The following is a 57,181-nucleotide window of genomic DNA, read 5'->3' on the forward strand; positions in this document are numbered from 1 at the left end:
GATCGCCCGCTACGGCGCGGACACCCGCGGCGGGGTGGGGGTCTCGGTCCCGACCGGCTGAGCGGCCTCGTCCGCGCGCAGCGTGCGCGTCAGCGTGTCGAGGGTGTGCCGCAGCCGGTCGAGCTCCTCGGGCGGCATGCCGGTGGCGTCGCGGACGCGGCGGACGATGTCGGGGACCCGGTCGCGCAGGTCGCTCCCGGCCGGGGTGAGCGAGACGAGCACCGAGCGCTCGTCGCTCTCCTGGCGGCGGCGGGAGACGAAGCCCGCCGCCTCCAGCCGCTTGAGCAGCGGCGACAGCGTGCCCGTCTCCAGCTGCAGCGCCGAGCCGATCGAGGTGACCGTGGCCTCCCCGCGCTCCCAGAGCACCAGCATCACCAGGTACTGCGGGTAGGTGAGGCCGATCGCGTCGAGCTGCGGGCGGTAGCAGCCGACGATCGCCCGGGACGCGGCGTAGAGCGAGAAGCAGAGCTGCTCCTCCAGGGTGATCGACCACGCGGTCTCCGGCTGCGCCATCGAACCACTGTAAGCCCGTCTGCGCCCGGCTCCACCCGCGGCCCCGGGGGCACCGTGCACAGCCCACGGTCGCCGTGCACACGCCGGGAGGTGTGCACGGCGACGCCGCGGTGTGCTCGGTCAGGCCTTGGCGGCCTCGCGAGCGCGCAGGTCCTTGCGCAGGATCTTGCCGCTGGCCGACTTCGGGATGACGTCGATGAACTCGACCACGCGCACCTTCTTGTGCGGGGCGATCCGCTCGGCGACGAACGCCATGACGTCGTCGGCGCTGAGCTCGACGCCGTCCTGGAGCACCACGAACGCCTTGGGCACCTCCTCGCCCTCGTCGTCGCGCACCCCGATGACCGCGGCGTCGGCGATCTTCGGGTTGGTCAGCAGCAGGGCCTCCAGCTCGGCGGGCGGCACCTGGTAGCCCTTGTACTTGATGAGCTCCTTGACCCGGTCGACGATCGAGAACACGCCGTCCTCGGTGACCTCGGCGACGTCACCGGTGTGCAGGTAGCCCTCGTCGTCCAGGGTGATCGCGGTGGCCTCGGGGTTGTTGAGGTAGCCGACCATCACGTTGGGGCCCTTGACCCACAGCTCGCCGCGCCCGCCCGGGCCGACCTCCTCGCCCGTCTCCGGGTCGACCAGCTTGCACACGATGTTGGGCAGCGCGAAGCCCGAGGAGTTGAGGTCGAGGTCGGGGCGGTCGTCGGGCATGCAGTGGCTGACCGGGGACAGCTCGGTCATGCCGTAGCCCTGCAGCACCGTGCAGCCCAGCCGCTTGCCCATCGCGTGCCCGAGCTCGGCGTCGAGCGGGGCCGCGCCGGAGAAGATGATGTCGATGCAGGACAGGTCGTACTGGTCGACGATCGGGTGCTTGGCCAGCGCTACGGCCACGGGCGGTGCGATGTAGACCCGCTGGATGCGGTGGTCGGCGATGATCCGCAGGAACTCCGGCAGGTCGAACTTCGGCATCGTGATGACGGTGGCGTTCGCGTGCAGGCCCTGGTTCATCATCACGGTCATGCCGTAGATGTGGAAGAACGGCAGCACGGCGAGGATGCGGGTGTCCCCGGTGACGGTGCCCATCTGCTGGATCTGGAGCAGGTTCGCCACCAGGTTGCGGTGGGTGAGGATGACGCCCTTGGCCAGCCCGGTGGTGCCCGAGGAGTACGGGAGCACCGCGGTGTCGGTGGGCAGCGTGTCCTGGGCCGGGGTGGCGGCGGTGGTGCCCCACAGGTCGTGCAGGGAGGTGTAGCCCTCGGCCGCGTCCAGCACGATGATCGAGTCGGCCGGGAGCCCGGCCTGCTCGGCGGCCGCGGCGGCGCGGTCGAGGAACGGCGAGACGGTGAACAGCAGCTTCGCGCCGGAGTCCGTGAGCTGGTGGGCCAGCTCACCGGGGCTGTAGAGGGAGTTGGCGCTGGTGACGATCGCGTTGGCGCGCAGGATGCCGTGGAAGACCGCCGCGTAGTACGGGGTGTTCGGGGCGAAGATGCCGACGACGTCGCCCTTCGCGATCCCGCGCTCGGCCAGCGCGGCGGCGATCTTCTCGACCATCCCGCGCAGCTCGGCGAACGAGATCGACGCACCCGAGCCGCCGTCGATCAGGGCGGGCTCGGCGTCGCGGCCACCGAAGTCGGTGAACAGGAAGTCGAACAGGGAGATCTCGGGGATCTCGACGTCCGGGTACGGACTGCGAACGGGCATTGCTGCACTCCCTCGGGCACACCCGGGCGGACCGGCTCCGGCGGGCGACCCACTCTAGAACCCGCCCGAAACACCCGAACGGGTCCGTCCGGGCGGACGGTCAGGTGGACGCGGCCCGGCGGCGGCGCACCCCGCGCGCGGCCGCCCAGGCGATCCCGCCCACCACGGCGAGCACCGGGACGAACGGCAGCACGAACCCCAGCAGCGCGCCGACGCCCGTGCCGAGCGCGAGCAGGCCCGCCCAGCCCGCCGCGAGCCCGTCGAGGAAGCCCGGCGCGTCGGCGGCGGCCCCGACCGGCGGGGACTCCGGGCCGCGCAGCTCGACGGTGAGCGTGGACAGCGCCACCTGGTCGCGCAGGGCCGCGAGCCGTCCGGTGAGCGAGTCGAGGTCGGCCTCGCGGCGGGCCAGCTCGGACTCGATCGCCACCACGTCCCCGATCGAGGTGGCCTCGGCCAGCAGCGCGCGGACCCGCGCCACGCTCGCCTGCTGGCCGGCGACGCGCGCGTCGAGGTCCACGACCTCCTCCGTCGCGTCGACGACGGCGGTGCTGCGCTCGGTCACCGTGCCCAGCGCCGACACCTGCTCGGTCAGGCGGTCCAGCGCGTCGGCCGGCACCCGCAGCACCATCCACCCGGTGTCGCGCCCGGACTGCTCCTGCGCGACGAACCCGCCCGCGGCCACCGCCGCGGCGCGCACGTCCCGCGCGCCCGCCGCCGGGTCGGCCACCTCGACGGTGAGCGCGGCCGATCGCACGAGCGAGCGCTGCACGACACCGACGGGCACACCGGGCGCGGGGTCCTCGGGCACCGCCGCCCGGTCCGCCGCGACCCCGCCCGCCGCCGCGTCCGCCCCCGGGGCCCCGACCATCCTCTCCGACGGCGCGTACTCGGCCGTCGCGGGCGAGCCGACGGAGGACGCGGAGCCCCCGCCGCCCGACCCGATCGCCACCGCCGCACCGACGAGCACCACCAGGGCCGCGAGCACCGCGACCGCCGTCCTGCGGGACACCCTGCGCACCACCGTCATCGCCTCCTCGTGGCCCGGGGCGACCCCGGGCGTCACGGGGAGGACGGCACCGCCACCGGGAACGGTTGGCCCAGCGGGGTCACGGTCCGGTGTCGGAGGGCCCGGTGGGCCCGGGCCAGCGACCGGGCCGCGGCGGAGAGCCCCGCCTGGACCCCGATCCCGGTCACCACGCAGGCGACGACGACGGGCAGCGGCGAGGCGTGGGGCAGCAGCTCGGGATAGACCGCGTAATGGGTCAGGTAGACGGCCAGCGAGGCCCCCGCGACGGCCCCGACCGGCCGCACGAGCGGGCGGGGGACGGCGATGCGGGGCGCCAGCGCCAGCAGCAGCAGGCCCCCGGTCACGACGGCGGCGCGCAGCGGGCTGTCGAAGAAGCCCGGCACCAGCACCACCACCAGCCCGGCGACGGCGACGCGCTGCACCGGGCCGGTGCTCCGGGCGACGACCCAGCCCAGCACGAACAGCCACAGCACGAGGTGGGTGCTCATCAGCCGGTCGGAGAACTCGTTGCCGGGCAGCGGGAACAGCCGGCCGACCAGCGCGACGCCGAGCAACCCGAGCGCGAAGCCGAGCGGGCGGGCCCGTTCGCAGCGCCGCACCGCGGGCACGGCCAGCAGCAGGCCCAGCACCAGCAGGATCTGGCACAGCGACTCCACGTACCAGTAGCCCCACGCCGACGGGTCGAGGAACTGGTTGACCAGCAGCGCCTGGCTGAGGACGACGTCGTCCTCGGTACGGGCCCGCCAGGCGATCCACAGCGCGGTGGGGACCGCGATCCGGGCGGTGGCGCGCAGGATCGTCCACCGGCGCGGGCCGCCGGCCAGTACGAACCGGGCGAACGCCCACCCGGTGACGCCCATCAGCAGGTGGGCGCCGCCCTTGACGTCGAACAGGCCGACGTGCGAGCCGACGACGAGCACGATCGCCACCGCCCGCAGCACCACCCCGGTCTCCGCCGTCACCCAGACCCGGGTGCGGCGGGGCAGCTCGCTCAGCGCGCCGATCGTCGTGGTCTCCCAGTCGGCCGGCAGGTGGCCCAGTGCCCGCTGCAGCTCCAGGGTCATCTGCACGTAGGACAGCGAGTCGCCGCCCAGGCTCGTGAACGTCGCGTCGGGGGGCAGCGCGGCCAGCGGGAACACCGCCCGGAAGGCGCCGGGCACGGTCCGCGGGCGCGCGGTGGGCCATCGCATCCGCCTGCGGGGCCGGTGGCGGGCCACGGCCGCGTAGTCGATCTTCCCGTTCGGTCGCCGGGGCAGTTCGGGGAGGCCGACCACGCGCACCGCGACGTCCGGCAGCCCGGTCCGCTCGGCCACGAACCGCCTCACCCGCGCCGTGTCCGCCCCGCCGGTGACGGCGACGACGAGCCGGGCGTCGTCGCCGGTGCAGGCCGCGGTGCACCCCTGCGCAGCGAGGAGCTGCTCGACCCGGTCGAGGTCGATCCGCAGCCCGAACGGCTTGACCACCCGGCTGCGCCGCCCCACGATCTCGATCATCCCGTCGGGTCGCCTGCGGGCCAGGTCGCCGGTGCGCAGCGCGTGCACGTCCCGCCCGCGGGTCAGGTCGGCGGGCTGCTCGGCGTACCCGAGCATGACGTTGGCGCCGCGGTAGACGAGCTCGCCGGTGCCGGTCGGGTCCGGGTCCTCGATGTCCAGGGACCCGCCGGGGATGGGGACGCCCACCGCGCCGGGGCACTCCGCGGCCCGCTCCGGGGGCAGGTAGGCCATCCGGGCCGTGGCCTCGGTCTGGCCGTACATCACGAAGAACCGCCAGCCCCGGCGCTCGCCCAGCCGGGCGTAGCGGCGCACGACGTCGGGGGCGAGGCGGCCGCCCGCCTGGGTGAGGTAGCGCAGGTGGGGCAGCTCCATCTCGGGGAACCCGACGCGGTCGAGCAGCTCGACGGTGTGCGGCACCGCGTGCAGGCTCGTCCCGGCCCCGTCGCGGAACGCCGTCCAGAACCCCGGGTCGGTCACCGACCGGTCCGAGAGCAGCAGCGCCGCGCCGCGGGCCAGGTTCGAGTGGACGACCGACAGCCCGTAGCAGTAGTGCAGCGGCAGCGTGGTGGCCGCGCGGTCGGTGGGCCGGATGTCGAGGTACTCGCCGATGGCGTCGGCGTTGGCGACCACCCCGGACGCCGGGATCCGAACCAGCTTCGGCGACCCCGTCGATCCCGACGTCGAGAGCAGCACCGCCAGGTCGGGGTGCAGGTCGTGGGCCGATCCGCGGCGGCGCTCGACGAGCGTCCACGCACCGTCGACCCGGCCGGCCACGACGTCGGGGTCGTAGCGGGCGGTGAGCGCGGCGAGCGTCCGCGGGTCCTGTCCCGCGGCCAGCAGCACGGGGTGCCCGCCGCGCAGGGCGGCCAGGTGGGTCACCAGCGTGTCGACGTCGTTGCCCGCACCGAGCAGCACGAGCCGGCGCCGCGCGCCCAGCCGGTCGCCGACGTCGTCGACCCGGTCGGCGAGGTCGCGGTAGGTGAGGGATCCGCCGTCCGGACCCACGACGGCGAGCGCCGATCCCCGGGAACGCAACCGCCCAGCGAAGGGCACGCACCCCGACTCTGAGTTCACCCTGTCATTACATAAGGCCAGCCTCAGTTTTCCAAGAGCCGTCCCGGCAGGTGGTCAGCCGAACAGGTGCTCGAACGCCTTGAGGTTGGCCGTGGACTCCCCGCGCTCGGAACGCCAGGCGTGCTCGCGCCGGATGGAGGTGGCGAAGCCCAGCTCGAGCAGGGTGTTGAAGTCGCCGTCGGCCGCCTCCAGCACCTGGCCGAGCACGCGGTCGACCTCCCCGGCGGTGACGGCGTGCAGCGCCATCCGGCCGGTGAGGTGGATGTCGCCGATCCGGTCGATCGTGTAGTGCACGCCGTAGAGCCGGGCGTTGCGCTGCAGCAGGAAGCGGTAGACGCCCTCGTGGTTCTCGTCGGGGCGCCGGCAGACGAAGGCCTGCACGAACACGGCGTGGTCGCGGACGACGAGCCAGCAGTGCGTCTGCAGGCGGGCGGTGCCGGGCAGGGTGACGAGGAACTGGCCGGGCTCGCGCCGGTGGTGGTCGACCTCGAGCTCGGCGAGCGCGGCGGCGATGACGGCCTCGGTGTCGGCGGTCTCCTGCGCGGGGTGATCGGGGCTGTCGTTCACAGGGCGATCATCCCCGCGGGCACCCCCTGGCGCTCGGCGAACTCCGCGGCGGCGCCGGCGTAGGTGTCGAGCAGCGACTCCGTGGTGCGGTCCCAGGAGAAGCGTCGGGCGTGCCCGACGGCGGCGGCGGCCAGCACGTCGCGCCGCCGCAGCGCGGCGCGCAGCGCGTCGGCCCACTGGCCCGCGCCGTGGCCGGGCACCAGCAGGCCGGACCGCCCGTCGTCGACGGCCACCGGGAGCCCGCCGACCCGCGCGGCGACGACGGGCGTGCCGCACGCCTGCGCCTCCAGCGCGACGAGGCCGAAGGACTCGTTGTGGCTGGGCACGGCCACGAGGTCGGCCGCGCGGTAGACGTCGACCAGGCCGTGGCCGCGCTGCGGCGGGAGGAAGCGCACGACGTCGGTGAGGTCGAGCGCGGCGGCGAGGGCCTGCAGCGAGGTCGGTGCGGCGAGCCCGCTGCCCGACGGCCCGCCCGCCACGAGGACGACCAGCCGCGCGCGCAGCGCCGGGTCGCGCCGCAGCATCTCCGCGGCCGCGCGGAGCAGCACGTCGGGGGCCTTGAGCGGCTGGATGCGGCCGACGAAGGCGAGCACGACGGCGTCCGGGGCGAGGCCGAGCGCCCGCCGGGACGCGGTGCGGTCGCCGGGGACGAACCGGTCGAGGTCGACGCCCGGCGGGATCGTGACGACCCGGCGCGGGTCTGCCCCGTAGAGCTCGATCAGCTCCCGCGCCTCGGAGTCGGTGTTGCCGATCAGCCGGTCGGCCTCGGCGACGACCTGGTCCTCCCCGATGACCCGCACCATCGGCTCGGGCTGGTCGCCGTCGGCCAGCGCCGCGTTCTTGACGCGCGCCAGCGTGTGGGCGCTGTGCACCAGCGGTACGCCCCAGCGGTCGCGGGCCAGCCAGCCGACCTGGCCGGAGAGCCAGTAGTGCGAGTGCACGACGTCGTAGTGGCCGGGGTCGTGGCGGGCCTCGGTGCGCAGGACGCCCGCGGTGAACGCGCACAGCTGGCTGGGCAGGTCGTTCTTCCCCAGCCCCTCGAACGGCCCGGCCGCGATGTGCCGGACCAGCACGCCGGGGGCCAGCTCCGCGACCGGCGGGTGCTCCGAGGACGTGGCCCGGGTGAAGACCTCCACCTCGACGCCGCGCTCGGCCATCCGGCGGGCGGTCTCGACGATGTAGACGTTCATGCCGCCCGCGTCACCGGTGCCCGGCTGCTCCAGCGGCGAGGTGTGCACGGAGAGCACGCTGACGCGACGGGGCCGGCGCTGGAAGGTCACGGCTCTGTGTAGCACGTTCGTTCACCCGGCAATCGTTCACTCCGCAAGTAGTGCGAGCAGGGCCCGGAGGGGGTCCTCGGCGTGCCAGCCGCCGGTGCCGTCGGGCCAGGCCGGCACCCGGAGGCGACCGGCGACCGGCCGGGTGATCCCCACCCACAGTTCCCCGTGGCGGGTCAGCGTGCCTCCCGGCACCGCGACGCCCAGCGTGTGGCAGGCCACGACGACCTCCGCGACGTCGGCCCAGGCGACCGCCTCCCCCGCCCCCTCGGGCGCACCGGCGACGACCTCCGTGGCGAGCGGGAGGTCGAGGAGCTCGGCGAGCAGGGCGGGATCGCCCCCGGCCACCAGCTCGCCCGCGGGGAGCACCGACGCGGGCCACGGGGCGTCGAGCACCACGGCGACCTCGGCGGGGACGACCGTGCCGTCGAGCGCCCGGACGTGGCCCGGCACGTCGAGGTCGGCCGGGTCGACCCGCCCGGCGGCGACGGCGTCGGCCAGCGCGATGTGGGCGTCGGCCACCAGCGCGACGTCGGGCTGCCGGGCCGGGTCGGCGAGTCGGTGCAGCAGGTCGGCGGCGTCGCGGGCGTCGGCGACGGCGAGCCCGCCCCGCACCCCGGCCGCCGCCCACACCCCCTCCCGCGAGTCCCCCGCATCCCGCTCCCGAGTCCCCGGGACCGGGTCGTAGAGGGCACCGATCGCCGTCGCGGACGGCAGCCGCCAGTGCCCGGGCGGTCGGCCGCCGATCCGGGCGTGCCGGGCCAGCCACCAGGCGGTGTACCCGCCACCCGTCAGCGCCTCACGGGTCTCCCGGCCCGCGCCGAGCAGCTCGAGCGCGGCCGGCCAGCGGTCGTCGGCGACGAGGTCCAGATCGCGCACCGCCACCAGCCGCCGGGGCGGCTCGGACAGCGTGTCCCACCAGCGCCGTTCGTCGTCGAGGTCGTGGTCGGGGCCGGTCGGGTCCTCGTCGACGACAACGGCGAACCCGTCCAGCACCCCGACGGCGACGAGCGCGGCCCGGTCGGCCCAGGGCGCGTCGACGACGCCGAGCGGCGGGTCGTCACCGAGCAGCGGGGCCAGCGCGGCGTCGGGCAGCATCAGCTCGTCCGCGCGGGCCGGGAGGCCGTCGGCGGCGGGCAGGGCCAGTGCGCCGAGGCCGCCGACCGGGCCCGTCCGCGCCACCAGTGCGAGTACCGCCTCGGCCAGCGGGCGCACGTCGAGCCCGGCGTCGGCGTCGTCCAGGGAGCCCTCGACGGCGGCGAGCAGCGCGGGATGCCCCAGCAGCGCGCGGGCGTCGGCCTCGGTCGCGCCCAGGCGCGCGAGCAGCGGGTGCACCGCGTCGGGATGGACGAGGTGCAGCCCCGGCAGCGACGGCCCGAACTCCACGCCGGCGGGCAGCAGCACGGTGGGCGGGCCGTGCGCGATCCGCCCGTCGGCGAGCGGGACCGGCAGCGCCCGCAGGTCGTCGGAGAGCCCGGGCACGAGCCCGACCAGCGGCGCGAGGGCGGCGTAGAGCTCCCGCCACCACGACGGCGGCCGGTCGGACCCGGCGAGCCGTTCGACCAGCCCGGCCGCCGACAGCCGCTCCACCCCCAGCGCGACCGGTGGTGGCGCGGCGGCCAGGTCGGCGGACCCGAGCAGCGCGAGCACGGCGTCCGCGTCGGGGAGGTCGAGCCGGCGGGCGCGGGCGGGCGCGATCTCGGAGCCGTCGGCCGCGGGCAGCCATGCGGTGTGGCGCAGTGCGTCGAGGACCAGCTCGCGCAGCCGCCCGTCGAGTGCCGAGTGCGGGAAGCCGGGGGCCGGGACGAGCGCCGCCCGCTCGGCGGGCGGGGTGGCGCGGACCAGGTCGAGGTAGGCCTCGACGGCGCCGGCGAGCACGGCGTCGGTGCCCGGGCCGGGGCGGACGCGGCGGCGGTCGGGCTCCAGCGGGACGGTGGCGATCAGCCGCGCGGGCAGCCCGAGGCGCTCACCGGTGGCGGTGGGGGCGTGCAGCACCTCGTCGGCGGGCAGCGGCGCGTCGAGCGGGAACGCCCAGGTCGCCGCCCAGTCGCGGCGCCCCCGCTGCTCGACGGCCGCGTCGACGGCCCCGGCCAGGCGCCCGCGGCGGCGGGCCAGGCGCCAGCGGCGGCCGTCCACGACCACCCCGTCGCCGTCGGGCTCGCGCCGGACCGCGTCGCCGTCGACGACGATCTCGTGCAGGTCGGGCAGGGCCAGCAGGAGGTCGGGGGCGTCGGCGCGGGCGCGGGCCAGCAGCGCGGCGCCGTCGAGGCCGGGCCGCAGCGGCAGCCGGACCTCGGTGTCGAGGGCGGGCGCCCCGTCCACCGGCCAGACCAGGCGCAGCACCGGCGGCTCGTCGCGGCGGCCCAGCTCGGCGACGACGCCCGGCAGCCCGGCGACGGCCGCGGCGGTGCGGGCGGCGGAGAACGCGACGGAGCCGGTCGTCGAGTGCACCCGCGGGGCGTCGGTGACGGCCAGGACGGCGGCGAACCCGACGCCGAAGCGGCCGACGGAGTCGGTGTCGCGCTTGGCCGAGGCCCGCAGCGAGGCCAGCGCCGCGACCCCGGCGGCGTCCAGCGGGGCGCCGGTGTTGGCGACCCGGATCTCCCCGTCGGCGAGCGCGACCTCGATCCGGCCGGGCACCCCGGCGGCGCGGGCGGCGTCGGCGGCGTTCTGGGCGAGCTCGACGAACCACGCGTCGGCGTAGCCGCCCAGGCGCAGGTCCTCCTCGGCGTTGGCGTCCTCGCGGAACCGGGTGGGCGAGGACGCCCACGCGTCGAGGACCGCGGACCGCAGGGCCGCGGTGCCGAACGGGTCGGTCACGACGAGGCGACCGGCTCCAGGTCGACGCCGTCGTCGTACACCAGCTCCGCGACCGCGACCGGCGAGCTGGCCTCGACCACCACGTCGGAGTGCGCGCCGCACCCGAACCCGACGGCCACGACCGCGCCGTCGGCGGGGGCGTACTCGTTGCCGCACACGCCGAACGCGCCGCGCATCGAGCCCGCGAGCGACAGGAAGAAGCCGCAGGTGCCGCACGACCCGGGCGCGGCCCGGGCCATGTCGGCGCCGGGGCCGTGCGGGCCCTCGGTCCAGCGGTCGGCGGCCGCGTCGCGGCCCGCGCGCGAGAGCACCTTGGTGCGGCCCAGCCCGACCTCGATCGCGATCGGCACGTCGAGGTCGGCGTCGTCGACGGCGAGGTAGCCCGGCACGAGGCGCTCGTCGTCGGCGGGGGCGGGGAGCAGGTCGCCCACCCCGAGGTCGCCGGGGCGGATCCGCTCCTGCCACGGCACCCACGCGGGCGCGACGACGGCGTCGGCCCCGGGCAGCAGCACGACCTCGCAGACGGTGATCGGGCCCTGCTCGTCGGCCGCGAGCGTGACCGACCAGCGCCACCCCCGGTACCCGCCCTGGGTGGCGGCGAAGAAGTGGGTGAGCGTGCCCGGGTCCTCGACCACGGCACCCAGGTGCTCGCCCACGGCGGACTCGGCGCTCGCGCGGCCCAGGTCGGTGGTGGCGTCCTCGACGGCGGCGGCCCTGGCCTGCTCCACAGCGTGAACCAGCCGGGCGGGAGGGGTGGGTTCGGCGCTCACCGCGACGATTGTGCCACCCTGCCGGGCATGACCTTCGGGCGCGCGCTGCTCATCGCCGCGGCCGTCGGCCTGGCCGGCTGCGCGGCGGCCGCCCCCGCACCGGCGGTCCCGGTGCTGCGGCCCGAGGTGCTCGCCGAGATCCCGCACGACCCGTCGGCGTTCACCCAGGGGTTCGAGATCGCCGACGGCGTGCTCTACGAGGGCACCGGGCGCGTCGGGGCGTCGCAGCTGCGCGAGCTGGACCCGGCCACCGGCGCGCTCCGCCGGGCCGTCCCGCTGCCGGCCGCGGTGTTCGGCGAGGGCATCACCGTCGTCGACGACCGCATCTGGCAGCTCACCTGGCGCGACGGCGTCGCCTACGAGTGGGACCGGGCGTCGCTGACGATGCTGCGCACGGTCCCGATCGCGGGCGAGGGCTGGGGGCTGTGCCACGACGGCGCCCGCGTCGTCCGCTCCGACGGCACCGCGCTGCTGCGCTTCCACGATCCGGTGACCTTCGCCGAGACCGGGTCGGTGCAGGTCACCGAGGCGGGGATGCCGGTGCCGATGCTCAACGAGCTGGAGTGTGTCGACGGGCAGGTCTACGCGAACGTCTGGCAGACCGACCGGATCGTCCGGATCGACCCGTCCGACGGGCGGGTCACCGCGGTCGTCGACGCCTCCGGGCTGCTCGACCCCGCCCGCCGCGCCGGTGCCGACGTCCTCAACGGCATCGCCGACGCCGGGGGCGGCGAGCTGCTGCTCACCGGCAAGCTGTGGCCCTCGACGTTCCGCGTCCGGCTGGTGCCCGACCCCTGACCGCTCGGGCGTCGCTCCCGGCCCCGGATGGGTCAGAATGGGACCGTGGCCCGCTCTGCGTTCTCCTTCCTCCGCGGCCGCAGCACGCCCCGCACGCCCCCGCGCCGGCCCACCGCGCGGTTCCCCGTGCCGCCGCCCGGGCCCCCGCAGGCCGCCACCCGTCCGCCGACGGCCCAGCACCCTCCGACGGCCCAGCACCCTCCGACGGCCGCCACCGCGCCCGCCCCGTCGCCGCCCGACGACCGCTGCGCCCCGCGCCGCCGCTACCCCTGGCACGACGATCCCGGCTACGACCCGGCCGCCCACCGCCGCACCCCGCCCCCCGCGCCGCCGTGGACCCCGCCGGACCCCCCGGACGCCCGCGACACGGTGCTCTGGACGGAGGCCGGGCCGCCACCGGTCGCCACCCCGTCCCACCGCGAGGCCGCCGCCGAACCGCCCGTCGCCACCCCGCCCGTCGCCGACCCGCCCGGCCCCGCCGCGCCGACGACGGCACGGATGCCGCGCAAGCTCACCGTCACGCGGGTGGCGGCGCTGCGCAGCCGCCAGATCACCGGCAACGGCATCCGGGCCTTCCACCGCGCCGCCTCCGCCGACGGGGCCGACCGTTCCGGGCTCACGGCGCTCACCTACGCCACGATGATGACCTACGCCGTCGACGCCGCGGTGGCCGTCGCGCTGGCCAACACGCTGTTCTTCGCCGCCGCCACGGCCGAGAGCGTCACCAACGTCGCCCTGTACCTGGCCATCACGGTGGCCCCGTTCGCGGTGATCGCGCCCGTCATCGGGCCGCTGCTGGACCGGTTGCAGCGCGGCCGCCGGGCCGCGCTCGCCGTCTCCTTCGGCGGGCGCGCGGTCCTGGCCGTGGTGATGGCGCTCAACTACGACAACTGGGGGCTCTACCCGGCCGCGCTCGGCGTCATGGTGCTGAGCAAGACCTACCACGTGCTCAAGTCCGCGGTCACGCCCCGCGTGCTGCCCTCCCGCATCACCCTGGCGACGACGAACTCACGGCTCACGACGTTCGGGCTGATCGCGGGCGGGGTCTCCGGCGGGGTGGCGGCGGGGATCGCGGCGCTGTCCGGCTCGCCGGGGGCGCTGTTCTTCACCGCGGCGCTCGCCGTCGCCGGCACGGTGCTGTGCCTGCGGATCCCGCGCTGGGTCGAGTCGACGGCCGGTGAGGTGCCCGCGGCCCTGCGCAGCACCGTCCGCGGGCGCCGCCAGCCGGTCAGCCGCGGGGTCGTCGTCGCGCTGTGGGGCAACGGCTCGATGCGCTTCCTCACCGGGTTCCTCACGCTGTTCGTCGCGTTCACGGTGCGGGCGCAGGCCGGTGACGACCCGGCGCGGCAGCTGTTCCTGATCGGCATCGTCGGCGCCGCGGCCGGGCTCGGGTCGTTCAGCGGCAACGCGGCGGGCTCGCGCCGGCGGTTCGACCGGATCGACACGGTGATCGTGTCCTGCATCGCGGCGGCCGTGACGGCGGCGGTGGTCGCGGCCGTCCTGCCCGGCATCGCGACGGCGGCGATCGTGGCGCTGGTGGCCTCCACCTGCAGCGCGCTGGCCAAGGTCTGTCTCGACGCGGTGATCCAGCGCGACCTGCCGGAGCAGTCGCGGGCGTCGGCGTTCGGGCGGTCGGAGACGGTGCTGCAGCTGGCCTGGGTGTTCGGCGGCGCGCTGGGGGTGCTGCTGCCGCACGACACCTACGGGCTCGGGTTCGTCGTCGCCTCGGCGATGGTGGCGCTCGGCGGCGTGCAGACGGCCCTGATCGCGCGCGGGCACAGCCTGCTGCCGTTCCTGGCGCCGCGGTCGGAGCCCGCCCGCACCCGTACGTAGGGTGACGAGGTGCGCCGCGTCCTCGCCCTGGCCCTCGCCGTCCCGCTGCTGGCCGCCTGCGGGGCGGACGCGCCGCCGGAGGTCACGTTCGCGGCCGGGTCGCAGACGGCCGTCGCCGGGCCCACGCAGTACTGCCAGGACGACTTCGTGACCTGCACCAACGACGCGTCCGCGCCGGTCACCCTGCCGGTGCCGCCCGGCACGCCCGTCCTGGTGACGGTGCCGGCGGCGGTGTCGGACACCCCGTGGCAGATCGTGTTCACCTACCGCGACGGCGCGGGCGAGCAGGTCGACGAGCGCACCACGGTGTTCGCCCCGCAGGCGCAGCAGAGCTACTCCCTGGAGCTCCCCGCGGACGCCCGCCTGCTCGTCGCGCAGGTGCAGCAGTACGGGCCGCCCCCGGAGATCGACGAGACCACCGGCGAGGTCGTGTTCCCGATCCGGTCGAGCTGGGTGCTCACGGTCACCCGGTAGAGGTCAGCCGTCGAGGTCGCGGGCCACCGCGCGGACGACCTCCGCGGCCAGCTTCGCGGTCTTCCGCTCCGGGTAGCGACCACGCCGCAGATCGGGCTGCACCTTCGTGTCGAGCAGCCGGATCATGTCCTCGATGAGGCTGTGCAGGTCCTCGGCGGGACGGCGGGTGGCCTCCACGACCGACGGCGGGGCGTCCACCAGCCGCACCTGGAGCGCCTGCGGACCGCGCCGGCCCTCGGCCATCCCGAACTCGACGCGCTGCCCCGGCTTGAGCGACTCCACCCCGGCCGGCAGCGCGGCCTTGCGGACGTAGACGTCCTCACCGCCGTCCTGGGCGAGGAAGCCGAAGCCCTTGTCGGCGTCGTACCACTTGACCCTGCCGCTCGGCACCTGGTCTCACCCGTTCCTCGATCGTCGTGTCCTCGTGCACCGCACCGTCGCCGGTGCACGACGAACGCGCCCTGATGCCTGGGCCGCCTTCTGGGCCCACCTGCCGACACCGGGACGCGTCAGCCCACCTTAGCCCCGTACCACCCGTCCGTGCAGCCGCCGGGCGGGCTCCGTAGGACCACCGTTCCGGCCACCGGCCCGCACCGCGACGATGGTCCGATGCCCCTCACCGCCACCCGTCACGAGCTCGGGCTCCTGCTCGCCGCCCGGCCGGCGCTCGCCGTGCTGCTGCTGGCCGGGCGGGCGGCCGTCCCGATCCGGCGGGTGCCGCGGCTGGGCTGGGTGAGCGCCGACCCGCGGATCGCCAGGGAGGTCCTCACCGACCACCGCTCGTTCACCCTGGTCGCCGAGGGCGGGGTCGGGCACCTGTGGGCGCAGGTGCTCGGGGACTGGGTGTACGACCTGTTCGACGGCCCCGGCCACCACGACCTGCGCACCCGCGCCCGGGACCTGTTCACCGAGGCCACGGCTACGCGCCTGGTGACCGGCGCGTGGGCCGACCGGCTGTGCACGGCCCGCGACGACCTCGCGTCCGGTGCCGAGGTCGACGTCGCCGACCTCGCCCGGGTGCTCGTCGGGCGGATGCTCGCCTCATTGCTGGGCCTCGGCGACCTCGACGACGCCCGCGCCCGCACGCTGTTCGCCACCGGCGAGCGGCTCGCGGCCACGGCGCTGGGCAGCGCCGCCGACACCACGCTGACCCCCGACGCGGTGGCCGGGGCGCGGGTGATCGTCGACGACCTGACCCGCGCCGTCCCCGACGCCTGGCGCACCGCTCCCCCGTCGACGCTGCTGGGCCGCTGCCGCGAGCTGGGCCTCGGGCTGCGCGAGACCACCGGGCTCGCGGCGCTGCTGATGGTGGCCGGCACGGAGACCGCGGCGTCGGCGATGGCGCGGTCGGTCGCGCTGCTGCACGACACCGGCGAGCAGCACCGCCTGCTCGCCGACCCCACCCGCCTCCCCGACGCCGTCCGCGAGGGCCTGCGCGTCACCACGCCCGCCCCGGTGATCGGCCGGTCGGTGAAGCGCGACGTCACCGTGGCCGGGCGGCGGCTGCGCGCCGGCGAGCGGGTGCTGCTGCTGACCTGGACCGCGAACACCGCCCGGGGGGCGTTCGACCTCGACCGCCCCTACCTGCCGGAGAACCGGCAGCTCTGGTTCGGCGCGGGCCGCCACCTGTGCCTCGGCGCCGCGCTGGCCCGGGCCGAGGTGGGCGCGATGCTGGGGACGGTGACGGCGGCCGGGCGGCCGTGGGTGGTGCAGCGCCGCCGGGCGGCGAGGCGGGCGCTGGTCCCGACCTACGCGGAGCTGACGGTCCGCCTGCCGCACTGACCCCCCACACCCACCCCGCCCGCTCCGCCCGCTCCGCCCGCCGGCAGTAAAGCCACTGTGCTGCCACCTCACGGCGGCACAGTGGCTTTACTGCCAGTTCGGGGGTGGAGGGGCTGGAGGGGGTGGGACGGGCGGGGATCAGGCGTTCTTCACCGACGCCGCGTCCTCCAGGCCCAGCAGCCCCACGCTCTTCTCCCGCATCTCGATCTTGCGGACCTTGCCCGTGACCGTCATCGGGAACTCCTGCACCACCATCACGTAGCGCGGGATCTTGTAGTGCGCCAGCTTGCCGGTGGCGAACTCGCGCACCTTCTCCGCCGTCAGCTCCTCGGAGCCCTCGCGCAGGGTGATCCAAGCGCACAGCTCCTCGCCGTACTTCGCGTCCGGCACGCCGATGACCTGGGCGTCGAGGATGTCGGGGTGGGTGTAGAGGAACTCCTCGATCTCGCGCGGGTACACGTTCTCCCCGCCCCGGATGACCATGTCCTTGATCCGGCCGGTGATGTTGAGGTAGCCCTCGTCGTCCATGATCCCGATGTCGCCGGTGTGCATCCAGCGGGCGGCGTCGATGGCCTCGGCGGTCTTCTCCGGCTCGTTCCAGTACCCGAGCATCACCGAGTAGCCGCGGGTGCACAGCTCGCCCGGTTCGCCGCGGGGCAGCGTCAGGCCGGTCTCCGGGTCGACGACCTTGACCTCCAGGTGCGGCCCCACCCGGCCGACGGTGGACACGCGGCGCTCCAGCGAGTCGTCGGCGCGCGTCTGCGTCGACACCGGCGAGGTCTCGGTCATGCCGTAGGCGATGGCCACCTCCGTCATCCCCATCCGGTCGACGACCTGCTTCATCACCTCCACCGGGCACGGCGAGCCGGCCATGATCCCGGTGCGCAGGCTGGACAGGTCGTAGTCGCCGAAGTCGGGGTCGTTGAGCTCGGCGATGAACATCGTCGGCACGCCGTAGAGCGACGTGCACCTCTCGGCGGCGACGGCGTGCAGCGTGGCCTTCGGGTCGAAGCCCTGCCCGGGGATGACCATCGTCGAGCCGTTGGAGGTGCACGCGAGGTTGCCCATCACCATGCCGAAGCAGTGGTAGAAGGGCACCGGGATGCAGACGCGGTCGGCGGGCCCGTAGCCGCACAGGCGGCCGACGTTGTAGCCGTTGTTGAGGATGTTGTGGTGGGAGAGCGTGGCGCCCTTGGGGAAGCCCGTGGTGCCCGAGGTGTACTGGATGTTGATCGGGTCGTCCGGGCTGAGGTCGGCCTGGCGGCGCGCCAGCTCCGCGGCGTCGCCGGTGCGACCGGGCCCGACGAGCTCCTCCCAGTCGTCGGTGCCGATGAGCACGACCCGGCGCAGGTCGGGGCAGTTCGGCCGCACGTCGGAGATCATCGCGGCGTAGTCGGACGTCTTGAACGCCGTGGCCGCCACCAGCACCGAGATCCCGGCCTGCTTGAGGACGTACTCCAGCTCGTGCGTGCGGTACGCCGGGTTGATGTTGACCAGCACCACGCCCAGCTTCGCGGTGGCGTACTGGATCAGCACCCACTCGGCGACGTTCGGCGCCCAGATCCCGAGCCGGTCGCCCTTCTGCACGCCCGCGGCGACGAGGCCGAGCGCGACGGCGTCGACCTCCGTGCGCAGCTCGCCGTAACTCCATCTCCGCCCGGTGGGTACCTCGACCAGCGCGTCGACGTCGGGCTGGGCGGCCGCGGTGCGGTCGAAGTTGTCGCCGATCGTGTCGCCGAGCAGGGGCACCTCGGAGGTGCCGGAGGCGTAGGAGGGGACGGCGGGGGTGGCGCTGGTCACGAGAGACCTCTCTTCACGGCGGTGTGGTTCACCGCACATCCTGCGACGGGCACCCTCCGGTCGCCACCTCCGGATGGGGAGGCGCGCCCGTCACCCGCTTCCGCACCGCCGATACGCTGGACCGATGCACGACCCCCGCGTCCTGCTCGACCCCGCCACCGACGCCGTCCGCAAGCTGGCCCGGCGTGGCTTCGCCCTGGACGTCGCGTCCCTGGAGAAGCTGCTCGCCGCCCGCAACTCCGCGATCGGCCGGGGTGACGACGCCCGCGGCGAGGCCAAGCGCGTCGCCACGTCGGTGAAGGGTGCGACGCCCGACGAGCGGCCCGCGCTGGTGGAGCGGGCCCGCGAGCTGAAGGCCGTCGTCGCCGCGGCGGAGGAGGAGCACCGCGGGCTGGAGGCGGAGCTGCAGGAGCTGCTGCTCGGCATCCCCAACCTCCCCGCCGACGAGCTGCCCGACGGCACCTCCGACGCCGACGCCGAGCTGGTCCGGTCGTGGGGCGAGATCCCCGACGTCGCGCAGCCGCTCGACCACGTCGACCTCGGCGAGCGGCTCGGCATCCTCGACCTGCCCCGCGCCACCAAGCTCTCCGGCCCGCGCTTCGCGGTGCTGAAGGGCCGGGGCGCCAAACTGGAACGCGCGCTCGCCCGCTACTTCCTCGACCTCGCCGAGCAGCACGGCTACACCGAGTTCTCGGTGCCGACGCTGGTCAACGCCACGACGATGACGGGCACCGGGCAGCTGCCGAAGTTCGAGCAGGACCTGTTCCGGACCGGTGTCGACGAGCGGGCGCTGTACCTCATCCCCACCGCCGAGGTGCCGCTGACGAACCTGCACGCCAAGGAGACCCTGAACGCCGAAGACCTCCCGCTCGCCTACACCGCGCACACCCCCTGCTTCCGCTCCGAGGCCGGCTCCTACGGCCGCGACACCCGCGGGCTGGTGCGGCTGCACGAGTTCTCGAAGGTCGAGCTGGTGCGGTTCGTCGACCCGGCGCGCTCGCGCGAGGAGCTGGAGCTGCTGCTCGGCCACGCCGAGGCGGTGCTGCAGGGCCTCGGGCTCGCCTACCGCGTGGTGCGGCTCGCGGCGGGCGACATCGGCTTCTCCGCGGAGTACACCTACGACATCGAGGTGTGGCTGCCGGGGCAGCAGGCGTACCGCGAGATCGCCTCGGCGTCGGACTTCGGGGTGTTCCAGGCCCGCCGGGCCGGCATCCGCACGAAGGCCAAGGACGGCACCCGCGGCTTCGCGGCCACGCTCAACAGCTCGGCGCTGCCGATCGGCCGCACCCTGGTCGCGGTCCTGGAGCAGGGCCAGCAGCCCGACGGCTCGGTGCGCATCCCGCAGGCGCTGGTGCCCTACACCGGTTTCGACGTCCTCGAACCTTAGAGCCCGCCGGTGTTGAGCAGCAGGTTGTCGGTGCCGCCCGCGCCGCCGCCGCGGACGACGTCGGGCGTGGCGTTGTCGACGATCCACCGCTCGACGACGCCGCTCGGGGCGTCGCCGAAGGTCTGCTTGTAGAGCGCGGCCACGCCCGCGGCGTGCGGGGCGGCCATCGACGTGCCCGTGTAGGACGCCGTCCCGCCGCCGGGCACGCTGGAGACGATCCCGGTGCCGGGGGCGTAGAGGTCCACGCAGTCCCCGGTGCTCGACGACGGGGCGCGCTGGTCGTCGATGGTGGAGTTGGCCACCACCAGCACCCCCGACGACGCCCGGGGCGCCACGCCGCAGTCGTCGCCGCCGCTGTTGCCCGCCGACGACGCGACGAACACCCCGCGCCCCACCAGCTCGCCCACCGCGGCGATCAGCACCTCGGAGGGGCCGTAGCTCCAGGACATGACCGCCACCGACGGGCCCTGCTGGTTGCGCGCCACCCAGTCGATGCCCGCGAGCAGGGACGACAGGGTGCCGGCGCCGGTGCAGTCGAGGACCTTCACCGACCGCACCTGCGCGCCCTTCGCCACGCCGAAGTCGCGGGACGCGGCGATGCCGGCGACCACCGTGCCGTGACCGTCGCAGTCGCCGGAGACGTCGTCGACGGTGTTGACGCCCTCGCTCGCCCGGCCCCCGAACTGCGGGTGGGTGACGTCGACCCCGGTGTCGAGCACGTAGACCGTGACGCCCGCGCCGGTCGCCTGCGTCGTGTAGGTGGCGTCCAGCGGCAGGGAACGCTGGTCGATGCGGTCCAGGCCCCAGTTCTGCGGGTTGCGCTGCACGTCCTCGGCGAGGCCGCTGCGCGCCTGGTTCGCGCGCGGCTCCAGCGGGGTGATCCGCCGGTCCTCCTCGACGCCGAGCACCCCCGGCCGCTCGCCGAGCTGCTCGACCTGGGCCCGCGAGAGCCGGGCGGCGAAGCCGGCGAAGACCCGCTCGAACAGCACCGTCGGCTCGACGCCCAGCGCGCGCGCCGCCTCCCGCGCCTCCTCCGCGGTGCTGGCGTGCACGACGTAGTCGATCGGGAGATCGGGCTCGGCCGCCGAGGCGGCCGGGCCGGCGAGCGTCGAGGCACACAGCAGCGCGATCACCGGAGGGGCGAGGCGGGCGATCAGGCGGGTCACAGGGAGCGACGCTACGTTCGTCGCACCGTCACCGACAGGGACACGATCGGGGTCCGGGTGACGGAAGTGCCTGATGGTGTGACAGCGGGTGCATCACTGACCGTGGATGGCCACCTCGGTGGCCTTCACCACGAACCACAGCTCCGCCCCGGGCTCCACGCCCAGGTCGGCCACCGCGGCGGGCGTGACGTCGGCGGCGAGCCCGTCGACCCAGGCCGGGCCGCCGGGCGGCGCCGCGGCCCGCAGCCGCACCACGTCGCCCCGCGGCTCGATCGCGGCCAGCCGGACGGGCAGGACGTTGCGCGGGCTGCCGTCGGGTCGCGTCGCGTAGACGGCCACGGCCGACGGCGGGAACACCGCGACCGCCGTGTCGCCGACGTCGACACCGTCGGTCAGGCCGGACACCAGCAGGCCGTCGGGGGTGCGCAGGCCGCCCACGTCGCACACGCCGGGGACCAGGTCGAGCCCCGCGATCCGGGCGGTGAACGCGCTGCGCGGGCGCGCCAGCACGTCGCGGGTGCCGCCGTCCTCGACCACCCGCCCCCCGGTGAGGACGACGACGCGGTCGGCCAGCACCAGCGCGTCGAGCGCGGAGTGGGTGACGAGCACGGCGGTCTGCTTCCCGTCGCGGACGACCCGGCGCAGCAGCGCCCGCATGGCCGGGGTGGCGTCGACGTCGAGTGCGGCCAGCGGCTCGTCGAGCAGCAGCAGCGCGGGCTCGGGCGCCAGTGCGCGGGCCAGCGCCACCCGCTGCTGCTGCCCGCCCGACATCTGCGCCGGCCTGCGGTCGCCCAGCGCGGCCGCGTCGACGCCGGTGAGCAGCTCCTCGGCCCGGGCCCGGGCCTCGCGCCGCCCGACGCCGGCGGCCCGCGGTCCGAACGCGATGTTGTCCCGCGCGGTGAGGTGCGGGAACAGCAGCGCCTGCTGCGCGAGCAGGCCCACCCCGCGCCGGTGCGGCGGCACGTGCACGCCCGCCGCGGTGTCGGTGACGACGTGCTCGCCGACCCGCACGAGCCCCTCGTCCGGGCGCAGCAGGCCCGAGAGCACCCCGAGCAGCGTCGACTTGCCCGCGCCGTTGGGACCCAGCACCGCCAGCACCTCGCCGGGCGCCGCCGAGATCGAGACGTCGAGGGTGAACGCCGGGCGGCGCACGACGATCCGCGCCTCCAGCCCGGCGCTCAGGACGCCACCGTCCGCGGCCGCGCGATCGCGATCACCACGACGGCGACGACGACCAGCAGCAGCGACAGCGCCACCGCCGCGTCGACGTCGGACTCCCGGGCCAGGTAGACCAGCAGCGGCAGCGTGCGGGTGGTGCCCTGCAGGCTGCCCGCGAACGCGATCGTGGCACCGAACTCGCCCAGGCAGCGGGCGAAGGCGAGCACCGCGCCGGAGAGCAGCCCGGGCAGCACCAGCGGCACGGTCACGCGCCGGAACGCGAGCGCGGGTGACGCCCCGAGCGTGGCGGCCACCGCCTCGTAGCGCTGACCGGACGTGCGCAGCGCCCCCTCCAGGCTGACGACGAGGAACGGCAGCGCCACGAACGTCTGGGCCAGCACCACCGCGGCCGTCGTGAACGGCACGGTGATCCCGAACGCCAGCTCCAGCCCCTGCCCGACCAGCCCCGTGCGCCCCACCAGGTAGAGCAGCGCCAGCCCGCCGACGACGGGCGGCAGCACCAGCGGCAGCAGCACGATCGAGCGCAGGACCTGCAGCCCGGGCAGCCGCCCGCGGGCGAGCACGACCGCGAGCGGCCCGCCGAGCACGATGCAGATCACCGTGGAGCAGGACGCGGTGAGCAGCGACAGGCGCAGCGCGTCGAGCGCGGCCTCGCTGAGCAGCAGCTCCGGCAGCCGTGGCCAGTCCGTCCGCAGGCCGAGCCCGACGACGGGCAGCGCGATCAACGCGAACGCGAGGCCGGCCGGGACCCACAGCAGGCGTGGGAGCCCGACCGCGGCCTCGTGCCGGTCGCGGGTCCTCACCGGTGCGGTCACGGGGCCCCGACGAAGCCCGCCCCGGCCAGCACGGCCTGGCCGTCAGCCCCGCTGACCAGGTCGGCGAACGCCCGCGCCAGCTCCGGCTGCGGCGCCGTGGCGAGCACGCCGATCGGGTAGTCGGTGACGGCCTGTTCGGCCTCCGGGAAGTCGACGCCCTCGACGGCGTCGCCCACGGAGCCCACGTCGGTGACGTAGACGAGCCCGGCGTCGGCGTTGCCGGTGGTGACGCGGCCCAGCGTGGAGCGGACGTCGGGCTCCTCGCTGACCGGCGTCAGCGTGATGCCGGTGGCCGTCTCGATCCTCTCGACGGCGGCGCCGCAGGGCACCTGCGGGGCGCAGACGACGACCTGCAGATCGGGGCGGGCGAGGTCGGCGAAACCGGCGATGCCCTCGGGGTTGCCCGGCGCCGTGACGATCTGCAGCCTGTTCCGCGCGAACACCACCGGGGTGCCCTCGACCAGGCCCGCGTCGGTGACGGTCGCCATCGTCGACGCGCTGGCGGCGGCGAACACGTCGGCCGGGCCGCCGTTGACGAGCTGCTGCGCGAGGTCGGACGACGCGCCGTAGTTGAGGACGACGTCGACGCCGGGGTTGTCGGCCTCGAACCGCGTCTCCAGCTCGGTGAACACATCGGTCAGCGACGCGGCGGCGAACACGGTCAGGGTGCGGGCCGGGGACGGGTCCGTCTCCGCGGGTGCGGCTCCACCGCATCCGGCGAGGACCAGCACGGCCGCTCCCACGGCGAGCAGGCGACGCGTCACGCCAGGCCTCCGGGGGTCTCGACGATCACGTTGGTCGACTTGATCACGGCGACCGCGAGGACGCCGGGTTCGAGGCGCATCTCGCGCACCGCCTCGGACGACAGGAGCGAGACGATCCGGTGCGGGCCGCACTGGATCTCCACCTGCGCCATCACCGAGTCGGCCTGTACCGAGGTCACGAGGCCGATGAGGCGGTTGCGCGCCGAGCGCTGCACCCCCGACGGGTCGGGCGGGACCTGTGCGCTGTCCCGCGCGAACGCGGCGAGCGCGGCCCCGTCGATGACCTTGCGGTTCGACGCGTCGGGCTGCGCGGGCAGCGTCCCGGCGTCGACCCAGCGGCGGACGGTGTCGTCACTGACCCCCAGCAGGCGGGCGGCATCGGCGATCCTGAACTGCGGCACGTCGTGGACTATATATCCGATCCTGCGGCTTCGCCCGCGGTGGTGTGCGACCACGGCCGGAGCCCGGGTCCCTGTGGTGTGATGCGGGCGTGGACTTCGAACCCAGCGCCGTGGCCGCCGACTACACCCAGCGCATGCGCGCCTTCCTCGACGAGGCGGTCCTCCCGGCCGAGGCCGTCTACGACGCGTTCCGCACCGAGCGCCGGGGCACGCCCCAGGAGTGGGACCTGCCCCCGGTCGTCGAGGAGCTGAAGAAGCAGGCCCGCGACCGCGGCCTGTGGAACCTGTTCCTGCCGTCGCTGTCCGGGCTGAGCAACCTGGAGTACGCCCAGGTCGCCGAGGTGTCGGGCTGGTCGCCGGTGATCGCGCCCGAGGCCATCAACTGCCAGGCCCCCGACACCGGCAACATGGAGACCCTGCACCTGTTCGGCACCCCCGAGCAGAAGGCCGAGTGGCTGGAGCCGCTGCTGGCCGGCGAGATCCGGTCCGCGTTCGCGATGACCGAGCCCGACGTCGCCTCCTCCGACGCCACCAACGTGCAGACGACGATCCGCCGCGACGGCGACGACTACGTCATCTCGGGGCGGAAGTGGTGGATCTCCGGGTCGGCCGACGACCGCTGCCGGATCTTCATCGTCATGGGCAAGACCGACCCCGGGGCGGCCACCCACCGCCAGCAGTCGATGGTGCTGGTGCCCCGCGACACCCCCGGCCTCACGATCACCCGCCACCTGCCGACGTTCGGCTACCAGGACCAGCACGGCCACTCCGAGCTGCACTTCGACGACGTGCGTGTGCCGGTGACGAACCTGCTGGGCGAGGAGGGCGGCGGGTTCGCCATCGCCCAGGCCCGCCTGGGCCCCGGCCGCATCCACCACTGCATGCGCCTGATCGGCATGGCCGAGCGCGCGATCGACCTGATGGTGAAGCGGGCGCAGTCGCGCGTCGCCTTCGGCCGCCCGCTGGCCGACCAGGGCGTGGTGCGCGAGCAGATCGCGCAGTCGCGCATCGAGGTGGAGCAGGCCCGGCTGCTGGTCTACAAGACCGCGTGGCTGATCGACCGGTTCGGCGCCAAGGGCGCGGCCACCGAGATCGCCGCGATCAAGGTGGTCACCCCGCGCATCGCGTGCGACGTCATCGACCGGGCCATCCAGATCCACGGCGGCGCCGGGATGAGCGACGACACCCCGCTCGCCTACTTCTACGTCTGGGCGCGCGCCCTGCGCCTGGCCGACGGTCCCGACGAGGTCCACCTGCGCACGGTGGCGCGGCAGGAGCTGGGCCGCCACGGCTCGACGTGATCCACGTCGCCTGTGTGCCGGCTCACCTTTGGCACCGCCATTGAGGGGGCATCTGCGGTTACCTGAATGAGATGTGTCCGCTTCTGCGGATACGCGCATTCCTGCAGGTCGGCGGCCGAATGGCCGAACGGCCGGGCCGCTACGCTCGTGCATGTGACGCCATCCGAGCTCGGCCTCCCCGCAGTGCGGCGGGCCACCACCCGAGACCCGGCCCGCCCCGACGACGCACGCCTGGTCGACACCTTCGGCCGGGTCGCCACGGACCTGCGGATCTCGCTGACCGACCGCTGCAACCTGCGCTGCTCGTACTGCATGCCGGCCGAGGGTCTCGACTGGATGCCGCGCGACGAACAGCTCACCGACGACGAGCTGCTGCGCCTGATCGGCATCGCGGTACGCGACCTGGGCATCGAGGAGCTGCGCTTCACCGGCGGCGAGCCGATGCTGCGCAAGGGCCTGGAGGGCCTGGTGTCGGCCTCGGCCGCGCTGGAGCCGCGCCCCGACATCTCGCTCACGACCAACGGCATCGGCCTCGCCCGCCGCGCCGCGTCGCTGGCGGCCGCGGGCGTCAACCGGCTCAACGTCTCGATGGACACGCTGCGCCCCGAGCGCTTCGCCACCATCACCCGGCGCGACCGCCTCTCCGACGTGCTCGACGGCCTGGTCGCCGCGCGCGAGGCCGGCCTGGGCCCCGTCAAGATCAACTCGGTGCTGCTGCGCGGGGTGAACGACGACGAGGCCTGCGAGCTGCTGCACTTCGCGGTCGAGGGCGGCTACGAGCTGCGCTTCATCGAGCAGATGCCGCTCGACGCCCAGCACGGCTGGGAGCGCACCGAGATGATCACGGCGGGCGAGATCCTGGAGAGGCTCCAGGCCGAGTTCACGCTCACGCCCGACTCCGTCGCCCGCGGCGGCGCCCCGGCCGAGCGCTTCATCGTCGACGGCGGGCCGGCCGCGGTGGGCGTCATCGCCTCGGTGACCCGCCCGTTCTGCGGCGCCTGCGACCGCACCCGGCTCACCGCCGACGGGCAGGTCCGCTCCTGCCTGTTCGCCCGCACCGAGACCGACCTGCGCGCGATGCTGCGCGAGGGCTGCACCGACGCCGAGATCGCCGAGACCTGGCGCCACGCCATGTGGGGCAAGCTCGCCGGGCACGGCATCGACGACCCGGGCTTCCTGCAGCCCGACCGCCCGATGAGCGCCATCGGGGGCTGAGGGGAGGATGGGCACCATGACGACCACCACCGTCGCGGTCCGCTACTTCGCCGCGGCCCGCGCCGCGGCCGGGGTGGAGACCGAGAAGCTCCAGCTCCCGGCCGAGGCCACCGTCGACGCCGCCCTCACCGCGCTCCGGGCCCAGCACGGCCCGGAGTTCGGTGTGGTGCTCGACCGTTGCAGCTTCCTGCTCGACGAGGTGGCCGTGCGCGACCGCTCCGCGGTCCTGCGGCCCGACGCCGTGCTCGACGTCCTGCCGCCCTTCGCCGGCGGCTGAGCGGGCGTCAGGCGCCGACCACGTCCCGGTAGCCGCGCCACCGGCCCACGGACCCGGCGGCGAGCACGGCGTTCGCGATCGCCCGCGCCACCACCTCAGCCGCCGCGGCGTGCAACGCCACCAGCTCCGGCAGCTCCGGGGCCGGCCGGGTGGCGGTGGACAGGCCGAACACCACGTCGCCGTCCATCGCGGTGTGCACCGGCGACAGGGCGCGGGCCATCCCGTCGTGCCCCATCGTCGCCAGGCGCCCGCACCCCGCCTTGTCCAGCGTGAGGTCGGTGGCCACCACGGCGAGTGTCGTCGCCGTGCCCGCGGCGGGCGGGCCGGGCACGGCCAGGGCCCGCAGCTCGGCGAGCGCGGCGGGCCCGACCTCGAGGTCCGGGCCGGGGCCGAGCAGCCGTCCGGTGCGCGGGTCGACCGCCGACCCCACCGCGTTGACGACGGCGAGCGCGGCGACCACGGCCCCCGGACCCCCGCCCGCGCCCGCGCCCGGCAGCACCGTGCTCGCCGTGCCGACCCCGCCCTTGAGTCCGCCCACGACCGCCCCCGTCCCGGCCCCGACGGCGCCCTGCCCGACCGGCCCGCCGGACGCGGCGTCGAACGCGGCGGCGCCGGTCGTGGCGTCGGGGCGGGCGGTGAAGGCGCCGCCGCGGCCGAGGTCGAACACCACGGCGGCGGGCACGATCGGCACGACCCCTCCGGGCACCGCGAACCCGACCCCGGCACCCTCCAGCCGCTCCATCACCCCGTGCGCGGCGGCCAGCCCGTACGCGCTGCCACCGGACAGCACGACGGCGTGCACGCGCTGCACGGTGGCGCCGGGGTGCAGCAGGTCGGTCTCGCGGGTGCCGGGCGCGGCGCCGCGCACGTCGACCCCGGCCACCGCGCCCCCGGGCGGGGCGAGCACCACCGTGGTGCCGCTGAGCGCGCCCGACCCGGTGAGGGCGGCGTGGCCCACCCGCAGTCCGGGCACGTCGGTCAGGGCGTCGTGGAGGGCCATCGGACCATCCTGTACCGCCGGGCGTCAGCCGCCCTGCGGGCCCCCGACGGTGGGGTCGACGTCGCAGACCGGGAACGGCAGCCGCCCGGAGACCTTCACCCACCACACCTCGTCGTCGCGGCGCAGGCGCAGGGCGTAGCGGTCCTCCATGGTCTTCTCCGGCGGCAGGACGACCTCGATCCGCGCCCAGACCGGCGCACCGTCCTCCTCCAGCGGGAGCTCGACCCACCAGCCGGCGACCATGCCGCCCGCGGTGATGGACATCTGCTCGGTCACGCCGACCATCGTGGCAGGCCCGGTTCCGCGGCGGTCACGCCGGGCCGGGGACGGGGCGCCGGCCGCGCTCCTGGCCGCGCTCGTCGGAGGGGTCGAGCCAGCGGCTCAGCGTGTCGACGTGGCACGCCGGGGAGGCCACCGTGCCGCCGGGGACGGCGGCACGGTGGCCCGACCACCGGTGCGCGGGAGCGCTCAGCTCCGGGCGCGCCGGATCAGGAAGACGATCAGCAGCAGCAGCGCTCCGCCGCCGAGCACCGGGGCGAGCCGCTTGAGCACCGGCGAGCCCGCGGTGTCGAGCAGGTCGATCGCGTCGATCTCGCTCTTCATCGGGGTGAACTGCCGTGCGGCGGGCGCGGTGGCCGGGACACCGGACGACGCCGGGGTCGACGACAGGGCCGGACCGGCGGACGCGGTGCCGTTGGTGCCGGCCGGGGCCTCGGTGACGGGAGCCGGGGCGGATTCCGCGGGGGCCTCCACCTCGGGCGACAGCTTCTTCGCCACGCACGCCGCGAACTGACCGATGATCTTGTCGGCGACGTCGGAGATGACACCGCGGCCGAACTGCGCGGGCCGGCCGGTGATCGTCATGTCGGTGACCATCGTGACCGCGGTCTTGTTCGGGCCGTCGGCGACCATCGTCCCGGTGACCGTGGCGTTCGCCGTGCCGTTGCCGCGCGAGTCGCGGCCGCTGGCCTCGATCTTCACGGTGTGGTTGGCGTCGTCACGGTCGATGTAGGTGCCCTTGCCCTTGTACGTCAGGGAGATGGGGCCGAGCTTCACCTTGACGGTGCCGGTGAAGGACTCGCCCTCGTACTCGGTGAGCGTGGCCCCCGGGAAGCAGGGGGCGATCATGTCGGGGGTGTTGAGCGCGACCCACGCCTTCTCGATGGGTGCCTCGATGGTGAACTTGTTCTCCAACTGCATGGGGTCTCCTCACGAGGCAGACGCCCGCCCCGGTGGCCGGGACGGGCGTCTGCGGATCGGTACGAGCGTCAGCCCGCGGCGGCCAGCACCGCGCGGCCGGTCAGCACCTTGGCCAGGTGCTCACGGTAGTCCGCGGCGGCGTCGGCGTCACTCGGAGCCGCCGTGCCCTCGGTCGCACGCTCGGCCGCGGCGCGCACCGCGTCGGCCGTGGCGGGCTGCCCGACGAGCGCCTGCTCCACGCCGGTGGCGCGGATCGGGGTGGTGCCCATGTTCGTCAGCCCGACCCGGGCCTCCGAGATGGTGCCGCCGTCGACCTTGATGGCCGCCGCGACCGCACACATCGACCAGGCCTGCGCCGTGCGGTTGAACTTCTCGTAGTGGCTGCCCCACCCGGTGTACTTCGGGAACCGGATCTCGGTGAGGATCTCGCCGTCACCGATCGCGGTGGTGAAGTAGTCGACGAAGAACTCCGCCGCACCCACCGTGCGGGTGCCCGAGGCGCCCGCGATCACCATCTGCGCGTCGAGCGCGAGCGCCGGGGCGCCCAGGTCGCCCGCGGGGTCGGCGTGGGCGAGCGAGCCGCCCAGCGTGCCGCGGTGGCGCACCTGGTTGTCGGCCACCGTCTCGGTCGCCTGGCCGAGCAGCGCGACGTGCTGCTTCACCAGGTCGTCGCGGACGATGTCGTGGTAGCTGGTCATCGCGCCGATGGCGATGTGGTCGCCGTCCTCGCGGATGCCGCGGAGCTCCGCGATCCCCCCGAGGTCGATGATCACCGACGGCGCCGCGAGGCGCAGCCGCAGGACCGGGATCAGGCTCTGGCCGCCGGCCAGGATCTTGGCGTCGTCCCCGCCGTCGGCGAGGGCCTGCACCGCCTCGGCGACCGACGCCGGCTTGACGTAGTCGAACTTGGACGGGATCACTGGACCTCCCCCTGGGGGTTGTTCGGGTCGATCGAGCCCAGGCCGGCACCCGGCGAGTGGGTGTCGATCGGGGTCTCCTGGGTGGTGTTGCCCTTGGCCTCCTGGATGGCCCGCCAGACGCGCTGCGAGGTGCAGGGCATCTCGACGTTGGTCACCCCGAGGTGGCGCAGGGCGTCGATCACCGAGTTGACGATGGCCGGGGTGGAGGCGATGGTGCCCGCCTCGCCGACGCCCTTGACGCCCAGCGGGTTCGACGTGGCCGGCGTGGACACCGTGGAGGTGTCGAAGCTCGGCAGGTCGGCCGCGGACGGCAGGGTGTAGTCGACGAACGTGCCGTTGACCAGGGTGCCCTGGTCGTCGTAGTTCGCCTCCTCGAACAGAGCCTGCGCGATGCCCTGGGCCAGGCCACCGTGCACCTGGCCCTCGACGATCAGCGGGTTGACGACGGTGCCGATGTCGTCGACGCAGACGTACTTGCGCAGGTTGACCCGGCCGGTCTCGGTGTCGATCTCGACGGCCGCGAGGTGCGTGCCGTGCGGGTACGAGAAGTTCTCCGGGTCGTAGACGGCGTCGGCGTCGAGGTTGGGCTCCATGTCCTCGGGATAGTCGTGCGCCATGAAGGCGGCGAACGCGATCTCCTGGATGGCCTTGCCCTTGTCGGTGCCCTTGACGGTGAACGTGCCGCCCGAGAACTCGATGTCGTCCTCGGACGCCTCGAGCAGGTGCGCGGCGATCTTCTTGGCCTTGGCGACGACCTTCTCCGCGGCCTTGACGATCGCGATGCCGCCGACGACCAGCGAGCGCGAGCCGTAGGTGTCCAGGCCCTTGGGCGAGATCTGGGTGTCGCCGTGCAGGACCTCGACGTCCTCGAACGGCACGCCGAGCTGGTCGGCGACGATCTGGCTGAACGCCGTCTCGTGGCCCTGCCCGTGCGCGGAGGCACCGGTGATGACCTCGACCTTGCCGGTGGCCAGCATCCGGATGCTGGCCGCCTCCCAGCCGCCGGCACCGTAGGACAGCGAGCCGAGCACGCGCGACGGCGCGAGGCCGCACATCTCGGTGAACGTCGAGATGCCGATGCCGAGCTGGACCTTGTCCCCGCTGGCGCGGCGCTCCTCCTGCTCGCGGCGCAGGCCCGCGTAGTCGAAGGCCTCCATCGCCTGGGCGGTGGCCTGCTCGTAGTTGCCCGAGTCGTAGGTGAGCCCGACCACGGTGGTGAACGGGAACTCCTCGTGCGTGATCCAGTTCTTCTTGCGCAGCTCCATCGGCTCGATGCCGAGCTCGACCGCGAGCTCGTCCATGATCCGCTCGATGGCGAACGTGGCCTCCGGACGCCCGGCGCCGCGGTAGGCGTCGGTGAGCGTCTTGGTGGTGAACACGTTGGTGCAGGTGAACTTCAGCGCCGGGAACTTGTAGATCGAGTTGAACATGAACGCGCCGAGGATCGGCACGCCCGGGCCGACCAGGCCGAGGTAGGCGCCCATGTCGGCGAGCAGGTGGACGTCGAGGCCGGTGACCGTGCCGTCGCGCTTCGCCGTGATCGTGATGTCCTGGATCTGGTCGCGGCCGTGGTGCGCCGCGAGCAGGGACTCCGAGCGGGTCTCGTTCCACTTGATCGGCTTGCCGGTCTTCTGCGCCAGGGCGACGCAGAGCATCTCCTCGGGCAGGACGCCGATCTTGCCGCCGAAGCCGCCGCCCACGTCGGGGGCGATGACGCGCAGCTTGGACTCCGGGACGCCGAGCGTCACCGTGGTCATGGTGCGCAGGATGTGCGGCACCTGCGTGGCGGCCCAGACGGTGATCTGCTCACCGGTCGGGTCGACGACGCACGCGCGCGGCTCCATGAACGCCGGGATCAGGCGCTGCTGGATGAAGCGGCGCTTGAGGACGATCGAGTCGGCGTCGGCCTCGGCCGCGGAGATCGCCTCGTCGATGCTGCTGCCGGTGCCGGCCGCGCCGGAGTCGAAGACCCAGGTGGCGTTCTCGTTGGTGCCCAGGTCCGGGTGGACCAGCGTGGCACCCTCCTTGAGCGCGTCCTCCATGTTCAGGACGGGCTCGAGCGGCTCGTAGTCGACCTCGACGAGGTCGGCCGCGTCGCGCGCCTCGGCGGCGGAGCGGGCGAGCACCACGGCCACGCCCTCACCGGCGAAGTGCACGGTGGTGTGGGCGAGCAGCGGGCGCTGCGGGGACTTCATGTCCGGCGTGATCGGCCAGGCGCAGGGCAGGCCGACACCCTCGACGCCCAGGTCGGCGGCGGTGTAGACGCCGATGACGCCCGGGGACGCCTCGGCGGCGGTCTTGTCGACCCCGGTGATCGTGGCGTGGGCCAGCGGGGAGCGCACCACGTGCAGGTGCAGCATCCCGTGGAGGTTGATGGCGTCGGTGAACTTGGTCCGGCCGGTGATCAGGCGCGCGTCCTCCTTGCGGGTGCGCGCCTTGCCGAACTCGAGCGTGGTGGGATCGGCGGTCGTGGTCATGCTCAGTTACCCCCTCCGGCCACGGAGACCGGGGTGTCGGTCTGGGCGGGCGAGCCGGGCTTCATCTTCTGTGCCGCCGACTGCACCGCCCGGACGATGTTCTGGTAGCCCGTGCACCGGCAGAGGTTGCCCTCGATGCCCTCACGGACCTCCTGCTCGTCGGGGTCGGGGTTGTCGCCCAGCAGGTCGATCGCCTGCATGATCATCCCCGGCGTGCAGTAGCCGCACTGCAGGGCGTGCTTCTCGTTGAAGGCCTCCTGCACGGGGTGCAGCTTGCCGTCGCAGGCGATGCCCTCGATCGTGGTGACCTCGGCGCCGTCCGCCTGGACCGCGAGGACGGAGCAGGACTTCACGCTCTGCCCGTTGAGGTGCACGGTGCATGCACCGCAGTTGCTGGTGTCGCACCCGACGAGGGTGCCGGTCTTGCCGAGGCGTTCCCTCAGGTAGTGGACCAACAACGTACGGGGCTCGACGTCGTCGGCGTAGTTCACGCCGTCGACGGTGACCCGGACCTGTGCCATATGTCTTCTCCTAGGCAACGACGTCGGTGACAGTTCCGCCATCACTCCCTTGTGGTGGCGCCCACATCTCACCGCTGATCATCGGGCCCCGCAAGGAAGCCCAGCCTGGCCGCAGGGGAGCAGATCATGGCTGGTCGGACGTCTGCGGGCAACAAACCGCTGACGCGGATCAGATCGCCCGAATAATCCGCAAGAGCGGAGGGCGAACACCGATTTTATCATCCATTTGGACCAACCCTGACGGCTGGTCCGGTCGGCCTCAACGGTGCGGTGGTGCGGTGCGCCGCCGCGCCCCACCAGAGCCCGGCGCCGTAGGCCAGGTCGTCGAGGCGGTGGGCCACCAGGTGCTCGACGGGGCCGGGGCGGGCCCGGTCGTCGCGGTCGCGGTGGCGCCACCAGTCGAGCAGTCCCTCGCCCAGCGCGACGGCGAGCACCCGCCTGCGGGCCCCGCGCGAGACGGCGCACGCGGCCACCGACAGCGGCCAGTAGTGGCGCGTCACGGCGTCGGCGGTCTGCGACAGCGCCCCCAGCGCGCCGAGCCCGACGAGCCGGGCCGCGGTGGCCCGCGGGTGCGCGACGTCGAGCCGCCGCGACAGCCGTTCGACGGCCACGGCCCCCACCACCCCCGCCGCGGCCACCGCCCACGGCCGGGCGACCAGCGCCAGCCCGGCCACGGCGGCCGAGGTCGGGCTCAGCACCATCGGGGGCACGGACCCGCGGTGGCGCAGTGCGAGCGGCGCCGCGCCGGTGCCGTACTGGGCCTTGCGCCACCACCACTTCCCGAGCGTGGTGCGGTGGTCGTGGGCGACGCGCGACCCGGGGGCGTAGCGCATCCGCCAGCCGTCGGCGTGCAGGCGCAGGACCAGGTCGACGTCCTCGGCCACGTGCATGTCCTCGTCGAACCCGGCGCCCGCGGCGTCGCGGCGCACCACCATCGCCGCGCTCGGGACGTAGGCGACGCGGGAGCGCGGGACGATCAGCGCCGGGTCCGGTCCCAGGTCGAGCGAGGAGCGCACGGCCTCGTAGCGGCCCAGCCGTCCGACGACCGGGGCCAGCGCCACGATCCGCGGCGCGGCCAGCCCGACGGCCGGGTCGGCGAACGCGGCGAGCAGCGGGGCGAGCCAGCCGGGCTCGGGCACGACGTCGGAGTCGAGGAACGCCACCAGCGGCGTCGACGCGGCGCGCAGCCCGGTGTTGCGGGCCGCGGACGCCCCGCGGCCCACCTCGTGGCGCAGCACCGTGGCCCGCGGACCGGCGGCGGCCCGGATGGCGCGCGGGTCGGCCGACCCGTCGTCGACGACGACGAGCGCACCGACCCCGCCGATCGCGGCCACCAGCCGCCGCAGCCCGTCGACGCGGTCCTGCACCGGCACTACCACGGTGACGGCGTCGGGCCCCGGCCCCGGCGGCCCGTCGACGGGGTGGGCGATGCCGACGTCGAGCAGCCGGCGGGCGAGCGCACGCGACGTCGGCCCGTCGACGGTGAACCCCCCACCGGCCAGCAGCGTCCGCCCGGCGGGCGCCAGCCTCAGCATCCGCGGCGGCGCGCCGCCCAGCAGCACCGCGCCGTCGTCGACGCGGCGGGCCCGGCGGTCGAGCTCCACCCGCAGGCCGTCGGGCAGCGTGGTGTCGGGCGGCCCCGGGGTGCGCATCCGGGCAGCGTAGGTCGCGACGCCCACCCGGTCTGCGCGCTCGGCCCTCAGAGATAGGAGGTGACGGTCACGCTCGCCCCGCAGCCGCACACCGCCGACTCCTCGCCCACGGTGATCCGCACCCGCTCCCCGCAGGTGCACCGCGGCATCTGGCCGTTGTTGCGCCACGGCACCCAGATGGCGGTCAGGCCGTTGCGGGCCAGCCCGCCCGCCCGCATCATCTCGGCCATCCCCTCGGTGTGGGCGCGGTTGCGCGCCACGGCCGCGACGGCCGCCTCGGGCGTCGTCCACGCGCTGAGGGTGTGCCCGCGCCGCCCGGACACCGACGCCACGATCCCGAGGAAGCCCGGGTCCTCCATGAACGCCCCGATCACCTCCTCGCTGCGCCGCGCCAGCTCGGCCTCCTCGGCCTCGTCCGCGACGTCCGCCCAGGTCATCGACAGGGCGCCGGGTACCGCCGTGCGGCCGAGGTCGGTGCGCAGCGAGAACCCGAAGTGCATCGGCCCCTCGTCGGAGGGGATGACCAGCGCCTGCATCCCCAGCTGCTCGACCATCGTCTTCTGGTCGAAGTAGCCGACGACGCTCTCGATCCCGGCGGCGCCGACGGTGATCACGTCGACCCCGGGCAGGTCGACGGTGCCGTTCGTGGGCCCCGGCTCGCCGGGGAGCGGCCCGGTGTTCGTGCCGCGCATCCGCCACTGGGCGGTGACCCGCGCCCCGTCGACGGACGTGCCGTCGTCGGCGAAGGAGAGGTCGGGGAACGCCGCCACCAGCATGTCGACGTAGCCGCCGACGGCCTCCCCCGGGATCGGGCCGGGCAGCGACGGGTCGACGTAGGTGCCGCCGGGGGCGAAGAGCCGGGCCACCGCGGCGCCGTCGTGGGCGTTCCAGGCGGCCAGGTACTCGTGTGCGGTGGTGAGCGGTCCGGTTGCGGTGCGGACGTTCATCGGTCGACCTCCTCGGCTCGGTGTCCTGTGGTACCGAGGCAGCGGCGGGCCCGTTGATACGTAGGCTGCCCGGGTGCCCGAGGTCCCCCGGTACGGCCGGCGCTCGCTCGCCGAGGTCCTGCCCGCCCTGATGCGCGCCCTCGGTATGCCCGAGCCGGAGTCGGAGCTGGTCGTGGAGCCGGTGCGGGCGGCCGCCCTGCTGCTGGTCGACGGGCTGGGGCGCGAACTGCTCGACGCCCACGCCGCCGACGCCCCGTTCCTCGCGGCACTGCCCGACGCCGGTCCGGTGACGGTCGGCTTCCCGTCGAGCACGTCGATCAGCCTGGCGTCGCTGGGGACCGGGTTGCCGCCGGGCGCGCACGGGCTGCTGGGGATCGCCTTCCGCGTCGACGACGTGCTGCTCGACTCGTTGAAGTGGACCTCGCACGGCGCCGGTGAGGCGGTCGACCTGCGGGAGTCCCGGCCCCCCGAGCAGGTGCAGCCCGCACCCACCGCGTTGGAGCGGGCGGCGGCGGACGGCGTGGGGGTCAGCGTGGTGTCGAACCGGGCGTTCCGCGGCTCGGGGCTGACCCGCGCGGCGCTGCGCGGCGGGCGGTTCCGCGCCGTGCACGCCATGGGCGACCTCGCCGCGGAGACCGTCGCCGCGCTGGCCGGGCCGGATCGGCGGCTCTGCTACGCCTACCACGCCGACCTCGACGCGATGGGCCACCTGCACGGACCCGGCAGCCTGGCCTGGCGCCTGCAGCTGGCCCAGGTCGACCGGCTGGTGCAGCGGATCGTGGAGAACCTGCCGCCCGACGCGGTGCTGGCGGTGACCGGCGACCACGGCATGGTGTCGGTCGACCGCCTCTTCGACGCCGACACCGACGACGCCCTGCGCCACGGCGTCGCGCTGCTGGGCGGCGACGCGCGCGCCCGGCACGTCTACGCCCGCCCGGGCGCCGCGGACGACGTGCTGGCCGCGTGGCGGGAGGTGCTCGGCGACGACGCCTGGGTCGTGCCCGGACCCGAGGCCGTCGCCCAGGGCTGGTTCGGCCCGGTCGCCCCCGCGATGCTCGACCGCGTCGGCGACGTCGTCGTCGCAACCCGCGGCACCGCCGCGGTGATCCGGTCCGAGGCCGAGCCGCTCATCTCCCGGATGCCCGGCCAGCACGGGTCGCTGTCCTCGGCCGAGCAGCTCGTGCCGCTGCTGCTGGCCCGGGGCGGCTGACGGTCACCCCAGGCGGCCGCGGTCGTCGGGGAGCCAGCGGCCCAGCCGCTCGCGCAGCTGACCGACCATCCCCTCCAGCAGCTCCTCGCCCTCGCGCGCCGTGGCGCCGCGCGGGTCGCCCAGCACGCCGTTGGCGCTGGCGGCGGCCACGCCGCCGCGGACCAGGGTCGGCAGCAGCTCGGCCAGCGGGGCGGTGTTGCCCGGCTCCATCGCCTCGATCCGCACGACCGACGGGTCCAGCGCCAGCAGGATCGCGGTCTCGGTGCGCCCGGCGTGGGCGTCCCCGCCGTGCGTCCCGGACTGGGGCACCGCGCAGCCGAACCACGCGACCTCGCGGCCCTCGTGGCGCAGCTGCGCGACGGCGTCGGGCACCGTCGGGAGGTTGCCGCCGTGGCCGTTGACGAACACCAGCCGCGACGCCCAGCGCGCCGCACTGCGCCCCAGCTCCACCAGCACCGTGCGCAGGGCGTCGTGCCCGATGGACAGCGTGCCCGCGAAGCCCTCGTGCTCGCCGGACGCCCCGTAGGCCAGCGGTGGCGCGACCAGCAGCGCCGGGTCGTCCTCGGCGGCCCGGCGGGCGACGGCGGCGGCGATGCGCGTGTCGGTGTCGAGCGGCAGGTGCGGGCCGTGCTGCTCGAGCGAGCCCACGGGGAGCAGGACGGTGTGCCGGCCGCCGAGGTCGGTCCAGGCGCGCTCCCCCAGCCGGGTGACCCGGCCGGTCACAGACCCACCGCCACGCGGTCGCCCTCGGCCACGGCGGCGTGCACGCGGCGCGGGGCCAGGCAGTCCCCGACCCGGTGGACCGGGCGCGGTCCGCCGCGCAGCGCGGCCCACAGCGCGTCGTCGGGGGTGGGGGGCACCACGGTGACGACGAGGTCGTAGCGCCGCCGCTCGACCGTGCCGACCGTGTGGTGCAGCACCGTCACCTCCGGCCCGGCGGAGGCCCCGCCGACGGCCCCGGTGACCATCCGGTCGGTGGTGAGCGTGATGCCGGCGGCGTGGGCGCGGCGGTGGAACAGCTCCATGTCCAGCGTGGTGCCGAGGTCCTGCGCCACGACCATCCCCGGCGTCATGATCTCCACGGTGCACCCCCGCGCCGCGAGCCACTCCGCGGCCGCGGGCGCCTGGTGGAAGCCCAGCTCGTCGTACACGAGCACGCGATCCCCCGGTGACGTCACGGCGTCCAGCCTCCCGGACAGCACGTCGCGCACGTCCACCACCCCGTCGACCGCCCAGCCCGGCCGCCGCGCCCGCGCGCCGGTGGCCAGCACCACGACGTCGGGCGCCACCCGCTCCACCAGTGCCGCGTCGACGTCGACACCGGTGCGGATCTCGACGCCCGCGGCGCGGCACTCGGCGAGCAGGTCGTGCACCACGCGGCCGAACTCGGCCCGCCCGGGCGCGGCGGCCGCGAGGCGCACCGCGCCGCCGGTGGTGTCGTCGCGCTCGTACAGCTCCACCCGGTGCCCGCGCGCCGCCGCGGTGGCCGCCGCGCGCAACCCGCCCGGCCCCGCCCCGACGACCAGCACCCGCCTGCCCACCCCCGGCGCGGGCAGCGCCACCGACTCCCGCCCGGCCCGTGGGTTGACCGCGCACCCCAGCCACCGGTTGCGCCCCACCCGCCCGACGCACTCCTGGTTGCACCCCACGCACGCCCGCACGGGGGCCGACGCGAACGCGGGCTCGGCGATCTGCCCGCGCACGACGCCGACCAGGTCGCAGTGGCCCTGCGTCAGCGCCCGCTCGGCGTCGGCGGGGGTGGTGAAGCGACCGACCCCCACCACCGGCAGGTCGACGGCCGCGCGGATCGCCGCGGGGACGGACAGGGCGTAGCCGGGCGGGAAGCGCAGCGAGGCCTCGACGAGGTAGAGCGTCGAGGTGGCGACGCCGATCGCGGTGTTGAGGTAGTCGACGGTCCCGGTGTCGCGCAGCCGCCGCGCGGTGGCCACGGCGTCGTCGATCCCGATGCCGTGCTCGATGCCCTCGTCGCCGCACAAGCGCACGCCCAGCACCCGGTCCGGGCCGATCGCGGCGCGCACGGCGGCGACCACGTCGAGCAGGAAGCGGTCGCGGTCGCGGCCGTGGGCGTCGGCACGCCGGTTCGTCGCGGGCGAGAGGAACTGCCGGATCAGCGACGAGTGCGCGCCCTGCAGCTCCACGCCGTCGAACCCGCCCGCGACGCACCGGGCCGCGGTCGCCGCGTAGCCGTCGACGATCCGGGCGATGCCCACGGCGTCGAGCTCGACGGGGACCTCGCGGAACAGCGGGTCCGGCACCGGCGACGGCGCGTGCACCGGCCGCCTGCTGTACATCCCGCTCGACTGCCCGCCGTTGTGCGTGAGCTGCGCGAGCACCGCGGCCCCGTGGGCGTGCACGGCCGCGGTGATCGCGCGGTAGCCGGGCAGCGCGGCGTCGGAGGCGTGGATCAGCTTCTCGTAGGGCCGGTCGTGCGGGTCGACGCCGTGCTCCTCGGTGATCACCAGCCCGGCCCCGCCCGCGGCCCGGGCGGCGTAGTAGGCGGCGTGCTGCGCCGTGGGGAGACCGTCCTCGGCGAAGTTGGTCAGGTGGGCGGGGAAGACCACCCGGTTGCGCAGGGTCAGCGAGCCGAGCCGGATCGGGTCGTTCAGCACAGCACGGCCTCCACTGCGGCCCGGCGGCCCTCCAGGACGGCCTCGTACACCGTGCGCGGGGCGACGCAGTCGCCCGCGCGGGGCAGGTGGGGGCGAGCGCGCCAGAGCTCGTCGGCGGGCAGGCGGTGGCCGCAGTCGACCACCGCCGCGCACTCCACGACGCGGCTCTGCCCGGTCCAGACGTGCTCCAGCCGGGCCCGGCCGGCTCCGGCGTGGCGCAGCCGGGAGTGCAGGGCGCGCACGACCCCGGCGCGGTCGAGCCGGGCGTTGGCCGGGGCGAGGTCGCCGGTGCGCGCGAGCTGCGTGCCCGCGACCGGGTCGGGCGTGACGAGGACGGTCGCCCGTCCCGCCGCGGCGAGCTGCTCGGCGATCCCGACGCCGGTCCAGTCGCCGAGCGGGTCGTGGACGACGACGGGCCCGGGCGGCAGCGCGGCGTCGACCGACCCGGCCAGGACCGCAGCCTCGAACTCCGCGGCCGCCAGGGCCGGGGCGTCACCGGTCCAGGCCAAGGGGCCCGGGCGCGAGCCGGTGGCCAGCAGGACGGCGGTCCCGTCCCCGGTGGCGGTGTCGAGATCGTCGACCGACACCCGCACCCCGGTCTCCACCCGCACCCCCAGCCGCGCCAGCTCGGCGGTCCACCACGGCACCAGCAGGCCCATCCGCTCCCGGCCGGTCACGGCCGCCGCGAGCAGCAGCGCCCCGCCGACGACCGGGGCCGCCTCGACCAGCCGCACGCGGTGCCCCGCCGCGCCGAGCACGCGCGCGGCCTCCAGCCCCGCCGGCCCCCCGCCGACGACCAGCACGTCACGGGCCGGGCCGTCCGGCGCCGGGACGGGGTCGGTCTCGTGCCCGGCGTCCGGTTCGGCCTCGTCGGAGACGACCGGGTTGCGCACGTCGAGGACGGTGGAGTGCTGGTTGGACAGGGTGCAGGGCCGGATCCGCTCCGGGGTGCCCGCGCGGACGTGCGCGACCAGGTCGGGCTCGGTGATCTGCGCGCGGGTCATCTCGACCAGGTCGCACACCCTGTCGTCCAAGGCCGCCTGCGCCGCGACCGGGTCGACGACGGACCCCTGCAGGACCACCCTTTGCTCTGCGCACCCATGCGCACCGGCCGCGGTGTTGCGTATGCGTGCGCAGAGCACAGTGTTGAAGCCCGGCGGGGTGTGCAGGTCGGGGCGGGTGGCCCAGACGGACAGGCCGCTGCCGCGCACCGGCACCACGTAGTCGGCGTCGTGGCAGGCCGAGGTGAGCGTCGCGGCCGCCGAGTCGGGGGTGATGCCGGCCCACGGCGCGAGCTCGTCGCAGCACAGCCGCAGACCGAGTACGTGCCGGTCGCCGATCGACGACCGGACGGCGGCGAGCACCTCGCGCAGCAGGCGGTCGCGATCCGCGTAGGCGTCCGTGCGGTGGTTGGTGAGCCCGGACAGGAACTGCCGCAGCAGGGAGTGCTGCCCCGCGTCGATCTCGACGCCGTCGCACCCGGCCGCCACGGCGAGTCCTGCGGCGGTGGCGAACCCGGCCACCAGCGCGTCGATCTCGGGCTGCTCCATCTCCATCGGCACCTCGCGCGAGGCCACGTCGGCGACCCGCGACGGCGCCCACAGCGCCTGCTGGTCGTACGCCGAGCTGCCCTGGGCCCCGGCGTGCCCCAGCCCGGCGAGCACGAGAGCCGGCCGGCAGGCGTCGACGACCGCGCGCCAGCCGGGCGCGCAGTCGGCGGCGAGCGGGGCGCGCTCGTAGGGCCGGTCCGAGCCGTGCACCGACGCCGTCTCGGTGACGATGACGCCCGCGCCCCCGGCGGCGCGGCGCGCGTAGTAGGCGACGTGCCGCGGGGACAGCGCGCGCCGGACCCCGAGGTTGGTGACGTGCGGCCCGAACAGCACCCGCGACGGCGCCACCCGCCCGCGCAGCGCGACCGGGTCCGCCAGCCCCCGAACTGCAGGAAGGCCACCTTCACGCACTGTCATTGCGTGAAGGTGGCCTTCCGGCAAGTCACGGAGGAGTCAGGCCCGGGCGGACGCCGGGCCCAGCGCGGCGGGGTTCGCCAGCGGGCTCGGGTCGCAGGACTTGTCCGGGCGGGTGCCCAGCGTGAGCATGACGGGCCCCTTCGGCGTCCGGGAGTTGCGCGGCGCCGACCGCGAGTGGTCGACGTCGGACTTCGGGATCTCCACGCCGTCGCGCGCCGCCAGCGCCTGCTCGCCGAACCCGCGCACGCACTCCGGGTCGGGCCCGTCGAGCGGGAGGCCGGTGAAGAACTTGGCGGCCATGCACCCGCCCTGGCACGAGTCGTAGTGCATGCAGGACGCGCAGGCGCCACCGGTCTGCGGCTGGCGCAGCTCGGTGAACAGCTCCGAGTTCTCCCAGATCTCCTGGAAGCCGCCGGGCGAGCGCAGGTTGCCGGCGAGGAAGTTGTCGTGGATGGCGAACGGGCAGGCGTAGACGTCGCCGACCGGGTCGATCAGGCAGACCACGCGCCCCGCGCCGCACAGGTTGAGCCCGGGCAGGGCCTCGCCGAACGCGGAGAGGTGGAAGAACGAGTCGCCCGTCAGCACGGAGTCGCCCTTGGCCACCAGCCAGTCGTACATCTGCCGCTGCTGCGACGGGAGCGGGTGCAGCTCGTCCCACACGTCGGCGCCGCGGCCGGACGGGCGCAGCCGCGTGATCCGCAGCTGGGCGTTGTACTTGTCGGCGATCGACTTGAACTCGTCGAGCTGGTCGACGTTCTGGCGGGTCATGACCACCGAGATCTTCGGCTGCCCGAACCCGGCCTCGGCCAGGTTCTCCAGCGCGCGGATCGCGGTGTCGTAGGAGCCGGGGCCGCGCACGTGGTCGTTGACGTCGGCGGTGGCGCCGTCGAGCGAGATCTGGACGTCGACGTAGTCGGTGCGGGCCAGCTGCGCCGAGCGCTTCTTGTCGAGCTTGATGCCGTTCGTGGAGAACTTGACGCCGACGTTGTGGTCGATCGAGTAGTCGAGCAGCTCCCAGAAGTCGGGGCGCACCGTGGGCTCGCCGCCCCCGATGTTGATGTAGAAGACCTGCATCCGCTGCAGCTCGTCGATCACTCCCTTGGCCTCGGCCGTGGTGAGCTCGCGGGGGTCGCGGCGGCCCGACGACGACAGGCAGTGCACGCACGCCAGGTTGCACGCGTAGGTGAGCTCCCAGGTCAGACAGATCGGGGAGTTCAGCCCGTACTGGAAGTGATCGACAAGTTTCACGAACGCTCCTCGATGGTTCCGTTGGCGGCCAGACCGGCCAGGGCGCTCAGGTAGGCGGGACGCTGCGACTCGCTCACGCCGGCCGCCTCGATCGAGGCGTGCACGTCGGGGTACTGGTCGAGGTCCCGGACGACCACCACGAGCTGGGGCGTCTTCAGGAACGAGAGCTTGCGGGTACCGAAGTGGTAGACGAGCGCGCCGAACGGCTCGGGGCGCAGCGCGACGCTCGGGCTGCAGCGGTAGGGCAGCAGGGGGTCGAACGCCGGACCCGCGGAGTCCGCGGGTCCGGCGTCGACATCAGCCGCCACGGCTCTAGTAGACACCGCACATGCCGTCGATCGAGACCTCTTCGACGAGGGTCTCCTCAACCACGGGCTCCTCGGGGGCGGACTGGGCGTCGGGTGCGGGGGCCATGGGCGGCTCCTGTCGTCGAGTGATGAGGACGGCCCGGACGCTAATTGGCACCGGGTGCCAGAGACAAGACCCGCCCGACCAACGGTCACCGCTCCCCCTCCGATCGGAGGGGCGCAGGATGCGGGGGTGACCGACGTCCTGCTGCACCTCGCGACCACCGCCGAGTGGCGCTCCCACCTCGCCGCGGGGGCGATCGCGCCGTCCGTGGCGGAGTTCGTCCACCTCTCGACGCCCGGGCAGGTCGCCCTGCCCGCGAACCGGCTGTTCGCCGGCCGCACCGACCTGAACCTGCTGGTGCTGGACCCGTCCCGGATCGGGGTCGAGGTCCGCTACGAGCCCGGCCTGCCCACCGATCCGGCGTCGATGCGCTTCCCGCACGCCTACGGCGCCGTCCCCGCCTGCGCGGTGCTGGCCGTCGTGCCCTACCGCGGCGCGGACGGCTTCGCCGCGCCGGTGCTCCCGCCCGTCGACGCGGCGGGACGCCAGGCCGTCCTCGAGCCGTCCTTCCTGCGCCGGACGGCCACCCACGAGACCCCGGTGACCGGCGGGGTGGCCGTGCGCACCGACCCGGTGCCCGCGTCGCACCGGCACAACCGGCTCCTGGTCGACGGGCCGGCCGACGCGGCCACCGTGGCCGCCGACGCCGGGCGCACCGGCCTCACCCGCGCGACGCTGACCGGCGACCGGCACGCCTCCACCGCGGCGGCGCTCGCACGGGCGGGGTGGCAGGTGCACCCGCTCGTCGGGATGGCCGGGCCGGCCGGGGGCACCCGCGGCCGCACCGAGGTCGTCGACGTCGAGACCCTGCGCCCGGTGTGGGACGCGCAGTGGCGCCGCGACGGCGTCGACGAGGCCGTGCTCGCCCAGCTCACCGACCGCCTGCTGCTGGAGGGACGGGTGCTGGACCTGCGCGCGCTGGCGGTGCGCGTGGACGGGGAGGTGGTGGCCTCGGCCGTGCTGCGCATCGACGGGGCCACCGCCGAGCTCGACGCCGTCGAGGTCGGGCCCGCGCACCGCGGGCGCGGCCACGGCGACACCCTGCTCGCCGACGCCCGCGCGATCGCCGCCGGGGCGGGCTGCGACCTGGTCACGCTCACCGCCGACGCCGACGATCACCCCCGTTCCTGGTACCGCAGGCGCGGCTTCGCCGAGGTGAACCGACTCTGGGAGGTGACCCGTCCCGATTAGTCGCCATTGATGGGCAATTGCCTGCTCCGCGCGTCGAACCGGGGGGTAGCTACCCGAACAGACGGGGCTCCCCCGTCCCTCCTCATGGGCTTTCTATGCCGGGGGTCACACAGGTCCTAGCGTCGGGCCCAGACCCCCGTCACCTGTACAGAAAGAGGCTGCCCATGCAGGTCGAAGAGATGCTTCCGCAGTTCCCGATCAAGGAGTTCCACCCGTTCCCCCGTGCCCTCATGGGTCCGGGTGCGCACGAGCTGATCGGCCCGGAAGCCCTCAAGCTGGGCTTCAAGAAGACCCTGGTGATGACGTCGGGCCTGCGCGGCTCCGACATCGTCCACAAGATCGTCGAGTCGATGAAGTACCACGGCCTCGAGGTCGTCGTCTACGACAAGGTGGAGTCCAACCCCAAGGACTACAACGTCATGGACGCCGTGGGGATGTACCAGCAGAACAACTGCGACAGCTTCGTCTCCATCGGTGGCGGTTCCTCGCACGACGCCTGCAAGGGCGCCCGCGTCTCGGTGGCCCACGACGGCCGCAACGTCAACGAGTTCGAGGGCTTCAACAAGTCCGAGAACCCGAAGAACCCGCCGCACATCGCGGTCTCCACCACGGCCGGCACCGGCTCGGAGACCTCCTGGGCCTACGTCATCACCGACACCACGACGGACCCGAAGAACCCGCACAAGTACGTGGCGTTCGACGACGCGTCGGTCACCACGCTGGCGATCGACGACCCGGTGCTCTACTACAGCTGCCCCGTCGACTACACCGCGCAGTGCGGCTTCGACGTGCTCGCGCACGCCTCCGAGCCCTACGTCTCCCGGATCAACTTCGACCCGTCGCTGGGCAACGCCCTGCACGCGATCAAGCTGACCAACCAGAACCTCCGCGAGGCGGTCTGGAACCCGCAGGGCTACGAGGGCCGCTTCGGGATGATGAACGCGCAGTACATCGCGGCGCAGGCGTTCAACTCCGGTGGCCTCGGCATCATCCACTCGATCAGCCACGCGGTGTCGGCGTTCTACGACACCCACCACGGCCTGAACAACGCCGTCGCGCTGCCGCGGGTGTGGGCGTTCAACATGCCGACGCACTACAAGCGCTTCGCCGACATCGCCCGCGCGATGGACATCGACACGCACGGCATGACCGACGTCCAGGCCGCCGAGGCCGCGCTCGCCGCGTCCATCCGGCTGCTGCGCGACGTGGGCATCCAGGAGAAGTTCATCGACGTCAAGCAGGACTCGTACTCGAAGAACCGGCTGGGCCAGGGCCCGACCGAGTTCTACAAGAACGAGGGGATCATCAAGGGGGACGCGGCGGACGTCGACCGCATCACCAACCACGTCCTGGGCGACGCCTGCACCCCGGGCAACCCCAAGGAGTGCACCTTCGAGACGGTGCGCCCCGTGGTCGACCACTGCATGAACGGCGACCTGGACGACCTGCTCACCTGAGTTATCCCGCTTACAGTCGAGGGGGCGCCGGCAGCTGCCGGCGCCCCCTCGGCCAGGTAGTCACTGGTTCATGGAGAAACGGAGCAGCATGTCGCAGTTCGAGTCCGGGAGCGGACAGTTCGATTCCGTCGACGAGGTCGTCGACGCGCTGGGCGAGCAGGGTTACATCGCCGACACCCGCCTGGCCACCACCGTCTTCCTGGTCAACCGGCTCGACAAGCCGCTGCTCATCGAGGGCCCGGCCGGCGTCGGCAAGACCGAGCTGGCCAAGGCGCTGGCGAAGGCCACCGGCCGGCGCCTGCTACGCCTGCAGTGCTACGAGGGCCAGGACGAGACCAAGGCCCTGTACGAGTGGGACTACGGCAAGCAGCTGCTCTACACCCAGATCCTGCGCGAGAAGATCGGCCAGGTCGTCGCCGACTCCCCCACGCTGGAGGACGCCGTCGACCGGATCGGCGCCCAGGAGAGCGTGTTCTTCTCCGAGCGCTTCCTCGCGGCCCGCCCGCTGCTGGAGGCCATCCGCTCGCCCGAGCCGGTCGTGCTGCTGATCGACGAGGTCGACCGCGCCGACGAGGCGCTGGAGGCGGTGCTGCTGGAGACCCTGGCCGAGTACCAGGTGTCGGTGCCCGAGGTCGGCACGTTCACCACCGAGCAGCCCCCGTACGTGGTCCTGACCAGCAACAACACCCGCGACCTCTCGGCCGCGCTCAAGCGCCGCTGCCTGCACCTGTTCCTGGACTACCCCACCGCCGAGCGCGAGCTGGAGATCGTCCGGAGCAAGAAGACCGGCCTGCCGGACGCGCTGGCCGAGCAGCTCGTCGGCATCGTGCGCGGGCTGCGCGAGCTGGAGCTGCGCAAGTCGCCGTCGATCTCGGAGACCATCGACTGGGCGCGCACGCTCGCGGTGCTCGGCGTCGAGGAGCTCAACGCGACGATCCTGTCCGACACCGTCTCGGTCGTCGTCAAGTACGACAAGGACGTCCGCAAGGCCATCGGCGCGCTGCCGAAGCTGGTCGACCCCAACGCCACCGTCCCGGAGAAGGGCCACGGTCACGGGCACGGACACGGGCACGGCCACGACGAGGAGCCGAAGCCGCGCAGCACCCGGCGCGACGACGACGCCGAGGACGAGGTCGACGGCCGCGCCATCCGCGCCGCGAAGGACACCCCGGGCCGCTTCGGCCACACCTACGGCAGCAACCCGCTCGGCGGCGACGGCGGCGCGAAGGCGGTCGTCCCGCCGAAGGTCCCGGCCGAGCGCGGTTCCCGCAGTTTCGGCGCCGGCCTCGGCCGCAGGCGAGCGCTGTAGCGCATGGAGAACGCGCTGCACCGCTTCGTCCGGCTGCTGCGGCTGCGCGGCGTCCGGATCTCCATCCCGGAGGCCCTCGACGCGATGGCCTGCGCCGCCCAGCCCGGGATGATGCACGACAAGGAGCAGCTCCGCGCCGCGTTGCGGGTGGCCCTGGTCAAGGACCGCCGCGACGAGGAGATCTTCGACGACATCTTCGACCAGTTCTTCGCGCTGGTGAAGGTGGGCGGGGAGGACGTCGGCCACGGCCACGGGCACGGCCACGGCGACCTGTCGGACTCCGGCGAGCTGGAGTCGTTCACCCTGTCCGAGGAGCCGTCCAACACCCCGGAACAGGGCCACGAGCACGGCAAGCCCGCCGACATCCGCGACTACTTCGACCCCGACGACCTGGCCCAGCAGTACAACCTGCACCAGGAGGCCAACAAGATCGACATGGCCGCGATGACCGACGAGATCGTGCTGTCCAAGGACAGCCAGGGCATCGACGGCGAGGGGCAGCGGGTCCAGATCGAGACCGACAGCCTGCACAACGCCGGGATGCCGGGCGAGATCAGCCAGCAGCAGGGCACCAAGGTCGACGCCGACCTGTCGGTGGCGCAGCAGGAGATGCTGCTGGGCTGGCTCAACGCCACCGACGACGAGTCGCAGGAGGGCACCGAGGACGACGCGGCGGCCCTGCGGCGGCGGATGACCGGCGTGCTCGCCGGGCTCCCCGAGGCGCTCAAGAAGCACCTCGAGGCGCTGATGGCCCTGGAGAACAAGGTCGTCGAGGGCGTGGAGGCGGAGAAGGTCCGCGAGGTCGACCGCGTCGGCGAGCACGAGCGGATGGAACTGGAGGAGTCGATCCGCCGCCTCGCGCACACCCTGCACGGCGGGCTCACGCACAAGCGCAAGGTGTCCAGCCGCGGCCGGATCGACTCGGGCCGCACGATGCGCCGCAACATGCGCTTCGACGGCATCCCGTTCTCCCCGGTCACGGTGACCCGCTCGGAGGACAAGCCGCGGCTGGTGATCCTGGCCGACGTGTCGCTGTCGGTGCGGGCCACCGCCCGCTTCACCCTGCACCTGGTGCACGGGCTGCAGAACCTCTTCGGGCAGGTGCGCGCCTACGCGTTCGTCTCCGACATGGTCGAGGTCACCGACCTGTTCGAGGACCACCCCGTCGAGCAGGCGCTGGGGCTGATCTTCGGCGGCGACGTGCTCGACGTGGACGCCAACTCCGACTACGGCAAGGCGTTCGGCACGTTCCAGGAGGACCACGCCTCCGCGGTCAACCGCCGCTCCACGGTGATCGTCCTGGGCGACGGGCGGGGCAACGGCAACGACCCCAACCTGGAGGCGTTCGCCGAGATCACCCGCCGCGCGCGGGAGACGATCTGGCTCACCCCGGAGCCCCGTTACTCCTGGGGCCTGGGTGGCTGCGACCTGCCCGACTACGCCGAGTACTGCTCCCGGGTGCGGGTCGTCCGCGACCTGACGGGGCTGGAGACCGCCGCCCACGAGATGGCCGCGGAGCTCGTCGGGCGCTGAGCCCGCGCCCCTGCCACGGCGACGCAGGACGACCGCGCAGACCTCCGGTCCGCGCGGTCGTCGTGCTGTCCACCCCCGGGAACGGCGCGGCCCGACCCCGCCCGGGGGACCCCGATCCCGTGACGTGGACCCGATCGGCCACCGACCGTTGCAATTAGCACAGGCTGGGTTAAGTTAGGGCGTCCTATTAGTCCGCACGGCCTACGGGAGGCCCCGCGTTGACCTCGCTCGCCCATCCGCCGGATCAGCTGCAGCCGACGCGCTCGACGCCGGACCCCCGCTCGCACCTCCTCGACGACACCTCGCTCGAGGCCTACCGCAGCGGCGTCGCCGACGGCGTCGACCGGGTCGCCCGGCGGATCGGGGCCGTCGACGGCCCGGTCACCGGGGCGAGCGCGGCCGAGCTGGGTGCGGTGGTGGCCGGCATCGACCTCGACCGCCCGCTGACCCCGTCCGCCGCCCTCGACGAGCTCGACGCGATCTACCTGCGCGACGCGGTGTTCTTCCACCACCCGCGCTACCTCGCGCACCTCAACTGCCCCGTCGTCATCCCGGCGCTGGTCGCCGAGACCGTGCTGGCGGCGGTGAACTCCTCGCTCGACACCGTCGACCAGTCGATGGGCGCCACCGTCATCGAGCAGCGGCTGATCGCCTGGACGGCCGGGCGGATCGGGCTGGGTGAGCACGCGGACGGGGTGTTCACCAGCGGCGGCACCCAGTCGAACCTGCAGGCGCTGCTGATCGCCCGCGAGCGGGCCCGCACGCAGACCCCGGCGGGCACCGCGCCCCGGCGGCTGCGGATCCTGGCCTCGGAGGTCGGGCACTTCTCGGTGGTCACCGCCGCCCGGCTGCTCGGGCTCGGTCCCGGCGCCGTCGTCCCCGTCGCCTGCGACGCGGACAAGCGGATGCGCACCGACGCGCTGGCCCGCGAGCTGCGGCGCGCCGCGGCGCGCGGGGAGACGGTGATGGCCGTCGTCGCGACGGCGGGCACCACCGACTTCGGCAGCATCGACCCGCTCCCGCAGATCGCCGACCTGTGCGCCGCGACCGGCGCCTGGCTGCACGTCGACGCCGCCTACGGCTGCGGGCTGCTCGTCTCGACCCGGCGTCGGGGGATGCTCGCGGGGATCGAGCGGGCCGACTCCGTGACCGTCGACTTCCACAAGTCGTTCTTCCAGCCCGTCAGCTCCAGTGCCGTGCTGGTGCGCGACCGGGCGCAGCTGCGCCACGTCACCCACCACGCCGACTACCTCAACCCCGCCCGCGACGCCGCGCGCCCGGTGCGCAACCAGGTCGACAAGAGCCTGGCCACCACCCGCCGCTTCGACGCCCTGAAGCTGTGGCTGACGCTGCGGACCATGGGGGCCGACGGGGTCGGCGAGCTGTTCGACGCCGTCGTCGACCTCGCCGCGCAGGCCTACCAGCTCCTCGCCGCCGACCCGCGCTTCGAGGTGGCGACGCGTCCCACGCTGAGCACCCTGGTGTTCCGCTGGGCCGGGCCCGACGAGCGGGCCGACGCCGTGACGCTGCACGTGCGCGAGGCGCTGTTCGCCTCCGGGGCGGCGGTGGTCGCGAGCACCACCGTCGACGGCCGGCACTGGCTCAAGTTCACCGTGCTCAACCCCCGCACCTCGATCGAGGACATCGCCGAGGTGCTCGACCTGATCGCCGACCACGCCCGTGACCACCTGGCCCGGCCGGCCGTGCTCGCGAGCTGAGAAGGAGAACCGGTGCACGACTTCGTCGCCATCGGCCTCGGCCCGTTCAACCTCGGCCTGGCCGCACTCACCGACCCGCTCGACGACCTGGACGGCGTGTTCCTGGAGAGCCGCCCCGACTTCGCCTGGCACCCCGGGATGATGCTCGACGGCGCGACCGTCCAGACCCCGTTCCTGGCCGACCTCGTGACGCTCGCCGACCCGACCTCGCCGCACTCGTTCCTGGCCTACCTCAAGGCCGTCGGGCGGCTCTACCCGTTCTACATCCGGGAGGACTTCCACCCGCTGCGCGCGGAGTTCGACCGGTACTGCCGCTGGGCCGCGGCCCGGATCCCGGCGATCCGGTTCGACCGGCACGTCGACCGCGTCACCCACGACGGGGAGGCCTACGTGGTGCGCGCGGTGGGCCGCGACGGCGCCGTCGAGTCCTACCGCGGCCGGCGGCTCGTGCTCGGCACCGGCACCCCGCCGTGGGTGCCGCAGCCCGGACTGGAGGACTGCCACAACGCCCACTACCTGCAGCGACGCGAGGAGCTGCTCGGGCGCGACAGCATCACCGTCGTCGGCAGCGGGCAGAGCGCCGCGGAGATCTACCGCGACCTGCTCGGCGAGATCGACCGCGGCTTCACCCTGAACTGGGTGACGCGCTCGGCGCGGTTCTTCCCGCTGGAGTACACGAAGCTGACGCTGGAGATGACCTCCCCGGACTACCTCGACTACTTCCACGCCCTGCCCGCGGCGCAGCGCGACCGGCTCGTCGGGGAGCAGGGGAACCTCTACAAGGGCATCAGCGCCGACGTCATCGACGCGATCTTCGACCTGCTCTACGAGAAGAGCCTGCACGGCCCGGTCCGCACGCGGCTGCTCACCAACACCTCGCTCGCCCACGTCACCCGCGACGGCGACGGCTTCGCCCTCGACCTGCACCACGACGAGCAGGGCCGCGACTTCCGCATCGACACCGCGGGCCTGGTGCTGGCCACCGGCTACCGCGCGGAGGTGCCCGCGTTCCTCGACCCGGTCCGCGACCGGATCGCCTGGGACGACCGGGGCCGCTTCGACGTGGCCCGCAACTACAGCATCGACACCGGGAGGACCGAGATCTTCGTCCAGAACGCCGAGCTGCACACCCACGGCTTCGTCGCCCCCGACCTCGGGATGGCGGCCTACCGCAACTCCACGATCATCGCCGAGCTGCTCGGCCGGGAGCCCTACCCGATCGAGAAGTCGATCGCGTTCCAGGAGTTCGGGGCGGGGGTGGCATGAGCGGGTTCACCTTCCGGCCGGTCGATCCCGCCGCCGACGCCCCGTTGCTGCAGAGCTGGCTCTCCCACCCGAAGTCGGCGTTCTGGATGATGACCGACCTGGACGTCGAGGGGGTGGCCGGCTACTTCGCCGGCGTCGACGCCGACCCGGCCCAGCAGGCGCTGCTCGGCCTGCGCGACGGGCGTCCGGCGTTCCTGATGGAGCGCTACGACCCGGCGCACAGCGAGCTGGCCGCGGTCTACGACGTGGCGGACGGCGACGTCGGCATGCACTTCCTGGTGCCGCCGACCGACGAGCCGGTGCACGGCTTCACCCGCTCGGTGATCACCGCCGTGATGGCGCACCTGTTCGACGACCCGCGCACGCACCGGGTCGTCGTGGAACCCGACGACCGCAACACCGCCGTGCACGCGCTCAACGCCCACGTCGGGTTCGTCGAGGACCGGGTGGTGGCGCTGGAGGGCAAGAAGGGGCTGCTCAGCTTCTGCACCCGCGAGCAGTTCGAGGGGGCGGTCGGATGAGTGCCGTCACCGAGGTCGTGTCCCACCTGGAGCCCGCGCGCTGGGCCGTGGCCAACCGGCGCCTGGTGCGCAAGGCCCTCGCCGAGTTCTCCCACGAGCGGCTGCTCGACCCCGAGCCCGACGGCGACCGCTGGGTCGTGCGCGCCGGTCCCGTCGAGTACCGGTTCGCCGCGCAGCGCCTGGCCCTGGACCACTGGCACGTCGACGCCGACTCGATCACCCGCCACCGCGACGGCGTCGCGCCCGAGCCGGACGCGCTGGACTTCTTCCTGGAGTTCCGCGAGCAGCTCGGGCTCACCGACGAGGTGCTGCCGGTCTACCTGGAGGAGATCACCAGCACGCTGGCAGGCACAACGTTCAAGCTGGGGCGGCCGGTGAGCAGCAAGGAGCTGGCGCGCGCCGGGTTCCAGGACGTCGAGGCGGGCATGACCGAGGGCCACCCGTGCTTCGTGGCCAACAACGGCCGCCTCGGGTTCGACGCCGCCGAGTACCGCGCCTACGCCCCGGAGGCCGCGGAGCCGGTGCGCCTGGTGTGGCTGGCCGTGCGCCGGGACCGGGCCACGTTCTCCTGCTCGCCCGACCTCGACCACGACGCGCTGGTCGCCGCGGAGCTCGACCCCGCCACCCTGGAGCGCTTCGCGGGCGTCGTCGACCTCGGCGACCGCTACCTGCTGCCGGTGCACCCCTGGCAGTGGTGGAACCGGATCGCGGTCACCTTCGCCGCCGACGTCGCCCGCGGCGACATCGTCTGCCTCGGCGAGGGCGACGACGCCCACCGCGCCCAGCAGTCGGTGCGCACCTTCTTCAACACCTCGGTCCCGGAGCGGCACTACGTCAAGACCGCGCTGTCGGTGCTCAACATGGGCTTCGTCCGCGGGCTGTCGGCGCGCTACATGGAGGGCACGCCCGCGATCAACGACTGGCTGCACGAGCTGGTCACCGGCGACGAGGTGCTGGCCGGGCTCGGGTTCACGATCCTGCGCGAGCGCGCGGCCATCGGCTACCACGCGACGACCTACGCCGCGGCGTCGCCGAGCTCGCCCTACACCAAGATGCTGGCCGCGCTGTGGCGGGAGAGCCCGGTGCCCGGCCTCGCGCCGGGCGAGCGGCTGGCCACGATGGCCTCGCTGCTGCACGTCGACGACGAGGGCAACGCGCTGGTCGGGGAGCTGATCGCGGAGTCGGGGCTGGCACCGGCCGACTGGCTGGCGCGCTACCTCGACGCCTACCTCGCGCCGCTGCTGCACTGCCTGCACGCCCACCGGCTGGTGTTCATGCCGCACGGGGAGAACCTGATCCTGGTGCTCCGCGACGGCGTGCCCACCCGGGTGATCATGAAGGACATCGGCGAGGAGATCGCCGTCATGGACCCGGACGTCGCCCTGCCGCCCGCCGTCGAGCGGATCCGCGTGGAGGTCCCCGCGCACCTGCAGCCGCTGTCGATCCTCACCGACGTCTTCGACTGCGTGTTCCGCTTCCTCGCCGCGACGATGCACACCGGCGGGCTGCTCGACCAGGACGAGTTCTGGTCGGCCGTCGCGGACCACGTCGCCGCCCGACCCCACGATCCCGCCCTGTTCGCCGACCGCTTCGCGCTGTCGTGTCTCAACCGGCTGCAGCTGCGCAACAACCGGCAGATGGTCGACCTCGCCGATCCCGCGGGCTCGCTCGCGATCGTCGGGGAGCTGGACAACCCGATCGCCCCCCACCGGAGGAACCCATGACCGCACCGATCAGCCGCCGCACCCTGTTCCGCGGGGCGGGTGTGCTCGGCCTGGGCGTCGCCCTCGCCGGATGCTCCGGCGGGCCCGCTCCCGCCGGGGACGGCGCCGGGACCCGGACCATCACCCACAAGCTGGGCACCACCGAGATCACCGGGACCCCCGAGCGGGTCGTCACCATCGGCCTGACCGAGCAGGACTACGTGCTCGCGCTCGGCGTGGTCCCCGTCGGGGTGCGGGAGTGGTTCGGCGAGCAGCCCGGCGCGCTGTGGCCGTGGGCGGCCGGGCGGGCCGGGGGCGCCGTACCCGAGGTGCTGCCCGTCGCGGAGCTGAACTACGAGCAGGTCGCCGCGCTCGCCCCGGACCTCATCCTGGGCGTCAACTACACGATGACGCAGGCGGAGTACGACACGCTCAGCGCACTCGCGCCGACCGTCGGCCCGCCCGTGGAGTACGCCGACTACGGGGCGCCGTGGCAGGTGATCAACGAGGTCGTCGGCACCGCGCTGGGCCGCTCCGAGCAGGCCGCGCAGCTCGTCGCCCCGATCGAGCAGGGCATCGCCGACCTGCGGGCGACCGTGCCCGCGGGGCGCACCGGCCTGCTCGCCGCGCTGCTGGAGGACGGCAGCTACTACGTCTACGCCGAGGGGCCCGCGCCCGCGCTGCTCGCCGACCTCGGTCTCGCGCTGCCCCCCGCCGCCGAGGCGCTGTTCACCGGGGAGAACCGCCCGCCGGTGCTGCTGAGCCCCGAGCAGCTCGGGGTGCTGGAGGCCGACGTGCTCGTCGTCGGCCTCTACGGGGCGTTCGCCGACACCGCGACCATCGACGACCCGGTGTTCGCGAACCTGCGCGTGGCGCAGGAGGGCCGCGCGGTCCTGCTGCCCGAGCTGAGCGAGACCAACGGGGCGCTGTCGTTCGGCTCGGTGCTCAGCCTGCCCGTGGCGCTGGACCAGCTCGCCCCGCGCCTGGCGGCGGCGCTCGACGGCGACCCGGCCACGGCGGTGCCCGCGGCCTGACCGTTGCGACAGGTGTCCGGCGGGCGGTCGCGACATAGGGTCGGACGATGACCACCGCGACCGCCCCCCGGCTCACGATGGGCGCCGACGGGCGGCTGCGCCACCGGATCACCGCGGACGAGATCAGTAACGACCTCGCCGGCTGGATCGCCGACGACCTCGTCGCCCCCGGGCACATCGAGGCGTCGGCGTTCGAGCGGACGTTCGTCTCGGTGATCGCCTCGGTCGACCCCGGCTGGACCGCCTTCTACCGCAACACCCTGCGCGAGCTGGGCCGCGGCGGGGCACCCGGTGGCACCAACGCCGGGATGGCGCCGGTGCACGACCGGGCCGTCGAGCTGGCCGTCGGGTCGGTCGTCGAGCTGGGATGCTGCTTCGGGTTCCTGTCGCTGCAGCTCGTCGCGGCCGGGCACGAGGTCACCGCCGTCGACCTGTCGGCGGGCACCGTGCGCCTGCTGTCCCGGGTCGCCCCGGCGCTCGACCTGCCGCTGCACACCGTCACCGGCGACGCCGCGTCGGTGCCGCTGGCCGACGGGTGCGCCGACACCGTGTTCGCCGTCCACCTGCTGGAGCACCTGCCGCCCGCGCTCGCCCCGGTCGTGGTCTCCGAGATGCTGCGCCTGGCGAGGCGACGGGTCGTGGTGGCGGTGCCCTACGAGGACGAGCCGAACGCGGCCTGGGGCCACGTCCGCACCTTCGACGCCGCCGCCCTCGACGCGCTCGGCGCGGCCACCGGGCGCCCGTACCGGGTGCAGGACCACCACGGCGGCTGGCTCGTCGTCGACGCCTGATCAGACCCGTACCGCGGCGCGCCGGAGGCGGTGCGCGAGCAGTTCCAGCGGTCCGCGCGGGAACCGCCGCAGCCACGCGGGCGCGGCCAGCAGCAGCACCAGCGAGATCGCGGCCCACAGCCCGACCACCCACCACGGCCGGGCGTCGGCGAAGCGGCCCGCGAGACCGAGGCCCCAGTCGGAGCACAGCGCGGCGGCGAGCACGTTCTGCAGGACGTAGCACGACAGCGCCGTCCGCCCGACGGCCGCGAGCCGCCGCCGCCCTACCCCGCCGCGGGTGCGCGCGACCAGCTCGGTGACCGCGCCGAGCAGCCCGAGCGCCACCAGCGGCGGCACGAGGTAGCGGTCGACGAGGACCCAGTCCGGTCCGGCGAGCGCCGTCGCCACGTTCAGCGGGACGCCCAGCCCCAGCCCGTACGCGGCGAGCCGCCGGCGCAATCGGGCGCCTCCGGCGTCGAACACCCCTGCGCGCAGCAGCCGTGACCCGACCAGGAACAGCACCGTCGCGGACGGGACGATCAGCAGCAGCTCGGCGCGGTAGAGGGCGAACCCGGTCACCCGTTCCGCGACCTGGGCGGTCCAGCTCGCGGTGCTCCCCACCGGACCCGGCCCTGCGGCCGTCGGCGGGGCGGTGGCCAGCAGCGCCGTCACCCCGAGCACCGCCACCACGAACGCCGAGCCGACGCCGCCGATCCAGGCGCGCACGACCCGGTCGCTGCGCCCGACCAGGTGGGCGACGAGCAGCGAGGTGATCGCGTAGCCCATGAGCACGTCGAACTCGAAGACCAGCAGGTAGTGCAGCAGCCCCTCGACGAACAGGATCGCGGCCCGCACCGGGTACCGCCCCGGCCACGGCACGCCCCGGCGCACCGCGGACCGGTACTGGATCTCCAGGCCGATCCCGAACAGCAGCGTCAGCAGGGCGAGGAACTTGCCGTTCGACAGCGTGACCAGGACGGTCTGCACGGCACCGGTCGTGTCGATGCCGCCGTGGAGCAGCGCGGCCGGGCCGCCGGGGGCGGTGAACAGCCAGACGTTCGACGCGAGCGTCCCGAGGATCGCGACGCCGCGCAGGACGTCGAGGGCCTCCACGCGGTCAGGCACGGGCGGGCTCCCGCGGCGGGGCCGGCGTCGTCCACACCGGACCGACGACCAGCCGGATCACCACGACCGGCAGCACCTCGCACGCGGCGATGAGGATCACCAGCGGTTGCGACACGAACTCGACCATGGCGACGAGCGTGCCGTGCGGCGCCGTCGGCGCCGTCGGGCGCGAGGACCATCCGGTGTACCTCCTTCGACCGACGCGCACCGGAGGCACCCGTGGTGGGATGGGGTGCGTGACCGCCCGGGAGATCCGCGAGGACGTGCTGCGGGCGGTGCTGCTCCTCGCGCTCGGCGTGCTCCTGCTGGCGGTCGTCCCCGACGCGGCGGTGCAGTGGGGCGGACCGGCGGGGTCGACGGGGGCGGCCGTCGGGCTGCTCGCGCCGGCCTGCTCCGGGGTCGCGCTGCGTCGCCGCCGGCCGGTGGCCGGGCTGCTGGTCACGACCGCCGCGCTCGTCGCGAGCCCGTTCGTCGTCGGCGTGACGCACACCGGGATGCTGCTGGCCTTCGGCGAGACGCTCTACAGCGCGGTCCTGCACTCGTCGCGGCGGGCGGGCCGGTGGGTGTGCGCCGCCGCGGGCGCGGTGGCGGCGCTCCTGGCGCTGTACACCCTGCTGGTCGAGGGCGCCGCCGCGGCCGTCGGCACCGTGATGGCCCTGGGGCTGCTCCTCGCGATCCCCGTGTGGTGGGGCCAGGAGGTGCGCCGGCACCGGGACCGCGCCGACGCCGAGCGCGACCGCGCCGAGCAGGAGCGGCGGATGGCCGAGCTGGACCGCGCCGCGGCCGTCACGGCCGAGCGCAACCGGATGGCCCGCGACCTGCACGACGTCGTCGCCGGGCAGCTCTCGGCCATCGCGATCCAGTCCGAGGCGGCGCTGACTCTGCCGGACGCCGATCCCGAGGTGCTGCGGCGGGTGCTCACCCAGGTGCGCCGCGGCAGCGTCGC

The 57,181-nt window shown here is 74.5% G+C and carries 52 protein-coding genes (2 of these 52 only partly in view); 21 read left to right on the forward strand and 31 right to left on the reverse strand.

The genetic code is table 11. The features are described 5' to 3' along the window. Nucleotides 1–61: the 3' portion of a VOC family protein gene (locus tag PHY01_RS15420; protein WP_141279358.1), read on the forward strand. The gene continues 446 nt to the left of window position 1, outside the view; only the last 61 of its 507 coding nucleotides appear in the window; its start codon lies beyond the left edge, outside the window; it ends in the stop codon at nucleotides 59–61. Here the strand turns inward: PHY01_RS15420 and PHY01_RS15425 are convergent. The 8 genes from PHY01_RS15425 to PHY01_RS15460 form a co-directional block, all read right to left on the reverse strand. Beyond that, nucleotides 10–513, reverse strand: a complete 504-nt coding sequence (locus PHY01_RS15425) for a MarR family winged helix-turn-helix transcriptional regulator (protein WP_141279359.1) — start codon at nucleotides 511–513, stop codon at nucleotides 10–12. The two genes, PHY01_RS15420 and PHY01_RS15425, sit on opposite strands and share 52 nt — an antisense overlap. 120 nt (nucleotides 514–633) lie before the next feature. Next, complete coding sequence (locus tag PHY01_RS15430) at nucleotides 634–2,205, reverse strand: AMP-binding protein (protein ID WP_141279360.1); 1,572 nt, start codon at nucleotides 2,203–2,205, stop codon at nucleotides 634–636. A 100-nt stretch (nucleotides 2,206–2,305) separates the two neighbouring features. Next, entirely contained in the window at nucleotides 2,306–3,268 is a 963-nt protein-coding gene (locus PHY01_RS15435) for a DUF4349 domain-containing protein (RefSeq protein ID WP_141279361.1), read from the reverse strand. Next, complete coding sequence (locus PHY01_RS15440; protein ID WP_141279362.1) at nucleotides 3,265–5,778, reverse strand: AMP-binding protein; 2,514 nt, start codon at nucleotides 5,776–5,778, stop codon at nucleotides 3,265–3,267. The genes PHY01_RS15435 and PHY01_RS15440 overlap by 4 nt, the downstream gene beginning before the upstream one ends. A gap of 75 nt (nucleotides 5,779–5,853) precedes the next feature. Then, on the reverse strand, nucleotides 5,854–6,312 hold the full coding sequence (locus tag PHY01_RS15445; RefSeq protein WP_370467356.1) for a type III secretion system chaperone family protein: 459 nt from the start codon (nucleotides 6,310–6,312) through the stop codon (nucleotides 5,854–5,856). Between the two features lie 50 nt (nucleotides 6,313–6,362). Beyond that, a complete protein-coding gene (mshA, locus tag PHY01_RS15450) occupies nucleotides 6,363–7,646 on the reverse strand; it encodes a D-inositol-3-phosphate glycosyltransferase (RefSeq protein ID WP_246085921.1) in 1,284 nt (427 codons plus the stop codon). A 36-nt stretch (nucleotides 7,647–7,682) separates the two neighbouring features. Beyond that, the gene (locus PHY01_RS15455; protein ID WP_141279365.1) at nucleotides 7,683–10,463 is read right to left on the reverse strand and encodes a sacsin N-terminal ATP-binding-like domain-containing protein; all 2,781 of its coding nucleotides are present in this window, start codon (nucleotides 10,461–10,463) and stop codon (nucleotides 7,683–7,685) included. Beyond that, entirely contained in the window at nucleotides 10,460–11,233 is a 774-nt protein-coding gene (locus PHY01_RS15460; RefSeq protein ID WP_307723973.1) for a DUF3027 domain-containing protein, read from the reverse strand. The genes PHY01_RS15455 and PHY01_RS15460 overlap by 4 nt, the downstream gene beginning before the upstream one ends. A 27-nt stretch (nucleotides 11,234–11,260) precedes the next feature. On the opposite strand from PHY01_RS15460, the gene PHY01_RS15465 reads away from it, so the two are divergent. The 3 genes from PHY01_RS15465 to PHY01_RS15475 are packed head-to-tail and all read left to right on the forward strand — an operon-like array spanning nucleotide 11,261 to nucleotide 14,338. Beyond that, entirely contained in the window at nucleotides 11,261–12,031 is a 771-nt protein-coding gene (locus PHY01_RS15465) for a glutaminyl-peptide cyclotransferase (RefSeq protein ID WP_141279366.1), read from the forward strand. A gap of 27 nt (nucleotides 12,032–12,058) precedes the next feature. Beyond that, nucleotides 12,059–13,864 (forward strand): MFS transporter, encoded by a 1,806-nt coding sequence (locus tag PHY01_RS15470; RefSeq protein ID WP_141279367.1) that lies wholly within the window; start codon nucleotides 12,059–12,061, stop codon nucleotides 13,862–13,864. Nucleotides 13,865–13,873: 9 nt separating this feature from the next. Continuing rightward, nucleotides 13,874–14,338 carry a DUF2771 family protein gene (locus PHY01_RS15475; RefSeq protein ID WP_141279368.1) on the forward strand — a complete coding sequence of 155 codons (465 nt, stop codon included), beginning with the start codon at nucleotides 13,874–13,876 and terminating at the stop codon, nucleotides 14,336–14,338. Between the two features lie 3 nt (nucleotides 14,339–14,341). Here the strand turns inward: PHY01_RS15475 and PHY01_RS15480 are convergent, their stop codons facing one another. Continuing rightward, nucleotides 14,342–14,728 carry a cold-shock protein gene (locus PHY01_RS15480; protein ID WP_141279369.1) on the reverse strand — a complete coding sequence of 129 codons (387 nt, stop codon included), beginning with the start codon at nucleotides 14,726–14,728 and terminating at the stop codon, nucleotides 14,342–14,344. Nucleotides 14,729–14,947: 219 nt separating this feature from the next. On the opposite strand from PHY01_RS15480, the gene PHY01_RS15485 reads away from it, so the two are divergent. Next, nucleotides 14,948–16,120 (forward strand): cytochrome P450, encoded by a 1,173-nt coding sequence (locus PHY01_RS15485; protein ID WP_141279370.1) that lies wholly within the window; start codon nucleotides 14,948–14,950, stop codon nucleotides 16,118–16,120. A 138-nt stretch (nucleotides 16,121–16,258) separates the two neighbouring features. On the opposite strand, the gene PHY01_RS15490 is transcribed toward PHY01_RS15485, so the two are convergent. After that, nucleotides 16,259–17,959: an AMP-binding protein gene (locus tag PHY01_RS15490; RefSeq protein WP_141279371.1), complete on the reverse strand. Its 1,701-nt coding sequence runs from the start codon at nucleotides 17,957–17,959 to the stop codon at nucleotides 16,259–16,261. A gap of 85 nt (nucleotides 17,960–18,044) precedes the next feature. Between PHY01_RS15490 and serS the strand changes: the two genes are divergently transcribed. Continuing rightward, nucleotides 18,045–19,307, forward strand: a complete 1,263-nt coding sequence (gene serS / locus PHY01_RS15495) for a serine--tRNA ligase (protein WP_141279372.1) — start codon at nucleotides 18,045–18,047, stop codon at nucleotides 19,305–19,307. On the opposite strand, the gene PHY01_RS15500 is transcribed toward serS, so the two are convergent. The 5 genes from PHY01_RS15500 to PHY01_RS15520 form a co-directional block, all read right to left on the reverse strand. Further along, the gene (locus PHY01_RS15500; RefSeq protein WP_170183829.1) at nucleotides 19,304–20,473 is read right to left on the reverse strand and encodes a S8 family peptidase; all 1,170 of its coding nucleotides are present in this window, start codon (nucleotides 20,471–20,473) and stop codon (nucleotides 19,304–19,306) included. The genes serS and PHY01_RS15500 overlap by 4 nt on opposite strands. A gap of 93 nt (nucleotides 20,474–20,566) precedes the next feature. After that, entirely contained in the window at nucleotides 20,567–21,625 is a 1,059-nt protein-coding gene (locus tag PHY01_RS15505) for a sulfate/molybdate ABC transporter ATP-binding protein (protein ID WP_246085923.1), read from the reverse strand. A 26-nt stretch (nucleotides 21,626–21,651) separates the two neighbouring features. Continuing rightward, nucleotides 21,652–22,467, reverse strand: a complete 816-nt coding sequence (locus tag PHY01_RS15510) for an ABC transporter permease (protein ID WP_246085924.1) — start codon at nucleotides 22,465–22,467, stop codon at nucleotides 21,652–21,654. Beyond that, the gene (gene modA, locus PHY01_RS15515) at nucleotides 22,464–23,231 is read right to left on the reverse strand and encodes a molybdate ABC transporter substrate-binding protein (RefSeq protein ID WP_141279374.1); all 768 of its coding nucleotides are present in this window, start codon (nucleotides 23,229–23,231) and stop codon (nucleotides 22,464–22,466) included. The genes PHY01_RS15510 and modA overlap by 4 nt, the downstream gene beginning before the upstream one ends. Next, the gene (locus tag PHY01_RS15520) at nucleotides 23,228–23,632 is read right to left on the reverse strand and encodes a TOBE domain-containing protein (protein WP_141279375.1); all 405 of its coding nucleotides are present in this window, start codon (nucleotides 23,630–23,632) and stop codon (nucleotides 23,228–23,230) included. Before PHY01_RS15520 ends, modA begins: the two co-directional genes overlap by 4 nt. Nucleotides 23,633–23,721: 89 nt before the next feature. On the opposite strand from PHY01_RS15520, the gene PHY01_RS15525 reads away from it, so the two are divergent. From PHY01_RS15525 to PHY01_RS15535, 3 genes are all read left to right on the forward strand, one after another. Continuing rightward, entirely contained in the window at nucleotides 23,722–24,933 is a 1,212-nt protein-coding gene (locus tag PHY01_RS15525; RefSeq protein WP_141279376.1) for an acyl-CoA dehydrogenase family protein, read from the forward strand. 153 nt (nucleotides 24,934–25,086) lie between these two features. After that, nucleotides 25,087–26,148 (forward strand): GTP 3',8-cyclase MoaA, encoded by a 1,062-nt coding sequence (gene moaA / locus PHY01_RS15530; RefSeq protein ID WP_370467353.1) that lies wholly within the window; start codon nucleotides 25,087–25,089, stop codon nucleotides 26,146–26,148. 16 nt (nucleotides 26,149–26,164) lie between these two features. Beyond that, complete coding sequence (locus tag PHY01_RS15535) at nucleotides 26,165–26,425, forward strand: MoaD/ThiS family protein (protein WP_246085925.1); 261 nt, start codon at nucleotides 26,165–26,167, stop codon at nucleotides 26,423–26,425. Between the two features lie 7 nt (nucleotides 26,426–26,432). Here PHY01_RS15535 and PHY01_RS15540 read toward each other — a convergent pair whose 3' ends face one another. From PHY01_RS15540 to PHY01_RS15575, 8 genes are all read right to left on the reverse strand, one after another. After that, nucleotides 26,433–27,425 carry a P1 family peptidase gene (locus PHY01_RS15540; RefSeq protein ID WP_141279379.1) on the reverse strand — a complete coding sequence of 331 codons (993 nt, stop codon included), beginning with the start codon at nucleotides 27,423–27,425 and terminating at the stop codon, nucleotides 26,433–26,435. Nucleotides 27,426–27,449: 24 nt separating this feature from the next. Next, the gene (locus tag PHY01_RS15545) at nucleotides 27,450–27,701 is read right to left on the reverse strand and encodes a hypothetical protein (RefSeq protein ID WP_141279380.1); all 252 of its coding nucleotides are present in this window, start codon (nucleotides 27,699–27,701) and stop codon (nucleotides 27,450–27,452) included. 192 nt (nucleotides 27,702–27,893) lie between these two features. After that, nucleotides 27,894–28,625, reverse strand: coding sequence for an SRPBCC family protein (locus tag PHY01_RS15550; RefSeq protein WP_141279381.1), 732 nt, complete (start codon nucleotides 28,623–28,625; stop codon nucleotides 27,894–27,896). Between the two features lie 68 nt (nucleotides 28,626–28,693). Further along, on the reverse strand, nucleotides 28,694–29,545 hold the full coding sequence (locus PHY01_RS15555; protein ID WP_141279382.1) for an FAD binding domain-containing protein: 852 nt from the start codon (nucleotides 29,543–29,545) through the stop codon (nucleotides 28,694–28,696). Continuing rightward, nucleotides 29,542–32,022, reverse strand: coding sequence for a xanthine dehydrogenase family protein molybdopterin-binding subunit (locus PHY01_RS15560; RefSeq protein ID WP_141279383.1), 2,481 nt, complete (start codon nucleotides 32,020–32,022; stop codon nucleotides 29,542–29,544). Before PHY01_RS15560 ends, PHY01_RS15555 begins: the two co-directional genes overlap by 4 nt. A 2-nt stretch (nucleotides 32,023–32,024) precedes the next feature. After that, on the reverse strand, nucleotides 32,025–32,543 hold the full coding sequence (locus PHY01_RS15565) for a (2Fe-2S)-binding protein (protein ID WP_141279384.1): 519 nt from the start codon (nucleotides 32,541–32,543) through the stop codon (nucleotides 32,025–32,027). 218 nt (nucleotides 32,544–32,761) lie between these two features. Beyond that, nucleotides 32,762–34,195 carry a mycofactocin biosynthesis glycosyltransferase MftF gene (gene mftF, locus PHY01_RS15570; protein WP_141279385.1) on the reverse strand — a complete coding sequence of 478 codons (1,434 nt, stop codon included), beginning with the start codon at nucleotides 34,193–34,195 and terminating at the stop codon, nucleotides 32,762–32,764. 47 nt (nucleotides 34,196–34,242) lie between these two features. Continuing rightward, a complete protein-coding gene (locus PHY01_RS15575; protein WP_141279386.1) occupies nucleotides 34,243–35,142 on the reverse strand; it encodes an ester cyclase in 900 nt (299 codons plus the stop codon). Nucleotides 35,143–35,272: 130 nt separating this feature from the next. Between PHY01_RS15575 and PHY01_RS15580 the strand changes: the two genes are divergently transcribed. After that, nucleotides 35,273–36,352 carry an alkaline phosphatase family protein gene (locus PHY01_RS15580; protein WP_141279486.1) on the forward strand — a complete coding sequence of 360 codons (1,080 nt, stop codon included), beginning with the start codon at nucleotides 35,273–35,275 and terminating at the stop codon, nucleotides 36,350–36,352. Between the two features lie 3 nt (nucleotides 36,353–36,355). Here PHY01_RS15580 and mftE read toward each other — a convergent pair whose 3' ends face one another. From mftE to mftA, 6 genes are read right to left on the reverse strand one after another with little or no spacing between them, the layout of a single operon-like run. Further along, a complete protein-coding gene (gene mftE, locus PHY01_RS15585; RefSeq protein ID WP_141279387.1) occupies nucleotides 36,356–37,075 on the reverse strand; it encodes a mycofactocin biosynthesis peptidyl-dipeptidase MftE in 720 nt (239 codons plus the stop codon). Beyond that, nucleotides 37,072–38,982 carry a mycofactocin system FadH/OYE family oxidoreductase 2 gene (locus PHY01_RS15590; RefSeq protein ID WP_218030177.1) on the reverse strand — a complete coding sequence of 637 codons (1,911 nt, stop codon included), beginning with the start codon at nucleotides 38,980–38,982 and terminating at the stop codon, nucleotides 37,072–37,074. Before PHY01_RS15590 ends, mftE begins: the two co-directional genes overlap by 4 nt. Further along, a complete protein-coding gene (locus PHY01_RS15595) occupies nucleotides 38,976–40,949 on the reverse strand; it encodes a mycofactocin system FadH/OYE family oxidoreductase 1 (RefSeq protein WP_141279388.1) in 1,974 nt (657 codons plus the stop codon). The genes PHY01_RS15590 and PHY01_RS15595 overlap by 7 nt, the downstream gene beginning before the upstream one ends. Nucleotides 40,950–40,985: 36 nt before the next feature. Next, nucleotides 40,986–42,197: a mycofactocin radical SAM maturase gene (gene mftC, locus PHY01_RS15600; protein ID WP_141279389.1), complete on the reverse strand. Its 1,212-nt coding sequence runs from the start codon at nucleotides 42,195–42,197 to the stop codon at nucleotides 40,986–40,988. Continuing rightward, complete coding sequence (mftB, locus tag PHY01_RS15605) at nucleotides 42,194–42,505, reverse strand: mycofactocin biosynthesis chaperone MftB (protein ID WP_141279390.1); 312 nt, start codon at nucleotides 42,503–42,505, stop codon at nucleotides 42,194–42,196. The genes mftC and mftB overlap by 4 nt, the downstream gene beginning before the upstream one ends. 4 nt (nucleotides 42,506–42,509) lie before the next feature. Next, nucleotides 42,510–42,611, reverse strand: a complete 102-nt coding sequence (gene mftA / locus PHY01_RS15610) for a mycofactocin precursor MftA (RefSeq protein WP_141279391.1) — start codon at nucleotides 42,609–42,611, stop codon at nucleotides 42,510–42,512. A 126-nt stretch (nucleotides 42,612–42,737) separates the two neighbouring features. On the opposite strand from mftA, the gene PHY01_RS15615 reads away from it, so the two are divergent. The 10 genes from PHY01_RS15615 to mftM all read left to right on the forward strand — a co-directional run bounded on the left by PHY01_RS15615 (nucleotide 42,738) and on the right by mftM (nucleotide 55,131). After that, the gene (locus PHY01_RS15615) at nucleotides 42,738–43,799 is read left to right on the forward strand and encodes a GNAT family N-acetyltransferase (protein ID WP_141279392.1); all 1,062 of its coding nucleotides are present in this window, start codon (nucleotides 42,738–42,740) and stop codon (nucleotides 43,797–43,799) included. A 164-nt stretch (nucleotides 43,800–43,963) separates the two neighbouring features. After that, nucleotides 43,964–45,256, forward strand: coding sequence for an NDMA-dependent methanol dehydrogenase (gene mdo / locus PHY01_RS15620; protein ID WP_141279393.1), 1,293 nt, complete (start codon nucleotides 43,964–43,966; stop codon nucleotides 45,254–45,256). A gap of 88 nt (nucleotides 45,257–45,344) precedes the next feature. Then, a complete protein-coding gene (locus tag PHY01_RS15625; RefSeq protein ID WP_141279394.1) occupies nucleotides 45,345–46,565 on the forward strand; it encodes an AAA family ATPase in 1,221 nt (406 codons plus the stop codon). A 3-nt stretch (nucleotides 46,566–46,568) separates the two neighbouring features. After that, the gene (locus PHY01_RS15630; RefSeq protein ID WP_141279395.1) at nucleotides 46,569–48,098 is read left to right on the forward strand and encodes a VWA domain-containing protein; all 1,530 of its coding nucleotides are present in this window, start codon (nucleotides 46,569–46,571) and stop codon (nucleotides 48,096–48,098) included. 218 nt (nucleotides 48,099–48,316) lie between these two features. After that, entirely contained in the window at nucleotides 48,317–49,816 is a 1,500-nt protein-coding gene (locus PHY01_RS15635) for a pyridoxal phosphate-dependent decarboxylase family protein (RefSeq protein ID WP_281283640.1), read from the forward strand. 12 nt (nucleotides 49,817–49,828) lie between these two features. Then, the gene (locus tag PHY01_RS15640) at nucleotides 49,829–51,082 is read left to right on the forward strand and encodes a lysine N(6)-hydroxylase/L-ornithine N(5)-oxygenase family protein (protein ID WP_141279396.1); all 1,254 of its coding nucleotides are present in this window, start codon (nucleotides 49,829–49,831) and stop codon (nucleotides 51,080–51,082) included. After that, on the forward strand, nucleotides 51,079–51,603 hold the full coding sequence (locus tag PHY01_RS15645; RefSeq protein WP_141279397.1) for a GNAT family N-acetyltransferase: 525 nt from the start codon (nucleotides 51,079–51,081) through the stop codon (nucleotides 51,601–51,603). Before PHY01_RS15640 ends, PHY01_RS15645 begins: the two co-directional genes overlap by 4 nt. After that, nucleotides 51,600–53,327, forward strand: coding sequence for an IucA/IucC family protein (locus PHY01_RS15650; protein WP_141279398.1), 1,728 nt, complete (start codon nucleotides 51,600–51,602; stop codon nucleotides 53,325–53,327). The genes PHY01_RS15645 and PHY01_RS15650 overlap by 4 nt, the downstream gene beginning before the upstream one ends. After that, nucleotides 53,324–54,340 (forward strand): ABC transporter substrate-binding protein, encoded by a 1,017-nt coding sequence (locus tag PHY01_RS15655; protein ID WP_141279399.1) that lies wholly within the window; start codon nucleotides 53,324–53,326, stop codon nucleotides 54,338–54,340. Before PHY01_RS15650 ends, PHY01_RS15655 begins: the two co-directional genes overlap by 4 nt. 47 nt (nucleotides 54,341–54,387) lie before the next feature. After that, complete coding sequence (gene mftM / locus PHY01_RS15660) at nucleotides 54,388–55,131, forward strand: mycofactocin oligosaccharide methyltransferase MftM (protein WP_141279400.1); 744 nt, start codon at nucleotides 54,388–54,390, stop codon at nucleotides 55,129–55,131. Here mftM and PHY01_RS15665 read toward each other — a convergent pair whose 3' ends face one another. Beyond that, nucleotides 55,132–56,235 carry a DUF418 domain-containing protein gene (locus PHY01_RS15665; RefSeq protein WP_141279401.1) on the reverse strand — a complete coding sequence of 368 codons (1,104 nt, stop codon included), beginning with the start codon at nucleotides 56,233–56,235 and terminating at the stop codon, nucleotides 55,132–55,134. Then, nucleotides 56,228–56,362 carry a hypothetical protein gene (locus PHY01_RS27980; protein ID WP_281283641.1) on the reverse strand — a complete coding sequence of 45 codons (135 nt, stop codon included), beginning with the start codon at nucleotides 56,360–56,362 and terminating at the stop codon, nucleotides 56,228–56,230. The genes PHY01_RS15665 and PHY01_RS27980 overlap by 8 nt, the downstream gene beginning before the upstream one ends. Before the next feature lie 109 nt (nucleotides 56,363–56,471). Between PHY01_RS27980 and PHY01_RS15670 the strand changes: the two genes are divergently transcribed. Beyond that, on the forward strand, nucleotides 56,472–57,181 hold the 5' portion of the coding sequence (locus PHY01_RS15670; RefSeq protein WP_141279402.1) for a sensor histidine kinase. It continues 457 nt past the right edge of the window; the window shows 710 of its 1,167 coding nt (coding positions 1–710); its start codon is at nucleotides 56,472–56,474; its stop codon lies off the right edge, out of view.

This window comes from Pseudonocardia hydrocarbonoxydans (assembly GCF_006539565.1).
GTDB classification, from domain to species: domain Bacteria; phylum Actinomycetota; class Actinomycetes; order Mycobacteriales; family Pseudonocardiaceae; genus Pseudonocardia; species Pseudonocardia hydrocarbonoxydans.

What these genes read in the sequence shown, in the direction of transcription:
- PHY01_RS15425 (WP_141279359.1), bottom strand. Translation starts at nt 513, where the DNA reads ATGGCGCAGCCGGAGACCGCGTGGTCGATCACCCTGGAGGAGCAGCTC.
- PHY01_RS15430 (WP_141279360.1), bottom strand. Translation starts at nt 2,205, where the DNA reads ATGCCCGTTCGCAGTCCGTACCCGGACGTCGAGATCCCCGAGATCTCC.
- PHY01_RS15465 (WP_141279366.1), top strand. Translation starts at nt 11,261, where the DNA reads ATGACCTTCGGGCGCGCGCTGCTCATCGCCGCGGCCGTCGGCCTGGCC.
- PHY01_RS15470 (WP_141279367.1), top strand. Translation starts at nt 12,059, where the DNA reads ATGGGTCAGAATGGGACCGTGGCCCGCTCTGCGTTCTCCTTCCTCCGC.
- PHY01_RS15485 (WP_141279370.1), top strand. Translation starts at nt 14,948, where the DNA reads ATGCCCCTCACCGCCACCCGTCACGAGCTCGGGCTCCTGCTCGCCGCC.
- PHY01_RS15490 (WP_141279371.1), bottom strand. Translation starts at nt 17,959, where the DNA reads ATGTGCGGTGAACCACACCGCCGTGAAGAGAGGTCTCTCGTGACCAGC.
- serS (WP_141279372.1), top strand. Translation starts at nt 18,045, where the DNA reads ATGCACGACCCCCGCGTCCTGCTCGACCCCGCCACCGACGCCGTCCGC.
- PHY01_RS15535 (WP_246085925.1), top strand. Translation starts at nt 26,165, where the DNA reads ATGACGACCACCACCGTCGCGGTCCGCTACTTCGCCGCGGCCCGCGCC.
- PHY01_RS15540 (WP_141279379.1), bottom strand. Translation starts at nt 27,425, where the DNA reads ATGGCCCTCCACGACGCCCTGACCGACGTGCCCGGACTGCGGGTGGGC.
- PHY01_RS15550 (WP_141279381.1), bottom strand. Translation starts at nt 28,625, where the DNA reads ATGCAGTTGGAGAACAAGTTCACCATCGAGGCACCCATCGAGAAGGCG.
- PHY01_RS15560 (WP_141279383.1), bottom strand. Translation starts at nt 32,022, where the DNA reads ATGACCACGACCGCCGATCCCACCACGCTCGAGTTCGGCAAGGCGCGC.
- PHY01_RS15565 (WP_141279384.1), bottom strand. Translation starts at nt 32,543, where the DNA reads ATGGCACAGGTCCGGGTCACCGTCGACGGCGTGAACTACGCCGACGAC.
- mftF (WP_141279385.1), bottom strand. Translation starts at nt 34,195, where the DNA reads ATGCGCACCCCGGGGCCGCCCGACACCACGCTGCCCGACGGCCTGCGG.
- PHY01_RS15575 (WP_141279386.1), bottom strand. Translation starts at nt 35,142, where the DNA reads ATGAACGTCCGCACCGCAACCGGACCGCTCACCACCGCACACGAGTAC.
- PHY01_RS15580 (WP_141279486.1), top strand. Translation starts at nt 35,273, where the DNA reads ATGCGCGCCCTCGGTATGCCCGAGCCGGAGTCGGAGCTGGTCGTGGAG.
- PHY01_RS15595 (WP_141279388.1), bottom strand. Translation starts at nt 40,949, where the DNA reads ATGACAGTGCGTGAAGGTGGCCTTCCTGCAGTTCGGGGGCTGGCGGAC.
- mftA (WP_141279391.1), bottom strand. Translation starts at nt 42,611, where the DNA reads ATGGCCCCCGCACCCGACGCCCAGTCCGCCCCCGAGGAGCCCGTGGTT.
- mdo (WP_141279393.1), top strand. Translation starts at nt 43,964, where the DNA reads ATGCAGGTCGAAGAGATGCTTCCGCAGTTCCCGATCAAGGAGTTCCAC.
- PHY01_RS15625 (WP_141279394.1), top strand. Translation starts at nt 45,345, where the DNA reads ATGTCGCAGTTCGAGTCCGGGAGCGGACAGTTCGATTCCGTCGACGAG.
- PHY01_RS15630 (WP_141279395.1), top strand. Translation starts at nt 46,569, where the DNA reads ATGGAGAACGCGCTGCACCGCTTCGTCCGGCTGCTGCGGCTGCGCGGC.
- PHY01_RS15645 (WP_141279397.1), top strand. Translation starts at nt 51,079, where the DNA reads ATGAGCGGGTTCACCTTCCGGCCGGTCGATCCCGCCGCCGACGCCCCG.
- PHY01_RS15650 (WP_141279398.1), top strand. Translation starts at nt 51,600, where the DNA reads ATGAGTGCCGTCACCGAGGTCGTGTCCCACCTGGAGCCCGCGCGCTGG.
- PHY01_RS15655 (WP_141279399.1), top strand. Translation starts at nt 53,324, where the DNA reads ATGACCGCACCGATCAGCCGCCGCACCCTGTTCCGCGGGGCGGGTGTG.
- mftM (WP_141279400.1), top strand. Translation starts at nt 54,388, where the DNA reads ATGACCACCGCGACCGCCCCCCGGCTCACGATGGGCGCCGACGGGCGG.
- PHY01_RS27980 (WP_281283641.1), bottom strand. Translation starts at nt 56,362, where the DNA reads ATGGTCGAGTTCGTGTCGCAACCGCTGGTGATCCTCATCGCCGCGTGC.